This window comes from Nocardia vaccinii NBRC 15922 (assembly GCF_001613305.1).
GTDB classification, from domain to species: Bacteria; Actinomycetota; Actinomycetes; order Mycobacteriales; family Mycobacteriaceae; genus Nocardia; species Nocardia vaccinii.
Genome location: NZ_BDCC01000030.1, coordinates 1 through 57,671, shown reverse-complemented (window position 1 = coordinate 57,671; position 57,671 = coordinate 1). Strand labels below are relative to the sequence as shown.

Annotated in this window: 48 protein-coding genes and 1 pseudogene (1 of these 49 running past the window's edge); 33 read left to right on the top strand and 16 right to left on the bottom strand. The window is 67.5% G+C overall.

Annotated elements, in window-relative coordinates:
• Positions 1–157: the start of an Rv1476 family membrane protein gene (locus NV1_RS19810; RefSeq protein WP_245713807.1), read on the bottom strand. Its footprint begins 443 nt before the window's first position; 157 of the gene's 600 nt are visible here — the first part of the coding sequence; its start codon is at positions 155–157; its stop codon lies off the left edge, out of view.
• Between the two features lie 315 nt (positions 158–472).
• Here NV1_RS19810 and acnA point away from each other — a divergent pair, with 315 nt between their 5' ends.
• The 5 genes from acnA to NV1_RS19785 all read left to right on the top strand — a co-directional run bounded on the left by acnA (position 473) and on the right by NV1_RS19785 (position 6,298).
• On the top strand, positions 473–3,271 hold the full coding sequence (gene acnA, locus NV1_RS19805) for an aconitate hydratase AcnA (protein ID WP_067893401.1): 2,799 nt from the start codon (positions 473–475) through the stop codon (positions 3,269–3,271).
• A gap of 217 nt (positions 3,272–3,488) precedes the next feature.
• Positions 3,489–4,055, top strand: coding sequence for a TetR/AcrR family transcriptional regulator (locus NV1_RS19800; RefSeq protein ID WP_067893399.1), 567 nt, complete (start codon positions 3,489–3,491; stop codon positions 4,053–4,055).
• A gap of 193 nt (positions 4,056–4,248) precedes the next feature.
• Positions 4,249–4,665, top strand: coding sequence for an acyl-CoA thioesterase (locus NV1_RS19795; protein WP_067893397.1), 417 nt, complete (start codon positions 4,249–4,251; stop codon positions 4,663–4,665).
• A gap of 175 nt (positions 4,666–4,840) precedes the next feature.
• Complete coding sequence (locus tag NV1_RS19790; RefSeq protein WP_067893396.1) at positions 4,841–5,326, top strand: hypothetical protein; 486 nt, start codon at positions 4,841–4,843, stop codon at positions 5,324–5,326.
• Positions 5,327–5,338: 12 nt separating this feature from the next.
• Positions 5,339–6,298, top strand: a complete 960-nt coding sequence (locus NV1_RS19785; RefSeq protein WP_067893392.1) for an MvdC/MvdD family ATP grasp protein — start codon at positions 5,339–5,341, stop codon at positions 6,296–6,298.
• Positions 6,299–6,316: 18 nt separating this feature from the next.
• Here NV1_RS19785 and NV1_RS19780 read toward each other — a convergent pair whose 3' ends face one another.
• Positions 6,317–6,559 carry a helix-turn-helix domain-containing protein gene (locus tag NV1_RS19780; RefSeq protein ID WP_067893390.1) on the bottom strand — a complete coding sequence of 81 codons (243 nt, stop codon included), beginning with the start codon at positions 6,557–6,559 and terminating at the stop codon, positions 6,317–6,319.
• 180 nt (positions 6,560–6,739) lie between these two features.
• On the opposite strand from NV1_RS19780, the gene NV1_RS19775 reads away from it, so the two are divergent.
• Positions 6,740–7,339, top strand: coding sequence for a dihydrofolate reductase family protein (locus NV1_RS19775; RefSeq protein WP_067893388.1), 600 nt, complete (start codon positions 6,740–6,742; stop codon positions 7,337–7,339).
• Here NV1_RS19775 and NV1_RS19770 read toward each other — a convergent pair whose 3' ends face one another.
• Positions 7,340–8,971 carry an ABC-F family ATP-binding cassette domain-containing protein gene (locus NV1_RS19770; RefSeq protein ID WP_067893387.1) on the bottom strand — a complete coding sequence of 544 codons (1,632 nt, stop codon included), beginning with the start codon at positions 8,969–8,971 and terminating at the stop codon, positions 7,340–7,342.
• 256 nt (positions 8,972–9,227) lie between these two features.
• On the opposite strand from NV1_RS19770, the gene NV1_RS19765 reads away from it, so the two are divergent.
• The gene (locus NV1_RS19765) at positions 9,228–9,992 is read left to right on the top strand and encodes an SDR family oxidoreductase (protein WP_067893385.1); all 765 of its coding nucleotides are present in this window, start codon (positions 9,228–9,230) and stop codon (positions 9,990–9,992) included.
• A gap of 13 nt (positions 9,993–10,005) precedes the next feature.
• Here the strand turns inward: NV1_RS19765 and NV1_RS19760 are convergent, their stop codons facing one another.
• Positions 10,006–10,920: a hypothetical protein gene (locus NV1_RS19760; RefSeq protein ID WP_157117157.1), complete on the bottom strand. Its 915-nt coding sequence runs from the start codon at positions 10,918–10,920 to the stop codon at positions 10,006–10,008.
• Positions 10,921–11,040: 120 nt separating this feature from the next.
• Here NV1_RS19760 and NV1_RS19755 point away from each other — a divergent pair, with 120 nt between their 5' ends.
• Entirely contained in the window at positions 11,041–12,132 is a 1,092-nt protein-coding gene (locus NV1_RS19755) for a lycopene cyclase family protein (protein ID WP_067893381.1), read from the top strand.
• Here NV1_RS19755 and NV1_RS19750 read toward each other — a convergent pair.
• A complete protein-coding gene (locus NV1_RS19750) occupies positions 12,122–13,513 on the bottom strand; it encodes an MFS transporter (protein ID WP_067893379.1) in 1,392 nt (463 codons plus the stop codon). The two genes, NV1_RS19755 and NV1_RS19750, sit on opposite strands and share 11 nt — an antisense overlap.
• Before the next feature lie 156 nt (positions 13,514–13,669).
• On the opposite strand from NV1_RS19750, the gene NV1_RS19745 reads away from it, so the two are divergent.
• Positions 13,670–14,188 carry a winged helix-turn-helix transcriptional regulator gene (locus NV1_RS19745; protein WP_067893377.1) on the top strand — a complete coding sequence of 173 codons (519 nt, stop codon included), beginning with the start codon at positions 13,670–13,672 and terminating at the stop codon, positions 14,186–14,188.
• 203 nt (positions 14,189–14,391) lie between these two features.
• On the opposite strand, the gene NV1_RS19740 is transcribed toward NV1_RS19745, so the two are convergent.
• From NV1_RS19740 to NV1_RS42235, 3 genes and pseudogenes are all read right to left on the bottom strand, one after another.
• Positions 14,392–15,390 carry a LacI family DNA-binding transcriptional regulator gene (locus tag NV1_RS19740; RefSeq protein WP_067893375.1) on the bottom strand — a complete coding sequence of 333 codons (999 nt, stop codon included), beginning with the start codon at positions 15,388–15,390 and terminating at the stop codon, positions 14,392–14,394.
• A gap of 71 nt (positions 15,391–15,461) precedes the next feature.
• The gene (locus NV1_RS19735; RefSeq protein WP_067893373.1) at positions 15,462–16,769 is read right to left on the bottom strand and encodes an MFS transporter; all 1,308 of its coding nucleotides are present in this window, start codon (positions 16,767–16,769) and stop codon (positions 15,462–15,464) included.
• A gap of 78 nt (positions 16,770–16,847) precedes the next feature.
• Positions 16,848–17,182: pseudogene (locus tag NV1_RS42235) on the bottom strand (L-rhamnose mutarotase).
• 217 nt (positions 17,183–17,399) lie between these two features.
• On the opposite strand from NV1_RS42235, the gene rhaI reads away from it, so the two are divergent.
• From rhaI to NV1_RS19690, 9 genes are all read left to right on the top strand, one after another.
• On the top strand, positions 17,400–18,575 hold the full coding sequence (rhaI, locus tag NV1_RS19730) for an L-rhamnose isomerase (protein ID WP_067893371.1): 1,176 nt from the start codon (positions 17,400–17,402) through the stop codon (positions 18,573–18,575).
• Between the two features lie 2 nt (positions 18,576–18,577).
• Complete coding sequence (locus NV1_RS19725; RefSeq protein ID WP_067893369.1) at positions 18,578–20,614, top strand: bifunctional rhamnulose-1-phosphate aldolase/short-chain dehydrogenase; 2,037 nt, start codon at positions 18,578–18,580, stop codon at positions 20,612–20,614.
• Positions 20,611–22,050 (top strand): rhamnulokinase, encoded by a 1,440-nt coding sequence (locus NV1_RS19720; protein WP_067893367.1) that lies wholly within the window; start codon positions 20,611–20,613, stop codon positions 22,048–22,050. Before NV1_RS19725 ends, NV1_RS19720 begins: the two co-directional genes overlap by 4 nt.
• The gene (locus NV1_RS19715) at positions 22,047–22,775 is read left to right on the top strand and encodes a (Fe-S)-binding protein (protein ID WP_067893365.1); all 729 of its coding nucleotides are present in this window, start codon (positions 22,047–22,049) and stop codon (positions 22,773–22,775) included. The genes NV1_RS19720 and NV1_RS19715 overlap by 4 nt, the downstream gene beginning before the upstream one ends.
• A 40-nt stretch (positions 22,776–22,815) precedes the next feature.
• A complete protein-coding gene (locus NV1_RS19710) occupies positions 22,816–24,261 on the top strand; it encodes a lactate utilization protein B (RefSeq protein WP_067893363.1) in 1,446 nt (481 codons plus the stop codon).
• A complete protein-coding gene (locus tag NV1_RS19705; RefSeq protein WP_067893361.1) occupies positions 24,258–24,911 on the top strand; it encodes a LutC/YkgG family protein in 654 nt (217 codons plus the stop codon). Before NV1_RS19710 ends, NV1_RS19705 begins: the two co-directional genes overlap by 4 nt.
• 16 nt (positions 24,912–24,927) lie before the next feature.
• The gene (locus NV1_RS19700) at positions 24,928–25,653 is read left to right on the top strand and encodes a hypothetical protein (RefSeq protein ID WP_067893359.1); all 726 of its coding nucleotides are present in this window, start codon (positions 24,928–24,930) and stop codon (positions 25,651–25,653) included.
• A 335-nt stretch (positions 25,654–25,988) separates the two neighbouring features.
• Complete coding sequence (locus tag NV1_RS19695; protein ID WP_245713806.1) at positions 25,989–27,272, top strand: MMPL family transporter; 1,284 nt, start codon at positions 25,989–25,991, stop codon at positions 27,270–27,272.
• 65 nt (positions 27,273–27,337) lie between these two features.
• Complete coding sequence (locus tag NV1_RS19690) at positions 27,338–30,622, top strand: arabinosyltransferase domain-containing protein (RefSeq protein ID WP_245713805.1); 3,285 nt, start codon at positions 27,338–27,340, stop codon at positions 30,620–30,622.
• A gap of 164 nt (positions 30,623–30,786) precedes the next feature.
• Here NV1_RS19690 and NV1_RS19685 read toward each other — a convergent pair whose 3' ends face one another.
• The 3 genes from NV1_RS19685 to NV1_RS46610 form a co-directional block, all read right to left on the bottom strand.
• Positions 30,787–31,680, bottom strand: a complete 894-nt coding sequence (locus NV1_RS19685; RefSeq protein WP_067893357.1) for a helix-turn-helix transcriptional regulator — start codon at positions 31,678–31,680, stop codon at positions 30,787–30,789.
• Between the two features lie 128 nt (positions 31,681–31,808).
• On the bottom strand, positions 31,809–32,612 hold the full coding sequence (locus NV1_RS19680) for an SDR family oxidoreductase (protein ID WP_067893355.1): 804 nt from the start codon (positions 32,610–32,612) through the stop codon (positions 31,809–31,811).
• A 1,224-nt stretch (positions 32,613–33,836) separates the two neighbouring features.
• A complete protein-coding gene (locus tag NV1_RS46610; RefSeq protein ID WP_245713804.1) occupies positions 33,837–35,756 on the bottom strand; it encodes a hypothetical protein in 1,920 nt (639 codons plus the stop codon).
• A 51-nt stretch (positions 35,757–35,807) separates the two neighbouring features.
• Here NV1_RS46610 and NV1_RS19665 point away from each other — a divergent pair, with 51 nt between their 5' ends.
• Together NV1_RS19665 and NV1_RS19660 are read left to right on the top strand one after the other, a co-directional pair.
• Entirely contained in the window at positions 35,808–37,868 is a 2,061-nt protein-coding gene (locus NV1_RS19665) for a hypothetical protein (protein WP_067893350.1), read from the top strand.
• Positions 37,869–39,090: 1,222 nt separating this feature from the next.
• Entirely contained in the window at positions 39,091–39,498 is a 408-nt protein-coding gene (locus NV1_RS19660; RefSeq protein WP_067893437.1) for a DUF3224 domain-containing protein, read from the top strand.
• Positions 39,499–39,511: 13 nt separating this feature from the next.
• Here the strand turns inward: NV1_RS19660 and NV1_RS19655 are convergent, their stop codons facing one another.
• Positions 39,512–40,696, bottom strand: coding sequence for a spirocyclase AveC family protein (locus NV1_RS19655; protein WP_067893435.1), 1,185 nt, complete (start codon positions 40,694–40,696; stop codon positions 39,512–39,514).
• 164 nt (positions 40,697–40,860) lie between these two features.
• Between NV1_RS19655 and mug the strand changes: the two genes are divergently transcribed.
• Entirely contained in the window at positions 40,861–41,424 is a 564-nt protein-coding gene (gene mug / locus NV1_RS19650; RefSeq protein WP_067893349.1) for a G/U mismatch-specific DNA glycosylase, read from the top strand.
• Positions 41,425–41,543: 119 nt separating this feature from the next.
• Here mug and infA read toward each other — a convergent pair whose 3' ends face one another.
• The 3 genes from infA to NV1_RS19630 all read right to left on the bottom strand — a co-directional run bounded on the left by infA (position 41,544) and on the right by NV1_RS19630 (position 43,592).
• The gene (gene infA / locus NV1_RS19645) at positions 41,544–41,768 is read right to left on the bottom strand and encodes a translation initiation factor IF-1 (RefSeq protein ID WP_040824768.1); all 225 of its coding nucleotides are present in this window, start codon (positions 41,766–41,768) and stop codon (positions 41,544–41,546) included.
• Positions 41,765–42,544 carry a GNAT family N-acetyltransferase gene (locus NV1_RS19640; RefSeq protein ID WP_067893348.1) on the bottom strand — a complete coding sequence of 260 codons (780 nt, stop codon included), beginning with the start codon at positions 42,542–42,544 and terminating at the stop codon, positions 41,765–41,767. Before NV1_RS19640 ends, infA begins: the two co-directional genes overlap by 4 nt.
• A gap of 415 nt (positions 42,545–42,959) precedes the next feature.
• Complete coding sequence (locus tag NV1_RS19630) at positions 42,960–43,592, bottom strand: LysE family translocator (protein WP_067893346.1); 633 nt, start codon at positions 43,590–43,592, stop codon at positions 42,960–42,962.
• 122 nt (positions 43,593–43,714) lie between these two features.
• On the opposite strand from NV1_RS19630, the gene NV1_RS19625 reads away from it, so the two are divergent.
• From NV1_RS19625 to NV1_RS19580, 11 genes are all read left to right on the top strand, one after another.
• A complete protein-coding gene (locus NV1_RS19625; RefSeq protein ID WP_067893433.1) occupies positions 43,715–44,128 on the top strand; it encodes a secondary thiamine-phosphate synthase enzyme YjbQ in 414 nt (137 codons plus the stop codon).
• A 155-nt stretch (positions 44,129–44,283) separates the two neighbouring features.
• Positions 44,284–46,854, top strand: a complete 2,571-nt coding sequence (gene mgtA, locus NV1_RS19620; RefSeq protein ID WP_067893431.1) for a magnesium-translocating P-type ATPase — start codon at positions 44,284–44,286, stop codon at positions 46,852–46,854.
• A gap of 172 nt (positions 46,855–47,026) precedes the next feature.
• Positions 47,027–47,959, top strand: a complete 933-nt coding sequence (locus NV1_RS19615) for a universal stress protein (RefSeq protein ID WP_067893429.1) — start codon at positions 47,027–47,029, stop codon at positions 47,957–47,959.
• Positions 47,960–48,091: 132 nt separating this feature from the next.
• Entirely contained in the window at positions 48,092–49,201 is a 1,110-nt protein-coding gene (locus NV1_RS19610) for a 4Fe-4S dicluster domain-containing protein (protein WP_067893425.1), read from the top strand.
• Positions 49,198–49,704, top strand: coding sequence for a Crp/Fnr family transcriptional regulator (locus tag NV1_RS19605; protein WP_218027134.1), 507 nt, complete (start codon positions 49,198–49,200; stop codon positions 49,702–49,704). The genes NV1_RS19610 and NV1_RS19605 overlap by 4 nt, the downstream gene beginning before the upstream one ends.
• Before the next feature lie 41 nt (positions 49,705–49,745).
• Positions 49,746–50,555, top strand: coding sequence for an FAD/NAD(P)-binding protein (locus tag NV1_RS19600; RefSeq protein WP_067893423.1), 810 nt, complete (start codon positions 49,746–49,748; stop codon positions 50,553–50,555).
• Positions 50,555–51,328, top strand: a complete 774-nt coding sequence (locus tag NV1_RS19595; protein WP_067893345.1) for an NADH-quinone oxidoreductase subunit B family protein — start codon at positions 50,555–50,557, stop codon at positions 51,326–51,328. Before NV1_RS19600 ends, NV1_RS19595 begins: the two co-directional genes overlap by 1 nt.
• Entirely contained in the window at positions 51,312–52,604 is a 1,293-nt protein-coding gene (locus tag NV1_RS19590) for a Ni/Fe hydrogenase subunit alpha (RefSeq protein ID WP_067893343.1), read from the top strand. Before NV1_RS19595 ends, NV1_RS19590 begins: the two co-directional genes overlap by 17 nt.
• Positions 52,601–53,128, top strand: a complete 528-nt coding sequence (locus tag NV1_RS19585; RefSeq protein WP_084525539.1) for a hydrogenase maturation protease — start codon at positions 52,601–52,603, stop codon at positions 53,126–53,128. Before NV1_RS19590 ends, NV1_RS19585 begins: the two co-directional genes overlap by 4 nt.
• The gene (locus NV1_RS46845; RefSeq protein WP_373864634.1) at positions 53,022–53,516 is read left to right on the top strand and encodes an erythromycin esterase family protein; all 495 of its coding nucleotides are present in this window, start codon (positions 53,022–53,024) and stop codon (positions 53,514–53,516) included. Before NV1_RS19585 ends, NV1_RS46845 begins: the two co-directional genes overlap by 107 nt.
• Before the next feature lie 181 nt (positions 53,517–53,697).
• Positions 53,698–54,645, top strand: coding sequence for a universal stress protein (locus NV1_RS19580; protein WP_067893341.1), 948 nt, complete (start codon positions 53,698–53,700; stop codon positions 54,643–54,645).
• A gap of 1 nt (position 54,646) precedes the next feature.
• Here the strand turns inward: NV1_RS19580 and NV1_RS19575 are convergent, their stop codons facing one another.
• A complete protein-coding gene (locus NV1_RS19575; RefSeq protein WP_067893339.1) occupies positions 54,647–56,440 on the bottom strand; it encodes an AMP-dependent synthetase/ligase in 1,794 nt (597 codons plus the stop codon).
• A gap of 417 nt (positions 56,441–56,857) precedes the next feature.
• Here NV1_RS19575 and NV1_RS19570 point away from each other — a divergent pair, with 417 nt between their 5' ends.
• On the top strand, positions 56,858–57,619 hold the full coding sequence (locus NV1_RS19570; protein ID WP_067893337.1) for a dienelactone hydrolase family protein: 762 nt from the start codon (positions 56,858–56,860) through the stop codon (positions 57,617–57,619).
• The last annotated feature ends 52 nt before the right edge of the window (positions 57,620–57,671 follow it).

Sequence of the window (57,671 nt, the reverse complement as noted above, 5' to 3'; positions counted from 1 at the left end):
CGTACACGTGGTCCGCGGCCAGGTACGCGAGGATGGTGTGCACATCGACCTCGGGCGGGATCTCCGCGGCCCTGGGGGTGCCAACCGAGGCAAAGGTGACGGTCATCTTCCATCCGGTCTCGTCGAGTCGCCAACCGGGGCGACTGGCTTCCAACACATGTCACATGATCCGCGCCACAACGGCGCGAGAAGCGAGGCTGCGCCGAAACGCATGGATGCACAGTACGCGACCGGTGCATGATGTTTGCGGGCACGCCGTGCGGTGGGCCCCGCACGTTTCACAGGACAAGCGTACTGTTAGCCTGGGCAGCATGAGGGCGCACAGCTATCGGCCCTCGACCGAGCCGCCGGCACAGCCCCGCCGACGGCCACCTCACCCGGGGCCTTTGTGTCAGGGCCCGGAGGAGGAAGCTTGCGTAACCATGTAGGGCCCCGCACAAGGCCCCTATCAACCCAGAGTGGAGCTGAACGTATGACGACCATCGATACATTCGGCGCCAAGGGCACCCTCGAGGTCGGAGATCGGTCGTATGAGATCTTCCGCCTCTCCGCCGTGCCCGGCACCGAAAAACTCCCTTACGCACTGAAAGTCCTCGCCGAGAACCTGCTCCGCACCGAGGACGGCGCCAACATCACCGCGGATCACATTCGGGCCATTGCCGATTGGGATCCCTCCGCGCAGCCGAACACCGAGATCCAGTTCACCCCAGCGCGAGTCATCATGCAGGACTTCACCGGGGTGCCCTGCGTGGTCGACCTGGCCACCATGCGCGAGGCCGTGACCACCCTCGGCGGCGACCCGAACAAGGTGAACCCGCTCTCCCCCGCCGAGATGGTCATCGACCACTCGGTCATCCTGGACGTGTTCGGCACCGCGGACGCCTTCGAGCGCAACGTCGACCTGGAGTACCAGCGCAACGGCGAGCGCTACCAGTTCCTGCGTTGGGGCCAGGGAGCTTTCGACGACTTCAAGGTCGTCCCGCCCGGCACCGGCATCGTGCACCAGGTCAACATCGAGTATCTCGCGCGCGTGGTCATGGTCCGCAACGGACAGGCCTACCCGGACACCTGCGTCGGCACCGACTCGCACACCACCATGGTCAACGGCCTGGGCGTCCTGGGCTGGGGCGTCGGCGGCATCGAGGCCGAGGCGGCGATGCTGGGTCAGCCTGTGTCCATGCTGATTCCGCGCGTGGTGGGCTTCAAGCTGACCGGTGAGATCCAGCCGGGCGTGACCGCGACCGACGTCGTGCTCACCGTCACCGACATGCTGCGCAAGCACGGCGTGGTCGGCAAGTTCGTCGAGTTCTACGGCAAGGGCGTGGCCGAGGTGCCACTGGCCAACCGCGCCACCCTGGGCAATATGAGCCCCGAATTCGGCTCCACCGCAGCGATTTTCCCGATCGACGAGGAGACCATCAACTACCTGCGCCTGACCGGCCGCACCGACGAGGAGCTCGCGCTCGTCGAGGCGTACGCCAAGGAGCAGGGCATGTGGCACAACGCCGATCACGAGCCCGCCTACTCGGAGTACCTCGAGCTGGACCTGAGCACCGTGGTGCCGTCCATCGCCGGCCCGAAGCGTCCGCAGGACCGAATCCTGTTGTCGGAGTCCAAGGTTGCGTTCCGCAAGGACATCCACAACTACACCAACGACCCCGAGGCCGTCCCGCACTCCAAGCTGGACGAGGCGCTCGACGAGTCGTTCCCGGCCAGCGATCCGGCCGAACTGTCCTTCGCCGACGACGACGCGACCGTCGCGACCGCCGCGAACGGCAGCACGGGCCGCCCCTCCAAGCCGATCCGGGTGCGCAGCGCCGAGCGCGGCGACTTCATCCTGGACCACGGCGCGGTCGCGGTCGCGGGCATCACCTCCTGCACCAATACCTCCAACCCGTCGGTCATGATCGGCGCGGCCCTGCTGGCACGCAACGCCGTGGAGAAGGGCCTGACCAGCAAGCCGTGGGTGAAGACCAACATGGCGCCCGGCTCGCAGGTGGTCTCGGACTACTACGAGAAGGCCGGCCTGTGGCCGTACCTGGAGAAGCTGGGCTTCTACCTGGGCGGTTACGGCTGCACCACGTGTATCGGAAACACCGGCCCGCTGCCGGAGGAGATCTCCCAGGCGGTCAACGACAACGACCTCACCGTCACCGCGGTGCTGTCGGGTAACCGCAACTTCGAGGGCCGCATCTCCCCCGATGTGAAGATGAACTACCTGGCCTCCCCGCCGCTGGTCATCGCGTACGCGCTCGCGGGCACCATGGACTTCGACTTCGAGCAGGACTCGCTGGGCAAGGACAAGGACGGCAAGGACGTCTTCCTGAAGGACATCTGGCCCTCCTCGCAGGAGATCGACGACACCATCAAGTCTGCGATCAGCCAGGACATGTTCCGCAAGTCCTACGCCGACGTGTTCAAGGGCGACGAGCGCTGGCGGAACCTGCCGACCCCGGCAGGCGACACCTTCGCGTGGGACGAGAACTCGACCTACGTCCGCAAGGCGCCGTACTTCGACGGCATGGAACTCGAGCCCGCCCCGGTCGAGGACATCAAGGGCGCGCGCGTGCTGGCACTGCTGGGCGATTCGGTCACCACCGACCACATCTCCCCGGCCGGTCCGATCAAGTCCGGCACCCCGGCCGCGCAGTACCTGGACGCGCACGGCGTCGAGCGCAAGGACTACAACTCGCTGGGTTCGCGGCGCGGTAATCACGAGGTGATGATCCGCGGCACCTTCGCCAACATCCGGCTGCGCAACCAGCTGCTGGACGACGTCTCGGGCGGTTACACCCGCGACTTCACCCAGGACGGCGGTCCGCAGGCGTTCATCTACGACGCCGCGCAGAACTACCAGGCCGCGGGCATCCCGCTCGTCGTCCTCGGAGGAAAAGAGTACGGTTCGGGCTCCTCGCGGGACTGGGCCGCCAAGGGCACCCGCCTGCTGGGTGTGCGTGCGGTCATCACCGAGTCGTTCGAGCGCATCCACCGCTCGAACCTGATCGGCATGGGCGTCATCCCGCTGCAGTTCCCGGCCGGGGAGTCGGCCGCCTCGCTGAAGCTGGACGGCACCGAGACCTTCGACATCGAGGGAATCACCCAGCTGAACGAGGGCAAGACGCCCGAGACCCTGAAGGTGACCGCCACCAAGGAGAACGGCGACAAGATCACCTTCGACGCGGTCGTGCGCATCGACACCCCCGGTGAGGCGGACTACTACCGCAACGGCGGCATCCTGCAGTACGTCCTGCGCAACATGATCAACACGTAGGACCTGCCGCCCGGCGGCCTCGAGGTCCGGCGGTCGAGACTCGCGTTTCGACCGCCGGACAACGAGCCGGTCGCGAATCCCTTCTCGTACGACTCGCTTCCAACGGGGTTGGGCGGGTGCACATCTCATCCGCAGGCGCCCCCTCCCCGACCTTGTACCGTTGAACTCTGCGCCGGTCGACCCCGGCGCAGCGCGCTGTATTCCGCTGGAGGAGCCCATGCCAAAGGTCAGTGAGGACCATCTCGCCGCCCGGCGCAGCCAGATCCTGGACGGGGCGCGGCGCTGCTTCGCCGAATTCGGCTACGAAGGCGCCACCGTACGTCGCCTGGAGGAAGCCATCGGGCTATCGCGCGGCGCGATCTTCCACCACTTCCGTGACAAGGACGCGTTATTCCTGGCGCTTGCCCAGGAGGACACCGAACGGATGGCCGATATCGCCGCCAACCAGGGTCTGGTGCAGGTCATGCGGGAGATGCTGGCCGATCCGGCACAGTACAACTGGCTCGGCACGCGACTGGAGATAGCCCGGCGGCTGCGGACCGATCCGGAATTCGCCGCGGGTTGGACCCAGCGTTCGGCCGAGCTGACCGCGGCCACGCTGGCCCGCCTGGAACGCCGCAAGGCCGCGGGCGCGCTGCGCGACGACGTGCCGACCGATGTCCTGCTCGGCTATCTGGATCTGGTGCTCGACGGGCTCATCGCCCGCATCGCCTCCGGCCACACGAACGACAACCTCACGGCCGTGCTCGATCTGGTCGAAGCCTCGGTGCGCCGCAAGGGCTGAGCCGAGAATCGCCCCGCGATGGCACTCGATGCAAAATTGCACGCGTTGCGATATTGCGGCAAATGCCAGTGTGCGCGGACTGCCATCGGTACGGGTGGCCGGGTGAAATAATTTCCGGACGCTCTCGGCAAATCGTGTCCGACACCACTGCCCGGCCGGAAATAGCAGGCATTCGGCACACGTTCGGCAAGGTATGACCTTTGCTGTCCCCGTTACCGTCCGCGGCTACGAACTCGATGTCAACGGCCATATGAATCAAGCCGTCTATCACCAGTACGCCGAGCACGCCCGCTGGGAGGCGATGCGCGCGGCCGGCCTGGTGCCGGACAAAATGCTGCACGCCGGACTGGGCCCGGTGGTGCTCGAGTCGACGGTGCGGCATCTGCGCGAGCTGCATCTGGGCGACGAGGTGACGGTCACCTGCGAATTCGAATGGGGCCAGGGCAAGGCGTTCCGGATCAACCAGCAGATCCGCAAACTGGACGGGACGGTGTCCGCGGAGTTCACGGTCGTCACCGGCCTGATGGATCTCACCGCACGCAAACTCGTTCCGAATCCGATCGAGCGGTTCCGCGAGCTGTCCGAGTCCGCGGACATCCTAGGGCTGTGAGGTGTTGAGCGGTCAACCGAAAGACTCTCGGCGATAGCACATTCCGGGTCGCTGCCACCGAATGTCGGGGCACCGGAATTCTTTCGTTGCCGACCGGTCAGGAGGCCGATCGGGATATGATCCAGGGCACGCTCGGCTTCCGTGGCAAACCGCGAGCAGATCGGAGACCAGCCTCATGACCGATGCCGTCCATCCCTCCGTGTCCACCTTCCCTGAGCCACGTCCCGATAGCCAGGAGGTTGCGCCGCTACTGTCCGGCTATTTGATAGCCGAATCGACGCGGGCGGTGAGTGTCCGCGTGCACGAGGGCACCTGGACCTTCGATCGAGCGGATGTCCTCGGCATCGATCTGGTGGGGTCCGCGCCGCCGCATGCCGACGGCGATCCGGTCGCGCGTCCGGTGCGAGTGCGCATCCGGGCGGGTGCGACCGCGGACTTCACCCGGCGGCTGCGCATCGAGATCACCGACCGCCCGATGACGTTGCCGCAGCAGCACTCTCCCGCACGTGGCGACGATCTGCTGGCCCGCCTGACCGAACGCTGGGCCCGCGATCTGCAATTATCCACCGATCCGGCCGTCGGCGGGGTCACCATGACTCGCAGTCAGACCCGTTCGTTCGCGCGCAGCGACGACGCGATGGCCTGCGACAGCCTCGACTGAGAGGTCCGTCCGATGGCCCGCGCGACCGGGTCGGTGCTGATCGTCACCGAGGCCGACGACCTGCACGCCGACGCGATGGCTGCGACTCTGCGAAAGCACCACGGCGTCAGCCCGATTCGTCTCGACATGCGCGACTTCCCGCGCGAGACCGGTAGTTTCCGGCTCGATCGCGCGGGTACCGCGCGGTCGCTGTCGCACCTGCGCGGTCTGGACGAGGTCGCATCGGTGTGGTGGCGTCGGCCGCACCAGACCGTGGTGCCCAGCGGGGTGCGCCGCGCCGACGACGACTACCGGCAGGCCGAATGCGACGGATTCCTACAGGGACTGCTGTGGTCGATTCCGGCGGTCTGGGTCAACGATCCCGGCACCGACCGCACCGCGACTCGCAAGATCGTGCAACTCGAGACCGCCCGCCGCGCCGGATTCGTCATCCCGGAGACCCTGGTCACCAACGATCCGGACGAGGCACGCAGCTTCGTCGGCTCACGGCCGGGTCCGGTGGTCTACAAGCGCACCGGAACCGGGCCCGCGGAATTCTCCGAGACGCGCGTGGTCACGCCCGCGGACCTGGCCCGCCTGGATACGATCCGCTCTGCGCCCACGACCTTCCAGGACTATGTCCAGGCCGATTGCGATCTGCGCGTGGTCTGGATCGACGGGGTCGAGTGGACCGTGCGCATCGACTCGCAATCCGGTGTGGGACGGGTGGATTCACGCCTGGACACTTCGGTCGACTTCATCCCCGAACGCCTGCCCGCCACGGTGAGCAAATCGATCGCCACGGTGATGGGCGCGCTCGGACTGACCTTCGGCGTACTGGACATCCGCCTCGGTACCGACGGCGAGTACTACTTCCTGGAGGTCAACCCGCAGGGGCAGTTCGCCTATCTCGAGATCAAAACCGGTTTGCCGATATTCCGCAGTCTCGCAGGATATCTCGTCCTCGGTGACGCGAGCGTGCCGCTCGAGTGAGCACCATACCGGGGCGAATTACTTACTCGCCGCGGCCTTCCGGCGATTGGCGCCACCGCGGCTGCGGAGTTGCACATGCGACTCCACGAGCACGTTGTGGATGAATCCGTACGAGCGCCCCGTCTCGCGCGCCAGCGAACGGATACTGGCCCCCGCCTCGTACTGCTTCTTGAGCTGGGTTTGCAAGCGGTCGCGGGACTTTCCGGTCACGCGCGTACCTTTACCCAACGTGGATTTCCCCTGTGTGGGCCTGTCACTCATGGCTTCCTCCGGTCGCCCTGCAGCCTGATTCAAGGCTAGAACTACAAGCATGCAGTGATCAACGTTTCCGTGTGATCAACCTCACGATAATTGTCCGGAATCGGCATCGGCGACAATTTTCGGCGCTGTACGCCGTCTGCACAGCCGAACACAACATCGAACGGACTACAGGAGCCTCCCATGCGCAGGATCACCGCAGGACTCTTCATCGCCCTGGACGGCGTCGTCGCCGATCCGCAGGACTGGCACTTCCCCTACTTCAACGACGAGATGGGCGCCGCGGTCACCGAGCAGATGGGCGCCGCCGACACCATGCTGTTCGGCCGCACGACCTACGAGGGTTTCGCCGCCGCGTGGCCCGAACGCGAGCGCGAGGGCGGCCCGGACGCCGAAATGGCGCGGCACTTCGGCGACATCCGCAAGATCGTGGTCACGCACCGCGAGATGGACCTGCAGTGGCGCAATTCCGAGGTGCTGCGGGGCGATCTGGTCGAGGCGGTGACCGCGCTGAAGCAGGAGCCCGGCGGCGATATCGGACTGAGCGGTTCGGTATCGATCGTGCGGCAGTTGCTGTCCGCACAGCTGATCGATGAACTGCACCTGCTCGTGCACCCGATCGCGATGCGCTCGGGCCTGCGGCTGTTCGACGAGGCCGATACGCCGATGCCGCTGACCCTGCTGCGTTCCGCGACGTTCGAGACCGGCGTGGTACACACCGTCTACGGGCCCGGCGAACTGCTCGAGGGCGGTTACGAGCAGGCCCGTGACAACCTCCGGTAGCTATGCGAGCTGGATCAGCTCCAGATAATCCTGCGACCAGTGATCCTCGGTGCCGTCGGGCAGCATGATCACCCGTTCCGGATTCAGCGCCTCGGCGGCGCCGGGATCGTGGGTCACCAGAACCACGGCCCCGGCGTAACTGCGCAAAGCGTCCAGCACCTGCTCGCGCGACACGGGGTCCAGGTTGTTGGTCGGCTCGTCCAGCAACAGCACATTCGCCGCTGAGGAGACCAGTCCGGCCAGGGCCAGACGGGTCTTCTCGCCGCCGGACAGCGTCCCCGCGGGCTGTTCCAGCTGCGGACCGGAGAACATGAACGCGCCGAGCAGGCTGCGTAGCTCCTGCTCCCCCGCGCCCGGTGAGGCGTGCCGGATGTTCTCCCAGACCGTGGCGTTGTCGTCCAGGGTGTCGTGCTCCTGTGCGAAATAGCCGACCTTGAGGCCGCGGCCGGGCTCGACCCCACCCGCTGTCGGAGTCTCGACTCCCGCAAGGAGTTTCAGCATGGTGGTTTTACCCGCGCCGTTCAGGCCGAGCACCACCACGCGACTGCCCCGATCCACCGCGAAGCTGACGCCGGTGAAAATCTCCAGGGAGCCGTAGAGTTTGGTCAGGTCCGTCACCATCAGCGGCGTGCGGCCGCAGGGAGCGGGCTCCGGGAATTTGATCCGGGCCACCTTGTCGGCCACCCGCACCTCGTCCAGATCCGCGAGCAGCCGGTCCGCGCGCTTGGACATCTGGTGCGCCGCAGCGGCTTTCGTGGCCTTCGCGCCCAGCTTGGCGGCCTGGGCCCGCAGCGCGCTCGCCTTCTTCTCCGCGTTGGCGCGTTCACGCACCCGGCGTTGCTCGTCGGTGGCGCGGGCGTCGAGGTACTTCTTCCAGCTCATGCTGTAGATGTCGGCCTCGCCGCGCACCGCGTCCAGGAACCAGACCTTGTTCACCACGTCGGCAAGCAGATCCACATCGTGGGAGATCACGATCAGACCGCCGTCGTGGTTCTGCAGGAAGCCGCGCAACCAGGTGATCGAATCGGCGTCGAGGTGGTTGGTGGGCTCGTCCAGCAGCAGCGTCCGATCGCTGCGGCCACCCGAACCGTCCGAGGCGGAGAACAGGATGCGCGCCAGCTCGATACGACGGCGCTGACCGCCGGACAGGGTGCGCAACTGCTGATTCAGAACGCGATCCGGCAGGCCGAGGCTGTTGCAGATACGCGCGGCCTCACTCTCGGCGACGTAACCGCCCAGTGCGGAGAACCGATCCTCCAACTGGCCGTACTTGCGCACCGCCTTCTCGCGTTCGGCGTCGTCGGCCACCTCGGCCATGCGCGCCTGCTGCTTCTCCATATCGCGGATCAGCGCGTCGAGGCCGCGGGCGGACAGGACCCGGTCGCGGGCCAGCACGTCGAGATTGCCCTCGCGCGGATCCTGTGGCAGGTAACCGATTTCGCCGGACCTGGTGACCGTGCCCGCGTAGGGCTCGCCCTCACCGGCCAGGATGCGCAGCGTCGTCGTCTTACCGGCGCCGTTGCGCCCGACCAGTCCGATCCGGTCACCCGACTGCACCCGCAGCGCCGAACCGGGCGCGGTCAGCAGCGTGCGGATTCCGGCCCGGACCTCCAGGTCGGTCGCGGTGATCACAAAAGTCTCCTCGCAAAATCATCGTGCGGTCACGGGGTGATAGCTCGAGTGTGCGTCGACAGAACGCACGAGAACCACCGATTTTACGCATCCTCCCGATCGACCGCCGTAACGCGCACCACTACCGGGCCCCGCGGGCTTTCCGCGACCCCGATCGCCTCGCTTCGTCCAGCTGTGCCCCCCGCGGGCGCACGCGGGCCAGGGGACGGGACCGGGCCTACCCGCCGGACCGGGCCATCGGCTAGCGTGCGGTGGTATGAGCGATGATCTGAAAGGCAAGAGTGCGCTGGTCACCGGCGCGAGCCGCGGTATCGGCAAGGCGGTCGCGGCGGAATTGCTGGCCCAGGGCGCGAACGTGTTGATCACCGCCCGCAAAGCCGAACCGCTGGAAGAAACCGCCACCGAACTGCGTGGCCTCGGCCATGCCGGCAGGGTTGTCGCGCTGGCCGGCAATTCGGGCGACGCGACCGCGCGCGCCGATGCCGTGGCCACCGCGGTCGCCGAATTCGGCGCGCTGGACATCCTGATCAACAACACCGGTATCAACCCCGTCTACGGCTCGCTCATGGAGGCCGACCTGGACGCGGTCCGCAAGATCTTCGACGTCAACGTCGTCGCCGCGCTCGGCTACGTGCAGGAGGCGTACCGGGCGTGGATGGGCGCCAACGGCGGTGCGGTGGTCAACGTGGCCAGCGTCGCCGGGATCCGCTCCACCGGAGTGATCGCCGCGTACGGTGCGTCCAAGGCCGCGCTCATCCGGCTCACCGAGGAGCTCGCCTGGCAGCTGGGCCCCGGCATCCGGGTCAACGCGGTGGCGCCCGCGGTGGTCAAGACCAAATTCGCCGACGCCCTGTACTCCGCCGACGAGGAGGCCGCGGCCGCGCCGTATCCGTTGAAGCGCCTGGGCAATCCGGAGGACGTGGCCGCGCTGATCGCCTTCCTCGTCTCGGACCGGGCGGCTTGGATCACCGGCGAGGTCGTGCGCGTCGACGGCGGTCTGCTGGCCACCGGCGGGCTCTGAGACCGGCCGGCGCTCAGCGGAAGAGCAGGGCGCCGGCCATATCGGCCTCGATGTAGTGCATGTACTTGGTCGCGGTGTCCTCGGTGACCGCGTTGGTCGCGGTCACCACCGTGAGCACCACGAAATTTCCCTGGGCCTTGGTCTGCCACTTGCCGACGGCGAAATGGTCGATGTAGCTGCCGGACCGCATCTTCAGGTCGTCATCGGCGTACTGGGTCGCGAGTTTGCGCGCATCGGCGTTGCCGGTGGCGCCCAGGACGTACTGGGTGAGCATGACGCCGCCGCTCTCGGCTCGGTACACCATCTCCGCGGCGTACTGGCAGCCCAGACCGGTCAGCTTGCCCCCGTTCTCGATATCGGCGCAGGTCGGATGATCCTGTCCCGAGACCCAGTCCGCATGCAGATGGACGCCGTCGAGGCTGAAATTCCAGTCGTGCGAGTACTCGGTGTAGCTGAATCGGCCCGAATGGCTCGTGGACGAGGTGGCCGGGCTGGTCGTCGTGGCCGAACTACTGGTGGCGGACACCAGCGACGGGCCGGCCGGGTTCGCCGAGGTGCCGTCGCCGGAATGCCGATCGAGCACGACGACCAGGGCGACGGCGATCACCACAAGTACCACCGCGGCGGCGACACCGCCGGCGATCAGAACCGTATTGTTGCGGCGCGGCGGCGGGAATCCACCGGGATATCCCGGCTGAGGAGACCAGCCGGACTGCTGCTGCCAACTTTGCTGAACGTCGCCGGGCGGCGGATAGGCCGACTGCTGATAGCCCGTCTGCGGCTGCTGGTGGGCGGGATGCGCGGCGCCGGTCCGGCCCCATCCGGCACCGGGTACCTGCTGATACCCGCCGGACTGCCCCCATCCGGGCGAATCGGGTGACTGGGGCGTCGGACTCCCGTACGGGTCCGAGCCGGGCGGATACGTCATCACTGCCTCCTTCTTCCGCACCCGGGGTCGCCGTAGCGCCCTGTTGCGGTAGTCCCCCCAGGCTTCGCGCGAACCCTACCGCAGCCCTGGGACACAACCCCACGCAGAATCTCTGATCCAATGCTCGGTGTGACCACCGACCTCCTCATCTGCGGCCTCGGCCCGGCCGGGCGCGCGCTGGCGCATCGCGCGATCGTTCGCGGGCTCACCGTCACCGTCGTGGATCCCCGGCCCACCCGGCGCTGGACCGCGACCTACGCGGCGTGGGCGGACGAGCTGCCGGGCTGGATCTCCCCCGCCGCGATCGCGGCCACGGTGCCCCGGCCGGTCGCGTGGGGTAGGCGACGATTCGAGATCGACCGGGCCTATACGGTCTTTCACACTGCCGCACTACAGGATTCGCTCGACATCGGCGCGGCGACCGTGGTGCGCGACCGGGTCGGGCAGATCACGCGATCGCCGCTGTCGCGAACTCCGCGGTCGGTGCGCTTGTCCGGCGGCGAGGTCCTGTGGGCCCGGCGGGTGATCGACGCGCGCGGCATCCCCCGCTCCCCCGACCGGGCCGAGCAGACCGCATACGGCGTTGTGCTGCCACGGAATCGATGGGACGAGCCGATATTCATGGACTGGCGGACCGACAACGGCGCCGCACCCGCCGAGCCGCGATCGTTCCTGTACGCGGTCCCCCTCGGCGACACCGAGATCCTGCTCGAGGAGACCTGCCTGGCCGGACGCCCCGCATTGGACCCGGCCCGGTTACGCGACCGCCTGCACGCCCGGATGCGCTGCCGCGGAATACAATTCGACGGTAGTGAACCAGTCGAGCGGGTTCGGTTCGCCCTTCAGGGCGGCCGCCCCGGCGCGGGACGCTTCGGCGCGGCGGGCGGATTCCTGCACCCCGCAACGGGTTACAGCGTCGCGGCGGCGCTGACCGCCGCCGACGCGGTCGTCGCGGGCGCGTCCACCGGATCCGCATCGGCCCGTGCGGTGCACCTGGCCCGGGAGGCCGGGCTGCGCGCGCTGCTCGCCCTCCCACCGGCCGATCTGCCCGTCTTCTTCGACACCTTCTTCGCGCTGCCGACCGCGACGCAGCGCGCCTATCTGTCCGGCCGGGACGATCTGCCGGGGACCGCCGCCGCGATGACGTCGCTGTTCCGCGCCCTGCCGTGGCGTCTGCGCCGCACGCTCGCCGCGGCCGTCCTCACGCGCTGACTTCGGCTCGCCCGCCCAGGTGCAGCCGCCGGATGGGTCCCATCCCGGCCAGGGCCACGACCGCCAGCACACCGTGCGCCGCGACGAACCAGAGCGCCACGTCGAACGATCCGGTGTGCTGCACGATGTAGCCGATCACGATCGGAGTGACGATGCCCGCGATATTTCCGAGCCCGTTGGTCAGGGCGCCGAAGATGCTGGCGGCCTCGGTCGGCGCGACGTCGGTGGTGATGGCCCAGCCCAGTGAGCCCATCCCCTTGCCGAAGAACGCGGTGGTCATGATCAGCACGATGATGGTGGTGCTGTCGGTGAAGTCCGCGACCGCGATGACGGTGCCGAGCAGCAATCCGGCCGCGGCGGGCGCCTTGCGCGCCAGGGTCAGCGAAACCCCGTGCCGCAGTAGGAAATCGGAGATGAATCCGCCGAACAGACCACCGATGAACGCGGCCAGCGCGGGCAGTGCGGCGATGAATCCCGCGTGCACCAGCGAGATGTGCCGGGCCTGGGTGAGGTAGATCGGGAACCAGGTGATGAAGAAGTAGCTCAGCGAGTTGACCGCGTACTGGAAAACCGAGATTCCCCACAGCGGACGGGACGCCAGCACGCGCGCGAGCATCTGCCGGTCGATGCGGGTTCGCGCGGCGGTCGAGGCGGTCGAATCCATGTCGACCAGCGCGCCGCCGCCGCTCATCGTCTCGAGTTCGCCCGGCGAGACCCGCCCGTGCTCGCGCGGCGGGTACATCCAGCCCCACCACAGCACCGCTATCGCCAGCCCGAGCGCGCCGAGCAGCACGAATACCCATCGCCAGCCGAATTCGTGGGTGATCCAGGCCATCACGGGCGCGAACAGCACCGTCGCGAAATACTGTCCGGAATTGAACACCGCGGTCGCCTGACCGCGTTCGGCGGTCGGGAACCAGATCGTCGCGACGCGCGCGTTCGCGGGGAAGGCCGGCGATTCGAAGACGCCCAGCAGCAGCCGCAGCGCGAACATCAGCACCAGGGCCACCACCACACGCGTGGTGACCAGCCCGACCAGGCTGGTCGCCGCGGTCGCCAGCGTCCACAGGGCGAGGCTGCCCGCGTATACCCGCCGCGCGCCGAATCTGTCGAGCAGCATGCCACCGGGCAACTGCGAGACGACGTACGCCCAACTGAACGCCGAGAAGATGTAGCCGAGCTGGACCGCGGAGAACCCCAGGGTGGTTCGCACGCTGGTGCCGGTGATCGACAGCGAACTGCGATCGGCGTAATTGACGACCGTGATGACGAACAACAGCCCCAGTACCACGAACCGGGTGGGGATCCGTCGCGACCGTTCCGGCCGCGCGGGTGTGACCGGGCCCGCCGCGGCGTGCTCTCCGGATTCCGGCTTCAGCATTCTCGTCCTCCTGCACCCCCGGCCACGGATGTGGTCCGGGTCACCCCTGAATCGGATGTGATGAGGAGGCTATGCCGTGCGAGCGATACCCGTCGAACACCGATTCGGCATCGAGTGATACCCGAAGCCACATGCCGAGACCGGTATCCTCGCAGGATGAAGCGCACGTCGTTCGCACGCTGGCCCTGTTCCATCGCCCGGACGATGGATCTGCTCGGCGACTGGTGGACGCCACTGGTGCTGCGCGAGGCGTTCTACGGCATCCGCCGCTTCGACGACTTCCAGCAACAATTGGGCATCGCCCGCCACACGCTCAGCGACCGCCTGCGCCGCCTGGTGGACGAGGGTCTGCTCGAAAAGCGCCCCTATCACTCCGAGCCGGCCTGGTACGAATACGTGCTCACCGAGAAGGGCGCGGACTTCTGGAGCGTGCTGCTGACGATCAACCGCTGGGGCGATCGCTGGCTGGCCGGTCCGGAGGGGGTGCCGATCACCGTGCACCACACCGCCTGCGGTCACGACACACAGGTCGAGGTGGTGTGCGCGCACTGCGCGGAACCCATGACGATCGGTGATTCACGCCTGCGGATGGGACCCGGGTATCCCGAGCACCTGCGCGAACGTCCCGATATCCGCGAACGTTTCGCCCGGCAGGAGACCGATCAGCTCTCGTGAGCGCCCCCTTCCGATCGCCGGATCACCTTGCACCACAGTTGATATCGATGGGCGGAGTCGCTGAAACCGCAATTGTCACCCGCCCGCTCGATCATCCGGCTCCGTCCCGGAATTCATTGCACCGCAACGTATCCGCCCGTTCCACCGCGGCATCGGCGCCCGCGACTCACGGGCTCCTCGACGGACTCCGTGATGCCCGCCGATCACGCCGTGGTCGACCGCCGGGCGACCAGTTCCGGTACGAAAACGACGTGCTGATGCCGGTGCGCACCGTCGCCCGCGGCCTCCTCGAGCAGCAGGCGCGCCGCAGTGCGGCCGAGTTCCTCGCGGGGCTGACGAATCGAGGAGAGCGGGACCGCCGCCGCGGCGGCGAAAACGATATCGTCGTAGCCGATGACAGCCATGTCGCCGGGCACCCTCAGGCCACGCAGGGTCAGCGTCTGCAGGACGCCGAGGGCGAGCAGATCGTTGGCGCAGAACACCGCGGTCGGGCGATCGGCACTGTCCAGCAGAGCAGCCGCGGCATCGCGTCCGGATTCGAAAGTCAGTGCGGCCGTGGGGATATCGTAGAGGCGGGCATCGGCTGCCGCGATCGCCCCGGCCGCGCCCCGGCGACGCTCGCTCACCTGTGTCACCGCACCCGGACCGCCGACGAAACCGATCCGGGTGTGCCCTTCGGCGAGCAGATGTTCCGCGGCCAGCCGCCCGCCCAGGACGTCGTCGACCGACACCGAGCAGCGGTCCGGCCGGTCGCTGTGCCGATCGACCAGTACCGCGGGCACGCCCTGGGCGGCCAGCGTGCGCAGGGCCTGCTCGCCGTCACCGTCCGCCGGGGTGATCAGCACCCCGCGCATCCGCTGCTGGGCGATCTGCTCGAGATGACGTTCCTCGCGCCGCGGATCGTCCCCGCTGTTGCAGATGACCAGCATCGCATCGTGCCGCGCGGCCTCCTCCTCCGCGCCGTGCGCGACGTCGGTGAAGAAGGGATTGGCCATGTCCAGCACCACCATGGCCAGCGTGCGGCTGCTCCCCTCACGCAGTTGTCGCGCGGAATCATTACGCACATAACCGGTTTCGGCGATCGCCCGGCGCACCCGCTCGCGCGTCGCCGCGGAGACCTGGTCGGGCCGGTTGAGCACGTTGCTGACCGTGCCGAGTGACACTCCGGCGCGCCGGGCCACCTCCTTGATGCTCACCGCCATGGTGTGTCCTTCCCGTGACGATGCGAGCATAATCGCTGCGGCCGGGCACGAGGCCCGGCCGCCCCGGCGGGTCAACCGCGTACCGGAACCGGATCGTTCGGGTCGGTAATTCCGCCGTACCGTTCGAACTCGATCTCCCGCAGCGTCTTGTTCCGGGTGCGCGGCGCCCAGACGGTGCCGATCACCAGCGCGAGGGCCAGCAGGCCGATCAGCAGCAGACCGACCGAGGTCAGTCCGGTTGCGGCCAGCATGGTCGGGAAGAAGTAGCTGAGCAGTCCGGTCGCCGCGCGCACCACGAAGAACATGAAGCCCTGCGCGCTGGCGCGGTACGGCGTGGCGAACAGTTCGCTGGTCCACAGGCTGTAGAACGCCTGCGCGCCGATTCCGCTGGAGATGCCCCACAGCACGGCGAAGCTCAACAGGGTCGGCATGCCCGCGGAGGTGAAGAACACCAGCACGCACCACGCCAGTACGCCCAGTGCCGCGCCCACCAGATACAGCACCCGCTGGGAGATGCGGTCGGCGAACGCCATGAAACCGAAATACGTTGCCAGCACGGTACATCCCCACACCAGCACCTGCAGCAGATCCTGCTGTACCGCGCTGTGCACCCCGGCGCTGTCGTACACCCGGGGCATGAAGATGCCCGCCTGCCCGGCCACGGTGTTCCAGAATCCGTAGACGCCCACCAGCATCAGCAACGCGGTGATGTTCACTCGCCGCGAGAACAGCCCGCGCAGGCCGCGATCGCCCGCCGAGGACGGCCGACTGCCACGTTCGGCGTCCTCGGTCCAGATCTGCGATTCGGCCAGGCCCTGCCGGATCCACCACACCACCGCCGCGACCACGAACAGGTGCAGGAAGATCAGCCGCGAACCGGCGAGCCCGAGCGGCGCCAGGCCCGCGGCCAGCGCGAAACCGATCAGCGGGCCCAGCGACCAGGCCAACTGGGCGGTGCCGACGTGCCGCGCCCGCGCGGTGGTCGGAGCCTGCTCGGCGATGTAGGTCCACGAGGCCGGGACGCCCGCGCCCACCGCGATCCCGGTGATCAGGAAGCCCGCCAGCAGCATGCCGAAATCGACCGCGCAGGCCGCGATCAACACGCCGACCATGTACACGAGCAGGTCGTAGGTGTAGATCGCCTTGCGCCCGAAGCGATCACACAGCGGACCGCCCAGACCCGCCCCGATCGCCGCGCCGAATGCGTTGGCGCTGAACGCCGCCAGCAGTCCCACGGCCAGATTGCTCAGCCCGTATGTGTGCTGCCAGAAGGTCAGGCTGGTGGCGATCGCGATGATCGATCCGGCCTCGATGTAATTGGACATGACGACGGAGATGGTGGCCCGCCAGCCCGTCGTGGAGCGTGCGCCTAATTGCATGATTCCTCTGTTGCTGATGGTGCCGGAAGGTCGCCGCACGGCGACATCCAGGCCGGTGTACGGGGGGTCGGGAACGGATCAGTCCAGGTGGAAGTACTCGCCCAAGCGCCGCATCGAGGCGTCGACGGGCACACCGCCGGGTGCCCGGAAGTATTCGGCCATCGTTTGCTGCCAGCGGGTGTTGACCTCGCTCGACGCCATCGCGGCGCTCGCGCGGGCGAAGTCGGCGGTCTCCAGGTAACCGACAACCAGACCGTCCTCGGGTCGCAGGAACAGCGAGTAGTTGGACCATCCGGCCTCGCTAGCGCGTCGAGCATCTCCGGCCAGACCGTCGCGTGTGCGGCGAGGTAGTCCTCGACCCGATCCGGCCGCAACTCGAGAACGAAGCAGACGCGCTCAGATTTGTCACCCATGCGAACTCCGAGTGAAACGTTTCAGAATGTTACCGGGATCACCATAGAGGTGCGTCCGCACTCACGTCAACAACTTCCCGGGAGCGAGCGTGGCACTTTCAAGATCACAGGTCGCGGCGATCACACCGGGCCATCGCGACCCGGGCGGAACCTTGACCCCACTTTCGCGGTGCTGTAGCTTCCCTCACATATTGAAACGTTTCATCAGGAGTGGGTGATGAGTGAACCACGTGCGGACCAGCGCGTCCGCGAGACGCTGCGGAATCAGCGGATCGAACTGCCGTCCTGGGCGTTCGGCAACTCGGGCACCCGGTTCAAGGTGTTCACCCAACCGGGCGTGCCGCGCGATCCGTTCGAGAAGATCGCCGATGCCGCTCAGGTGCATCGCTACACCGGCGTCGCGCCACTGGTCTCGCTGCACATCCCCTGGGACACCGTGGAGGATTACGGCAAGCTCGCAGAATATGCTGCGACGCTGGGCGTTTCGATCGGCGTGATCAATTCGAACACCTTCCAGGACGACGACTACCGCCTCGGCAGCGTCTGCCACCCGGACCCGGCGGTGCGCCGCAAGGCGATCGATCATCTGAAGGACTGTCTCCGGATCATGGACGCCACCGGGTCGCAGCAGCTGAAACTGTGGTTCGCGGACGGCATCAACTACCCCGGCCAGGACGATCTCGCCGATCGGCAACGCCGCCTGGCCGACGCCCTGGACGAGATCTACGCCGCACTGACCGGTGAGCAGCGAATTCTATTGGAGTACAAGCTGTTCGAACCCGCCTTCTACGCCACCGACGTACCGGACTGGGGCACCGCCTACGCGCACACCCTCCGGCTCGGCCCGCGGGCGAAGGTGGTGGTCGACACCGGACACCACGCGCCGCATACCAATATCGAATTCATCGTCGCGTTCCTGATCGCACAGGGCAAGCTCGGCGCGTTCGATTTCAACTCCCGCTTCTACGCCGACGACGATCTGATGGTCGGCGCGGCCGATCCGTTCCAGCTGTTCCGGATCATGAACGAGATCGTCGCGGCCGATGCGGTCACGCCCGCGTCCGGTATCAATTTCATGCTCGACCAGTGCCACAACATCGAGCCCAAGATCCAGGCGCAGATCCGCTCGGTGCTGAACGTCCAGGAGGCGACCGCCAAGGCTCTGCTGGTCGACCGCGCTGCCCTTGCCGCCACGCAGCGCGAGGGAGATGTATTGGGCGCCAACGCAATCCTGATGGACGCCTACAACACCGACGTGCGCCCGCTGCTGGCCGAGTTGCGGGCCGACATGGGATTGGATCCCGACCCGGTCGCCGCCTACCGGCGTTCGGGATATCTGGAGAAAGTCATCGACGAACGTGCCGGTGGCGTCGCCGCCGGCTGGGGAGCCTGAACATGAGCGACGATACCGTGCGCGACCTACTCGCCCGCAGCAACCGGCTGGGAGCGGATCCGCGCAACACCAATTACGCGGGCGGCAACTCCTCCGCGGCGGGCACCGAGACCGATCCGGTCACCGGCGAGCCGGTGGATCTGTTGTGGGTCAAGGGATCCGGCGGCGATCTGGGCACGTTGACCGAGGCCGGTCTGGCGGTGCTGCGCCTGGACCGGCTTCGAGCGTTGCCCGAGATCTATCCGGGCGCGGACCGCGAGGACGAGATGGTCGCGGCCTTCGACTACTGCCTGCACGGACGCGGTGGCGCCGCGCCGAGTATCGATACCGCGATGCACGCACTGGTCGAGGCCGCGCACGTCGACCACCTGCACCCGGACTCCGGAATCGCGCTGGCGACGGCCGCCGACGGGGAGGCGCTGACCAAGGAATGTTTCGGCGACCGGGTGGTGTGGGTGCCGTGGCGACGTCCGGGATTCCAGCTCGGACTCGACATCGCCGCGATCCGGCGCGAGCATCCGCAGGCCATCGGATGCATCCTGGGCGGTCACGGCATCACCGCGTGGGGTGGAACGTCGGCCGAGTGCGAGGCGCACTCGCTCGAAATCATCCACGCCGCAGAAGAATTCATTCGTACTCGGGGACGATCCGAGCCCTTCGGAGCGCTCGTCGACCACTTCGCACCTCTGGCCGAGCACCAACGCCGCACGCGCGCAGCAGAACTCGCGCCCGTCATCCGCGGGCTGGCCGCCACCGACCGACCCCGGATCGGGCATTTCGACGACAGTGAGGCCGTGCTGGACTTTCTGGCCCGCGCCGAACATCCACGCCTGGCCGCACTGGGCACCTCGTGCCCGGATCACTTCCTGCGCACCAAGATTCGCCCCCTGGTACTCGACACCGCCGCCGACGCCCCGCTGCCGCGGGTCCTCGACCGGCTCCGCGAACTGCACGCCGCCTATCGCGAGGACTACGCCGCCTACTACCGGCGGCACGCCGCCCCCGATTCGCCGCCGATGCGCGGGGCGGATCCGGCGATCGTGTTGGTGCCCGGCATCGGCATGTTCAGCTACGGGCGCGACGCGCAGACCGCGCGGGTCGCGAGCGAGTTCTACCGCAACGCGATCAACGTCATGCGCGGTGCCGAGGCGGTGTCCCGCTACTCGCCCATCGACGAATCCGAGAAGTTCCGCATCGAGTACTGGGCGCTCGAGGAGGCCAAACTGGCCCGCATGCCGAAGCCGAAACCGCTGTCCACCCGCATCGCGCTGGTCACCGGCGGCGGGTCCGGAATCGGCCGGGCCATCGCGTTGCGCCTGGCTGCCGAGGGGGCGTGCGTGGCCGTGGCCGACCGCGACGGGGAGGCCGCCGCCCGCGTGGCCGCGGAGATCGGCTCGGCCGACGTCGCGGTGCCGATCACCGTCGATGTGACCGATCCGGCGGCGATTCGTGAGGGGATCGCCGCCACCGCACTCGCCTTCGGCGGCGTGGATCTGGTGGTCAACAACGCCGGGTTGTCGATCTCCAAATCCCTGCTCGAGACGACCGAATCCGATTGGGACGTACAGCATTCGGTGATGGCGCGCGGATCGTTCCTGGTCGCGCGCGAGGCCGCGCGGGCGATGATCGCACAGGACATGGGCGGTGACATCGTCTACATCGTCAGTAAGAACGCGGTGTTCGCCGGTCCGAACAATCTCGCCTACAGCTCCGCGAAAGCCGATCAGGCGCACCAGGTCCGGCTGCTGGCCGCCGAACTGGGCGAATACGGCATCCGGGTGAACGGGGTGAATCCCGATGGCGTGGTGCGTGGTTCGGGCATCTTCGCCGGCGGCTGGGGCGCTCAGCGGGCGGCGGTGTACGGCGTGCCCGAGCAGGAGCTCGGCGCTTTCTACGCCCAGCGCACCATCTTGAAGCGCGAGGTTCTGCCCGAACACGTCGCGAATGCCGTCCTCGCTCTCACCGCCGGTGAGCTGTCGCACACCACCGGGCTGCACGTTCCGGTGGACGGCGGTGTGGCGGCCGCATTCCTGCGATGAGCGAGAACGTCTTCGCCGCGGTCGATCTCGGGGCGGCGAGCGGCCGGGTGGTGCGCGGGGAGATCGGTCCCGACCGGATCGACCTGCGCGAGGTGCATCGGTTCCCCAACCGGCCGTTGCCCCTGCCCGACGGTCTGCACTGGAATCTCGGCGCGCTCTTCGAGCAACTGTGCGCCGGACTGGCCGCGGCGGGGCCGGTGCGATCAGCCGGAATCGATTCCTGGGCAGTGGATTACGGTCTGCTCGATGCCGACGGCGCACTGCTGGGATTGCCGTACCACTACCGTCACCCGCGCCGATCGGCTGCTGCGCCGATCGGTCCCGCGGAGCTGTTCGAGCGCACCGGCCTGGCCGACCAGCCGTTCAACACCATCCATCAACTGCGCGCCGAATCGGCGGCACGCCTGGCCGCCGCCCGGAACCTGCTCTTGATCCCCGACCTGCTCGGATACTGGCTCACCGGCCGGATCGGTGCCGAACGCACCAACGCCTCCACGACCGGGCTGTTCCACGCCACCGGCCAGGACTGGGACCGGGATCTGATCGACCGGCTCGACCTGCCCCAGCGGTTCTTCGCACCGGTCCACGATCCGGGCACACCGCTGGGCCCGGTGCGGCCCGCGCTGCGCGACGCGATCGGCGGTCACGATCCGACGCTGATCCGGGTCGCCTCACACGACACCGCCAGCGCCGTCGCCGCTGTGCCCGCGCGGTCGGCCCGCTTCGCTTATATCTGCACCGGAACCTGGTCGCTGGTCGGGCTCGAACGTCCCGACCCGCTGCTGTCCCGGCAGGCGCGCGAACGCGGATTCACCAATGAAACCGGAGTCGCCGGAATTCGCTTCCTGCGCAACGTGATGGGGCTGTGGCTGCTGCAGGAATGCCTGCGCGAATGGCCCGGCGCCCAGACCGCCGCCCTGGTCGCGAGTGCCGCCGAACTGCCCGCGTTGCGCACGCTGATCGACGTCGATGATCCCGGCTTTCTGGCTCCGGCGCAGATCGGCGGGCCGCCGATGACCGAGCGCATCGCCGCGCACCGCGACGGCCCCGCGCCGCGCACACCCGCCGAATTCACCCGCTGCGTCATCGACAGTCTGGCCATCGGACATGCCCGGGCGCTGGCCGACGCGGTCGCCGTACACGGCGAGGATGTCGAGGTGGTGCACCTGGTCGGCGGGGGTGTGCACAACGCTCCGCTGTGCCAGGCCACCGCTGATGCCTGCGACCGGCCGGTCGCCGCGGGCCCGGCCGAAGCCACCGCCCTGGGCAACCTGCTCGCCCAGGGCATCGCCGCGAATGTCCTGCCCGACTGGCGAGGAGCGCGGTACCTTGTGGCACACACGCATCCACCCGTCCACTATTCGCCCAGCGGCGACCCGGCCTGGCGGACCGCGCTGGACCGGGTCACCGCCCTCGCGCGGAAGAGAGCCGCATGAGAGTCGCGCTGTTCGTCACCTGTCTGGTCGAGGCGATGTTTCCCGATGTCGGCCGGGCGACGGTCACCTTGCTCGAGCGGCTCGGACACCAGGTGGTGGTGCCCCCGGCCCAAACCTGCTGCGGGCAGATGCACATCAATACCGGATATCCCGCTGCGGCAATGCCTCTGGTGCGCAACCACGCCGATGCCTTCGCCGGATACGACGCGATCGTCGCACCCTCGGCCTCGTGCGTCGGCTCGGTGCGCCACCAGCACGCCATGCTGGCCCGGCGCGCCGGTGACACCGGACTGGCCGCCGCTGCCGACGAGGTCGCGGCGCACACGTACGAACTGTCCGAATTCCTGGTGGACGTCCTGGGCGTGGAGGACGTCGGCGCGCATTATCCGCACCGGGTCACCTACCACCCGACCTGTCATTCCCTGCGCATGCTGCGCGTGGACGACAGGCCGCTGCGGCTGTTGCGCCGGGTCTCGGGTCTGGACCTGGTCGAACTTCCGGACGCCGACCAGTGCTGTGGTTTCGGTGGGACGTTCGCGCTGAAGAATCCGGATGTGTCGACCGCGATGCTGGCCGACAAGATGCGGCATGTCCAGGAGACCGGGGCACACACCTGCACGGCCGCGGATTCGTCCTGTCTGATGCACATCGGCGGCGGGCTGAGCCGGCTGCGTTCAGGTGCGCGCACCCTTCATCTGGCCGAAATCTTGGCGGCCACCGCATGATTCGCCACACAGACCACTCGACTCGGATGGAGGCTCTCGCATGAGCTCGACCTTCCTCGGCGTACCGGCGCCCTACGGTGCATCACCGTTGCACGCGGCCGCACCCTTCCCGGTCGCCGCCCGGCACGCGGTCGCCGACGCGCAACTGCGGCACAACATCGGCGCGGCCACCGCGACCATTCGCGCCAAACGCGCCGCGGTCGTCGGGGAGGTCGGGGACTGGGAGCTGTTGCGCCGGAACGGGCAGGAGATCAAGCGGTACACCCTGGCGCATCTGGACGAGCTGCTGATCCGATTGGAGCGCAACGTCATCGCGCGCGGCGGCACCGTGCACTGGGCCGCTGACGCTACCGAGGCCAACCGCATCGTCACCGAACTCGTCTCCGCCACCGGAGAATCCGAGGTGGTGAAGGTGAAATCCATGGCCACCCAGGAGATCGGCCTCAACGAGGCACTGGCCGATGCCGGAATCACCGCGCACGAAACCGATCTCGCCGAACTCATCGTGCAACTCGCGGACGATCGCCCCTCGCACATCCTGGTGCCCGCGATCCACCGCAATCGCAGCGAGATCCGTGACATCTTCCGCGACCGGATGCCCGGCGCGGACCCGGATCTCACCGACGATCCGCCTGCCCTGGCCGCCGCGGCCCGCGCCCATCTGCGCCGCACCATGCTCGGTGCGAAGGTCGCGATCTCCGGGGCCAACTTCGCCGTCGCCGACACCGGAACCCTCGCCGTGGTCGAATCCGAGGGCAACGGCCGGATGTGCCTGACATTGCCGGACACCTTGATCACCGTCATGGGCATCGAGAAAGTCGTGCCCACCTGGCAGGATCTGGAGGTTTTCCTGCAGCTGCTGCCCCGCTCGTCCACCGGCGAGCGAATGAATCCGTACACCTCGCTGTGGACCGGCGTACATCCGGGCGACGGACCGCGGCGGTTCCATCTGGTGCTGCTGGACAACGGCCGCGTCGACACCCTCGCGGACGAGGTGGGACGTGAAGTGCTGCACTGCATTCGGTGTTCGGCCTGCCTGAACGTGTGCCCGGTGTACGAGCGCACCGGCGGCCACGCCTACGGCTCGGTGTATCCGGGGCCGATCGGTGCGGTGCTCACCCCGCAATTGACCGGTGTTGCCGAGAATCCCTCGCTCCCTTACGCATCCACGCTCTGCGGCGCGTGCTTCGACGCCTGTCCGGTGCGCATCGATATCCCGTCGATCCTGGTGCATCTGCGCGCACAGGCGACGGCCGTGCACCGGACGCCGACCGCGGAATCGGCCGGTATGGCCGCCGCGTCCTGGGTTATGCGCTCGTCCCGGCGATTCAACGCCGCCACCCGCCTGCTGCGCATCGGCCGTCTGCTGCGCAACCGCCGCGGCGCGATCAGTGTGCTACCGCCGCCGATGTCGGCGTGGACCAGCGCCCGCGACCTGCCCGCGCCGCCACCGGAAACGTTCCGCACCTGGTGGGAGAACCGATGAACACCCGCGACGCCATGCTCGGGCGCATCCGAGCCGCGCTCGGCGAGACCGGCGCACCGCCGCCGCGGCGCGATTACCAGAGGGTTCACGAAACCGAGCCGGCGAAGCTGATCACCATGCTCACCGACCGGCTCACCGATTACGGCGCGCGGGTGCACCGCACTACCGCGACCGCCGCGATCGATGTCGTCACCGAAGTGCTCGGCAGCGACAGTTGTATCGTCCCGCCGGACCTGCCCGCATCCTGGACCCCCGGCCGCGCCCGTCGCGACGACCCGGGCCTCGGCACCACCGAGCTCGACGCCATCGACGCCGTCGTCACCACCTGTGCGGGTGCCTGCGCCGAAACCGGTACCATCGCGCTGGACGCCGGACCGGGCCAGGGCAGTCGCGCCCTGACCCTCATCCCCGACCACCACATCTGCCTGCTTCCCGCCGACCGCATCGTGCGCAGCGTCCCCGAACTCCTCGCCCGTCTCGATCCGGCCCGACCACTCACCCTGATCAGCGGTCCGTCGGCCACCAGCGATATCGAATTACAGCGTGTGCAGGGGGTGCACGGCCCACGCAGGCTGACCATTCTGCTGCTCGATTCCGACCGACCAGGGCTACCAGGGTCGTGCCGCCCGGCACGGCCACAGGTGACCTAGTAGTGTTTCGGACACCATGGCAAGAACCAGGACCGGCTCGCGCGAATGCGGCAGATCGTCTGCGTCCCAGAAATTCTCGACGCGGACCCTTGCGATCGCGGTCGGCGCCGCGTGTGCGCTGGGTGGGTGCGGTTCGAGCTCGCCGGCCGGTGAGCGGGCCGCGACGCTCGCGCCGAATGCGGTGCGGGACAACGCATTGCAATTCAGCACCAACCGCGACCCGGTGTTCGCACCCGGGGCCGAATGCGCCGCGTTCACACCGCAGTTGTACCGGATCGCCGAAGTGCCACAGGGGATTCGCGCCACCACGATGGTGCCGGGACACGGCTGCTGGGTGGGCGGTGCGCACGGCGACGTCGTCAGCGTCATGACCACGGCCACGCCGTTCGGCAGGTTCTGGCGCCGGAGCTATCCCGACGACGACGGCAGCGGCATCACCGCGACCATGGTCGACAAGGACTACGCGCAATTGTTCGAGCGATTCCTGATCGACAGTCGCTACTACGCGGTCCGGGTGGGCGCCCAGCAGGCCGCGGGCCTGGACAGCGGCACGACCAAGACCGCCTGCATGCTCGTCGTCGACACCGGTTCCCCGCAACCGCTGCTGATCAACCTCACCCAGCAGGTCACCCGGTCCGATCCGGCGGTGCTGACCGTATCCCGCCAATGCGGCGCGGCCGCGACGATCGCCCGGGCAATCCTGGACGAACACGATCCCGGTGGCGGGAGCCGGGTGTCCTGACAGCGGGAATGCCGAGCTGCTCGGTCTGGACCTGGTCGCCTGGGACGAGTTCGTCGAGCGGGTGACTTCGCAGATCTCGCCGAAATTCGCCAGCACGATGCTGTCGGACAACATCGATGACCTGATGCGGCTGGTACACAAACCCGAAACGATCTTCCCGCCCGGTTACGACACCTCATGGTGCGACAACCGGCGCCTCTTCGACCTCTATTTCGAGAAGGCCCAACTGCGCACGAAAGCCCCCGTCCCGGCCATCGTCGCGCCCGCCGACGGCGTGGTCACCTACGTCAAGCGGATCGACGGCGGCGAAATACCGCAGGCGGTGAAAAGTCGTCATGATCGCCCTCGGCGCCCTGACCATCGTCGACGTCGCCGTCGTCCGCAGTATCTCCCTGGTCGTGGCGGTGACCGTGGTGTGTGTGCTGCTGGTCGCCTGGACACTGCTGCCCGCGGTGCTGGCGGTTCTCGGCTCCCGCACGAACGCGCTCGCTCTGCCCGCACGGCTGCGCCCGTCGGATTCGGCCGCCGGTTCCGAGCCGGGCCGCGCTTGGTGGGCCCGCTGGGCACGCCATGTGATCGGGCACGCCTGGCGCTACACCGCGCTCGCCGCGCTGCTGCTGACCGTTTGCCTGCTCCCCCTCGGCTGGATTCGCTACGGCGTCGACATCGGAGCGGACGCCCTCGCCGGACAGTCCAGCGGACGGGCCAACGCGGTCCTGACCCAGAAATTCGCACCCGGTACCGACTCCCCGATCACCGTCGTTCTCAGCGGGGCCGATGATTCGCCCATGACCCCGGCGCAACTGCGACAGGCCGGGATCTTCGAGGACGAGGTTCGACGCGACCCCCGGGTGGCCTACGTCCAACCGGAACAGAACGACGGCCACATCCTGCTCGCCGTCATCACCTCGGTTCCCATCGACTCCACCGCGGCAACCGACCTGATCGACTCCCTCAGACGTTCCGCCGCGCGGACTGCCGCGGCCGCAGGACCCGATATCGCCGTCGGCGGAACGACGGCGCTGGTCGTCGACGCGGCGGCCGAGATATCGGCGAAGTTGCCCTGGGGCATCGTGCTGATCCTGGGAATCCCCTTCGCCTACCTCGCGGTGGTGCTGCGCAGCGTTCTCATCCCGGCCAAGGCTGTGCTGATGAACCTTCTGGTCACCGGTGCGGCGGTGGGACTGACGGTCGCGGTGTTCCAGTGGGGATGGGCCTCGGATCTGCTGAGGTTCCACAGCGCCGGTTACATCCAGGTCTATCTGCCGGTCACCGTGTTCGCGGTCGTGTTCGGGCTGTCGATGGATTACGAGGTGTTCCTCATCGGCAGAATGCGCGAGGGATTCCGGCGCACTCACAGCAACGATGCGGCAATCATCGAGGGAATCGAACATACCGCCCGTCCGATCACCGCCGCGGCGGCGATCATGGTCGCCGTGTTCGCCAGCTTCGTCACCGCCGATGTCCTGGAACTGAAGCAATTCGGATTCGCTCTGGCCGTGGCGGTTCTGTTCGATGCCATCGTGGTCCGGATGATGCTGGTACCCGCGATGATGAAACTCTTCGGCAAACGCAATTGGTGGCCCGGAACAACCATCGGATCGGCGGCCCGTCCCTGAGCGCAGACTGAGAAACAGTGGGCGAAATCGCGGGTAACGGAAGCGTCACACTAGCATCAGCGGCCGTGGTCGACACGATGGCAAGGGCGGACAGGGCACAGGCCGCAGGTGCGGAACCCGGAATCTCGGGTGGCCTGCGCGGCACATGGGCCAGGTCGGTAGCCCTCATCGCCGGGCTGCTGGGCGCGTTGTGCGCCATTGCCGTTCCACTGCTGCCGGTACAGGTGGACCACACGACTCTGTCCTGGCCGCAACAGGATTCGGCCCGCAGCGTCGCGGCTCCGCTGGTCACCTACGCTCCGCTGACCTTCGACGCGACCATCCCCGGCCAGTCGATGACGCAACTGACCGCCCACGGTGGCGTGCTGGCCTCGACCCTGCCCGACGGAGCGCCGCAGCTGGAGAAGTACGGATTCGTCGCCCGCGTGCAACCCGCCCGGAACGGCACGCCCGCCCGGCTCGAAGTCGTGCTGCGAAACCAGTCGCTGCTGAACGTGCCGATCGATGCGATCGGCCACGGCACCCTGACCGTGCACGCCGACATGTCCTCGACCAGGATCGCCGTGCACGGATCGGATGTCGAACCGTCCACGCTGCCGCCCGGGGACTGGCGACCGCAGGTGGTAGGGATCTTCAGCGATCTTCCCAAACCGGACGGCGCCGAGGTCGTCGCGCAGGTCGACAGCCGGTTCTCGGTCACCCCGACCTTCCTCAAACGGGCAGCCGAAGTGCTGGCCGTGGTGTTCACCCTCATCGCACTGGTGGCGTTGTACCGGATCGACCGGTCCGACGGCCGGGGTTTTCGGCGACTGCTGCCGCAGCGATGGTGGCGGATCACCGGCGTCGACTTCATCGTCCTGGGGACCTTGCTGGTGTGGCATTTCATCGGCGCCACCACTTCCGACGACGGCTATCAGTTCGGGATGGCGCGGACGTCGCTGGTGTCCGGTTATATGGCCAACTACTTCCGATTCTTCGGCGTGCCGGAAAACCCGGTCGGCACACCTCCGTACGACATCATCGCGCACATGTCGGAGATCAGCGTCGCGAGTCCGTGGATGCGGCTGCCGACGCTGCTGGCGGCGGTGGTCACCTGGCTCGCGTTGAGCCGGGAGGTGATTCCCCGGCTCGGCGCGGCCGTGCGCCACGACAGGGTCGCGGTGTGGACCGGCGCGCTGGTCTTCCTGGCCGTGTGGCTGCCCTACAACAACGGCCTGCGGCCCGAACCGGTGGTCGCGGTCTGCGTCCTGCTCACCTGGTGCCTGGTGGAGCGCGCCATCGCGACGCACAGAATGCTGCCCTACGCCGTCGCGATCCTCGTCGGCGCGTTCAGTTTCACCGCGGCGCCGTCGGGAGTGATCTGCCTCGCACCCTTGCTGGCCGGGCTGCGCTCAGCGGTGGAATTCGGCATTCCGAAAGCTCGTGAGCTGGCCGATGCCCGCGACGGAACCCGAGTATCGATCACCGCCTGGATCCGGGCGTACGGGGCTCTGCTGGCACCGCTGCTCGCGTCCGGAATGCTGGTGCTGGCCTTCGCTTTCGCCGTCGAACCGTTTTCGGCGATGAGCGAGATGCAGCGGGTACACGATATCGTCGGACCATCGGACCCCTGGTACAACGAATATCTGAACTACCAGTGGCTGTTCATGCCCTCGGCCGACGGTTCCATCGCCCGCCGGTTCGGCATGGTCGCCATGTGGCTGAGTCTGCTGGTCTGCGTCCTGGTCATGCTGCGCAAAGGCGGCCGCATCCCCTTCACCGCGGGCGGCCCGGCACGACGGCTGCTCGGCGTGACGCTCGGGGCGATGGTGCTGATGGCAATCTGCCCGACGAAATTCACGCATCACAACGGGGTGTACGCCGGCCTGGCCGGGTCGGTGGCGGTACTCACGGCGGTCGCGGTGGGCCCGCGGGTGATGCGCTCGCCGCGCAATCGAGCACTGTTCGCGGCGGTGGTATCACTGGCGTTGGCGCAGATCTTCACCAGCGTCAACGAGTGGTGGTGGGTTTCGAGCTTCGGCATCCCGTGGTGGGACGAACCGCCGTCGGTCGACGGCACCGGGTTCAGCACGATATTCCTGACGATCGCCGCGCTGTGTCTCGTGCTGGCGATCTGGTGGCATGTGCGCGCACCGAAACCCGGTACACCACACCGGGTGTCACCGCGTGCCTGGCGTCTGGCGAAATTCCCGCCGCTCACCGCTGCCGCGGCGATCCTGGTGGTCTTCCAGGTCGCCTCGTTCGCCGCGGCTGCGGCGGCGCAGCATCCGGGATTCTCGCTGGCTTCCTCGAATTTCCATGCCGCACTCGGTAATCCGTGCGCGTTGGCGAACAAGGTGCTGGTCGAGACCGATCCGAACGCCTCGATGCTGCAACCGCTCGTCGGCGACCAATTCGCCGCGTTCACCACGGGCGCACGCGGATTCGTGCCGAACGGGGTCGGCGATATCAGCTCCCCGGACGAGAAGGGCGAATCGACCAGCATCGCCAAATCCTTCGGCAACAAGTCCGGCACGGACAGCCGAACGGGTGACACGGGAACCCAAACTGGCGGCGCCCCATTGCCTTACGGCCTCGACCCGGCGACCACGCCCGAGCTCGGCACCTACGACCAGCAGGAACCGGCCGATCTGGTCACCGGCTGGTACCGGTTGCCCGCTCAGCACGACCACAGCGACATCATCTCGATCGCGGCGGCGGGCCACATCCAGGCCGAGGGCCCCGACGGCGGCGCCGTGGGTGGTGAGCCTGTGCAGATCGAATACGGCACAACCTATTCCGCGACGAGCGCACACCCCCTCGGCAGGGTGACCCCGATCGACATCGGACCCGCCCCGTCGTGGCGCAACCTGCGGGTGCCCCTGGATCGGATTCCCGCCCAGGCGAACGTGATCCGCATCGTGGCCAAGGACCACAACCTGGATCCGCAGCGGTGGGTGGCCCTGACGCCGCCGCGCATCCCGCGCACCCACACCCTCCAGAACGTGGTCGGGTCGACACGGCCGGTACTGTTGGACTGGGCTGTGGGCCTTCAGTTCCCGTGCCAGCGCCCGTTCGACCACAAGGACGGCATCGCCCAGGTGCCGGGCTGGCGCATCCTGCCCAACAGACTCGGCGCCCAGGACACCACGATGTGGGAGAGTCACGTCGGCGGCGGACCGCTGGGCTGGAGCCAGCAATTGCTGCGTTCGGAAACGCTGGCCACCTACCTCGAGAACAACTGGAATCAGGATTGGGGCGAATTGCAGCGCCTCACCCCGATCGATCCGTCCGAGGTCCCCGCGACGGCGACGGTTACCCGGGAGACACACAGCGGCCTGTGGTCACCCGGCCATATCAACACCTGGTAGGTCATGTGCCACAGCCCTTTTCGGTGGATCACCACGCAGGCGATCTGCCGGGGCCGTCGTGCTCGGCATCCGTTGCTCTACCCGCGGCGTGGCAGATGTTCATTTTCCGGCAGATTATTGCCCCACGTCATGGTCCGCTGACCAGTACGGCTGAAGGGGTTGGACTACCCGTTGTGTGCTTCGAGCTCGGTCGCCAGCGTTTGTCGGGTGGCCGCCCACGACGCCAGGAGCGCTACATTGTCGGCGGTCGGCGTGCCCGCGGGTGCGGTGTAGACGGTGAGGTGCAGTCCGGGTTCGGCGGGCAGTTCCAGGGACTCGACGTCCAAGTCGAGCCGGCCCACTGTCGGATGGTGCACCCGCTTGCGCCCGGACCGGTGCAGCCGCACGTCCTGAGATGCCCACCGCTGCCGGAACAGCTCGCTGCACGTTGACAGTTCGCCGACGAGGGCGATCAGCTCCTCGTCGTGCGGATTGCGGCCGGCTTCCATGCGTAGCTTCGCGGCTACGTCACCGGCAATTCGGTCGTAGTCGACAAAGAAATCTCTGGCCGCCTCGGGAGCCAGATAGATGAACCGCGCTGTGTTCGCGGGCCGTCGCGGGTCGGCCAGCACCGGTGAATACAGCGCGCGGGCGAGTTGATTCATGGCGAGCACGTCATAACGTCCGTTACCGATCAAAGCCGGTGCATCGGAGATGGCGTCGAGCACCTGCTGCAGTGTCGAGCGCACTGTCACGGCAGGCCTGCGCCGGCGTGGGCCGCTGGGCGCCCCGGATCGGCGCGCGAGGTGGAACAGGTGGTCGCGTTCGGCCTCGTCGAGTTGCAAGGCAGAGGCCAACGCGTCGAGCACGCCATCGGAGGCACCGGCGAGGCTGCCGCGCTCCATGCGCACGTAGTAGTCGACCGATACCCCCGCCAGTAGCGCAACCTCCTCGCGACGCAGACCTTTGACCCGACGATTGCCTCCGTAAGCGGGCAGGCCCGCCTGCTCGGGTGCGATGCGGGCGCGACGCGAGCTGAGAAACTCCCGGATATCGGTGCGTAGATCCATCGTGGCCATCCCCTCACCGTAAGCCCGTCCCGCAGTCCGAGGGAGGCACTGCGGGTACCCCCGACGACTGCGTCGAGACCCGACTCGGAGGTGTTCACGAGGGACCGTCGGTCGCCGGCAAAGCCTCGCGCCGACGCCTAGGTACCCGATGCGGTCGTCGCGATGCCGCCGTCTACCGGGATGATGGTGCCCGTGAGATAGGACCCGGCCCGGCCGGCGAGGAACACGGCGATACCCGCCATGTCGTCGTCGCGGCCGAGCCGGCGCAGAGGGGCCTTCGCCGCGATCGTGTCGCCGACGGCATCGAGCGTGGACGCCATCATCTGCGACGGGAACGGTCCCGGTGCTACCGCGTTCACCGTGACGTGCTGTGGACCCAGTTCTCTGGCAAGCACTCTGGTGAGTTGATGGAGTGCCGCTTTGCTGCCGGCGTACGAGTAGTTGGGCGACTCGGCGACGTGGATGGCGGCGATACTGCCGATGTTGATGATCCGCGCGGGATCATCGGCGGTGCCCGCCCTGCGAAGTGCGGGGAGCAGCGCCTGCACCAGCCAGAACGGCGACTTGAGGTTGAGGTCGATCACTGCGTCCCAGGCCTCGTCCGGGAACGTCTCCAGCGGCTCGCGCCACATCGCTCCCGCGTTGTTGACGAGGATGTCCAGGCGTTCCGAGTCGGCCTGGACAAGATCAGCGAGGCGCTGACACTCGTCGTGCCTGGACAGGTCGGCGGGGATTGCGAGAACGTCGCCGAATTCGGACAGTAGATGCTGTGCCTCCGCGCACGTGTCTGCCTTGCGTGAGCTGATGACGACGCGGGCGCCCGCCTGCAGAAGGCCGCGCGCTATCATCATCCCGATGCCCCTGGTGCCGCCAGTGACAAGTGCGTACTTCCCAGTCAGATCGAAAAGGTCTGCGTGAGTAGTGAATTGGTTGTCCGCCATTGGTCTCCGTCGCTTCTGTCGTGGAAGAATGCGCCGACACGATCGCGCATTCGGCGCAGCTGAATCGAACTGATGGGGATAAAACTGCAGTGCGTTTCCATGCAGTGTTGCCGGCGCTTTCGTTGGTGTAGCTGGGAGCCGACTCGACCAGCTTGGCAGGCGTTTCGGACGTCCGGCAGACCCTGGTGATACAGGTATTGTGAGAGCCACCCTTGTCCGGTGCGCTGACTCACGCTGCCACAATCATTCCCGCACAGTCACTTTCGTGATTGCTTTGATCTGTATTGCGACCTGGCATCGTCGTCGTGAATCGGCCTGTTGGCCATCCGATGATCGGCGTTATCGCGCCACGCCACGCCAATCGTCGGCGCGGCGCGGACTCGCGGGGTTCCAGCACGAAGAACGCCATATGCGCAGAGTGTCAGTCCATTAGGCGAGGGCGGTTCTCGCCGTACCTGTATCACCAGGGCCTGCCCGCCGGCCGCAAGGCCTGCTTAACCTGTGGTCGGTTCCCGGCTGAACGCAGGGAGAGCAATGGGCCAGATGATATTTTCTGAAGGAGCATCTCCAGTGCAAAAGCGCAAACTTGGACAGCAACTCGAAGTCTCAGCCCTGGGGCTCGGCTGCATGGGCATGAGCTTCTTCTACGGTTCGCCCCCGGCCCCAGCCGAGATGACGAAGCTCCTGCGGGCGGCAGTCTGGGTGCACTCGACATCGAGCTGACGCCCGGTGACCTGCAACGTATAGAGGAGACCGCGGACCGAATCCATATCCAGGGCGGGCGCGTTCCCGAGCAGTTGAAGTCACTGTTCGGCCGCTGACCCGCTCGAATTCTGCACCGGCCTCTGGTATCGAGGTCGAACCGACATGATCGATCGGGCATCCCGGAGCCATTTCGGCCCGGCAGGACTCACCCCGATAGCCAATCCGACCGGCCAACCCGCGATCAGCGTACCGGCGGGCACGACCGCAGCGGGCCTGCCCGTCGGCATCCAGCTCATCGGCCGCCACCTCGCGGGCGGCGGCGTGCTGCGTGCCCGCAGCAGCATACGAACGTCACAGAACGAACCTGTACTGCCTGGTCATCGTCCACAATCACGACGGCAACACGTCTCACTCCGCAGCTCGAGGTGGCACCGCACCGCGGTGCCACCTCGAGCCATCACCCAGTTCCCGATGTCCTCGCACGCGGGCCGCCGTCCTGCGACGGACGGCTTTCGTATCTCAGTATTCGATGAGATCCGTTGCGAGACTGGTCAATTCGCTCTTATACGTCGAAATGATGCCGGCCATGGATTCGGAATGCGATTCCTGCGCTTGGATGATGGTTTCGAGAACCGCCACCTTCCGCCTGAGTTTCGCAATGATCTGCTCCTGCTCACTGATCGTCGCCGCTTGTTCGTGGATGATCGCGGTCGCACCGTCCCCGGCGGGCACCTGCCCGCCGACCACATGCTCGACCTCACCGACCGCTTCGCCCTCGATTACCTCGCGGCTTTCCACAAGGGCGATCCGGGCCGCGGATACGGTCACTTCCTTCGGAACGGCTGCACCCTCGACCGCGTCCCCGGCTGCCGCCGATACATCGACCGCTTCCGGCTCGGCGGCCCGAGGTTCGCCCACCTCCGGGGTGAGAGCGACCAGACCCACGCCCGCAACGGCCTCGTCCGCAACCGACTCGCGCCCCACGGAGGCCCGCACCTCAGCCGTCGCTTCGCTCGCGGCATCTTCCTCGCCGTCGGCCGCCTTCACCACCGCCGCCGAATCCGACTCGGCCCCTTCACCTTCGACCAGGAGACCATCGCCGGGTTTCGACTCCGCTGCGACGACCGACTCAGCTTCCGCAACGACCGACTCGGCCTCCGCAACGACCGACTCGGCAGCCTCGACTCCGAGAGCTTCGGCCGCTTCCTCGCCGTCAGCGGACAGCTCACTCTCGCCCGGCTTCACCTCGGCAGCTTCCTCGGCGTCACCGGCGGCGTGGTCCGCGGCCTCGACCGCCGCGGAATCCGACTCGGCCCCTTCGCCTTCGGCCACCGGATCGTCATCGAGCACCAACTCGACCTCGGCAACGGGTGACTCGGCCACATCGGCACCTACAGCTTCAGCGGCCTCTGTGCCGCCGATAGACACGTCACCGTCGGTGACCTCCGCCTCGGCGACCGCGTTGTGCCCGGCATCGGCTGCCGGATCTTCCTCAGCGTCATCTTCCACGGACTCGGCAACGGCGGCGAGTCCGGCCGGCTCTCCTTCACTCGCGACCTGGTCCCCAGCGACCACGGACACAGCGTCCGCGACCTGTTCGTCCTCGTCGGCAGGCAGCTCCGTCGCAACAGCCTCGGCAGCCGACTCCGAAACCTCTTCGACCGCAGCAGCTTCCGCGACAAGATCCGCTTCGGACATCTCCGAGTCGCGCGGCTCGGTGTGCCCCGGCTCCTCGACCGCACCCAGCTCGGCCTCGTCCTCGCCGTACGGATCACCGTCAGTACCCGCGTGCACGGCAGCGTCCGCGCCCCCGACCGCTTCGCCCTCGGCGACAACCGCCTCCAGGTGCGCGACGAAATCCACCTCGGCCACCGGCTCCGAAATCTCCTCGGCCGCAGCGACCTCCACGGGAGGCGCCGCAGCTTCGGACACCTCCAGCCCGAATGACTCGGCTTGCTCCTCGTCTTCAGCCACCGCAACCGCCCCTATCGCGACACGCACCTCGCCACCGACAGCCGCCTCGGCGACAGGTGCCGCCACCGCAGCGGCAACCGCGACCTCGACTGCGTCGCCCTCGGCGACATCCCCCTGCTCCGCAACGACATCCACCTCAGCCGAAGCATCGGGCTCGCTGTCCACCACGGCCTCAGCAACCACGTCCGCGACGCCGCCCGTGACCGACTCCTCGCCCTCAGCAGCAGCCACGACCTCGGCTGCTTCGTCCTCGGCGGCAACCACATCACCCAGCTCCGCAGCGACATCCACGTCGGCGGGGGCGTCGGACTCGACGTCCGAACCGGCTTCAGCTACCGTCTCGGCAACCGTAGCATCGCCTGGAGCCGGTTCCTCACCCTCAACAGAGCGCGACTCCCCCGACCCCAGCTCGACGACCGACTCGTCCTCCGGCTCCGAAACCTCCTCGACCGCAGCGACTTCCACGAGGGGCGTCGCTTCTCCGGCCCCTTCCAACTCGGATGACCGGGGCTCCCCTTGTTCGTCGGCACCCTGAGCCGAATCCGCCTCGGTCGCGCCACGCGCCGCGCTATCAGTAGCCGCGTCGGCAGTGGTCGGCTCCGCCGCAGCAGCCTCGGCCGCAATTCTCTCGGCCGCGGCGACAACCGCATCGCCCTGCGACGCAACGACATCCACCTCGGCCGAGGAATCGCCCTCGATGTCCGAACCGGCTTCAGCTACGGCATCGGCATCGGCATCGGCATCGGCATCGGCATCGGCATCGGCATCGGCATCGGCATCGGCATCGGCATCGGCATGAGTATCCGCGTCGACACGTGCGGGTATCTCGTCGCCTGCCACGTCGGACTCGTTCTCGCCGTTGACGCCGTTCTCCGATATCTGCACGACCGCCTCGGCGTCACTCTCGCCCTGCGATGCCGCCTCATCTCCAGCACCCACAGACTCAGCGTGCTGAGCACCCTCTTCGTCCTCGACGAGCGGCTCGACTTCCAACGCCTCGACCTCGGCCACCGTCTCCGATTGAGCCTCGGTATCCGTAGTCTCGACGTCACTCTCAGCAGCCTCGCCCTGGGAAGCCACCACTCCCTCGGCACCCCCATCGCCCTCGGCAGCTTCCACTTCCTCGCCCTCCGCAGGCGGCTCGGCCCCCAATCCCTCGGCCTCGGCGGCCACCTCGCCCGCACTCTCTGCGACAACCCCGGTCTCAGCGACAACTTCGCCGCCGGCAGCCACACCCGTCACATCCTCGGCAGCCTCGCCCTGCGCGTTCTCCACGTCCTCCACCGACGACACGACATCCGAAACCTCGCCGTCGACCACCGGCGCCGCCTCGGTATCGACGGCAACATCAACGGGACTCACTACAACGCCACCGTCAGCAGCATCCGCGTCCTCGGCAGCCACGGCCTCGACACCCGCTCCGCTCTCGCTGGACGATTCGACCTCCGACACCTCGGCCACCGACGCTGCTGCAGCGCCACCGTCAGCATCACCAACAACCTCAGCAGCAGCCGTGCTCTCGGCGGCCACCTCACCCGACTCTTCGGATGTATCCTCGGCCGCGACCGAGACATCGGCAGCTTCCGTTGCCGAAACAGCCTGTGGTACTTCACTTTCGCCCGCAGGCGCGGCATCGGCTCCTGCCACTACCGGGTCCGCGCTGTCCGCCTCCGCATCGACCCCATCGGCAACCGACTCCTCGACCGCTACTTCGGCCTCAGCAGGGACGACAACTTGCTCGGTATCCTCGACCTGCACGCCTGCCGCATCGGATTCCTCGGTGGCGGCCATACTCTCGACAGCGGCTTCGGCGGAGACAACCGAATCGGATTGCGCTACATCACCTTCGCCCGCCGCAACGCCTTCCACAGCTTCTGGTTCACCCTCGGGACCGGCCTCGACCTCGACACCTATTGCATCCTCGACAAGCGCCGCGACTTCCGACGCCTCGGCTCCGGCCTCAGCGTCGACCGCGGCTCCGGCGGCCGAATCGGCATGCACCACTTCACCTTCACCCGCAGGCGTGGTAACAGCGATCTCCGCTTCCTGGGCCGCGCTGCCCTCTTCCGCTTCGATTTCCGCGGGAGTCGCCTCGACGGCCGGCCCCTCGGCACCTGCGAGTTCGGCCTCGTCCGTCGCTGTCGAAAGGTCCTTCGCTACTTCACCTTCGCCCGCCGCAACGCCTTCCGCAGCTTCCGGTTCACCCTCGGCAACCTCAGCAGTCGCCACCTCGACGCCATCATCCTCGACAAGCGACCCGAGTTCCGACACCTCATTTCCGGCATCGGCATCGGCATCGGCGGCAACATCGTCTGCACCCTCGGCAACAACCCCGACCTCACCCGCGGCATCGACCTGGGCAGCCCTCACATCCGAATCCTCGGATGCACCCTTGGTCTCGACTGCGGCCTCGGGGGTCGAACCGCTCTGCGACACTTCTTCGCCGGCCGCAGCATCGGAGGTCCGCACCTCCCGCTCCGCGCTGTCCTCTGCTGCGACGACCTCGCCGGCCAGCGCTTCGCCAGCCGACTCCTCGGCCCCTATCTCGGCCCCAGCATCGACGACAACTTCACCTGAGCCATCTTCGGCAACCTCAGCATCGCCCGGGGCGACAACCGAGTCCAAGGCTTCGTCCTCGTTCTCGACCACGGCTTCGATGGCCGAACCTGCCGGCGGCACTCCGCCTTCACCCGCATCATCGCCATCGCTCGCTGCGTCGGCTTCGGCATCGGAGGCCGCCACCGCCTGCTCCGCGACGCCGCCTGCTACGTCGCTCCCAGCGGCAGATGCTTCGGCAGCCGACTCTTCGGCACCCTCGACCTCGGGAGTTTCGCCCTCGGCCGACGCCGCCGAAACATCCTTCGCTACTTCACCTTCGGCAGCGGCTACCCCGTCTTCGGCTTCCGGTTCATCATCGGCCGACTTCGCGTCGCCCGCCGCGACAGGCGCTTCGACCACGGTCGCGAGGCGCGCCCCCGGTTCGGCCACCGCCTCCTCGCCCGCGGTAGTTGTCGTCTCCTCGGCGGCGGCCGCGTCATCGGTGATCGTCGCCCGGTCGTCGGGAGTTGTCATATTTGCCTGACCTTTCGAAAAGATGGGATCGATCCTCGCTTCGGTGTCCGCGGGGCTGGCCTGTTGTGCATAATCGAGGTCGTCGTCCGAATCCTGCTGCGCCGGCGGGTCGTTCAGCGGAGGCGCGGGTGGGTCGGTCGACGCCCGGGCGCCCTGATCACCAACCGTCGACTCGTCTCCAGCGGCTTCGTCCGATCGCGACGCCACACCGAGGCGCTGCGCCGCCCATCTCGTGAGGCCCCCCAACCCGAACCGACCGCCGAGCGCCTGCTTCTCCGATGAAACTTTTTCTGCCACACCACATCCCAGATCTCAACCAACCGCGAATGTAGGTACCGTAGCGGTAGTGCGCGAAGTCGGCGAGGCGAACCGCCAAGGCTTCAGCCAGCCGTGACCTGCTCGAGATCCCGGCCCTGCACCCGGCACCGGACCGCGCGGCTCGTACAGCTGTAATATATTGCAGGCGTAGGCAATTCGACACCATACGCCACCGATCGTCCCCGCGGCGTCGTGCACCTCGAGGAAGATGCGCCGGGGAGTCCACTCTCCCAACGAGACTGTGGCGTCACCGAGCTCGCCGTTACCACTCGTCACGACCGCAGCCCGATGCACCTCGACGGGTCGGCGATGAAAGCACACAGTCGCCGAGAGAGCTTTCGCGGCTCGAGCTGGTCGCCCGTTGCTCGGGGCCGCACGGACTGTCGTGCTCGTTCGCTACGATCGTGCGGTGCGAGCCTCCGGAACATTCGACGTCAAATCCTTCACCCCGACCGGCGTCGTGCCCGAACCCGCAATTTCCACCGGCCTGCCGGTCGGGATCGCGCGGATGGAAAAACACTTCGACGGTGAGGTGTCCGGACGCGCCGCGACCCTGTTCACCGCGGCGTTCGATCAGACCAGCGGCGTCGGCACCTATGTAGCGATGGAATCGTTCGAGGGCGCGCTCAACGGAGCCGCGGGCACGTTCTGCTTCGCGCATTCGGCCACCACGTCGGGCACCGACAGGTCTGCGGAGTTCTTCGTCATCGTTCCGGCCAGCGGCACCGGAGATCTTGCCGAAATCACCGGTAGGGGCGGGATCACGGTGGACGCCGATGGAACTCATCGCATCTGGTTCGATTACGAAATTGGCTGAGCGACAACGACATTCACTTCACATGTTCGAGCGGCACGTTCTCCGGCACTCCAGCCCCGTCGGGCAGTATCAGCTTCCCGTTGGTGTCGATATATCCGGACCGCTTGGTCGGCACCGGCAGCACGGGATCGGGGCACGGTGTATCGGTACCCGCACCACAAATCCCCCCGTTGAAGTACGAGCGCTTCAGGTGATCCGCGGGCCACGGGTCGGCATGCATCCCGACCCATTGCGCGGGCACGTTGTAGAAGAAGAAAAAGCATGCGCTGACCGCCGCGAAGACCGCGAGGAACCGAGCGAATTGCTGTCGAGCGAATCCACCACCCACGCGATCCAGCCCGTGCTCGACGACGGTGCGACCGCGATCATCGGTGAAGTAGCGCAAACAACACAGACCTGCCTGGACCGCACCCCACATCAGTCCCTCGTACATCGGCCACTGGTGGTAGGTGCCGGCGCTGAACGACACGGACCGTATGGCGCCGGGATACGTGTAGAGCCCGAACGGCAACATGAAGCACGCTTCCATGACGAAGTCGAGCAGGAAGGTGAAGGCGTAGGTGGCCAGGATCAGCCGCAGGTTGGTGATATTCGGCCAGCGCGACTTGATCCCGCGCATGACCCAGCACCCGAATATCGTGATCACCAATACCCCGGCGGCGTATCCGGGAGCATTGATCAACAGTGGTTCGGAAACCTGATGGCCGGGCCGCTCGGGTGACACCCACCCCGGGATATCCGACGACCACGACCCGCGGTTGAACAGCCACGTGTTGTAGGTACACCAGGTGTTGAAGTAGTTCAGCAGCGGGTCCTGGAAGAACATCAGTCCCATCGACACGAGCAGTATGCCGTCGAGCGTGATTCTCCGTTCCCGGAGCCACGGCCTGACGAGGAACCACCAGATCGCCACCGGCAGCGCGACACACATCAGGACGGCATTCATCGTGAGGAATGCCTTCATATACATCGGCGGGGCGGTCGGCCCGCCGGGCACCCGGTGGAAGTACGGCCCGGCAATCCATCGCACCCATACATACACCTGCAACGCCAAGAGCAGTCCGCCGGCGGTGGCCCAGATCTGGACCCGCCGCACCCTCAGCCGATCTTGCGCGTCCCGATCAGCGGCCCCGCCGACGGCGCTCGATTCGCCGAGTTGTTCTGTGGTCGTGGGCTTCTCACTCGACGACTCGCTCACGATGCCTCCATATCCGTGCACCCGCACATGCTGTGGCCCTCAATATACCCACTAGTATCTGAATATCGTATAGGTATCTGAGATACCACCAAACGACCCAGTCGCGCGCGGAGCGGCCGGAACCGGCCTCGGCGCAAGAACAGCGGTTCAGGCAGACTGGGCCGATGGCTCATTCCGCCGCGTACCGCCCCACCCCGGCAGATCTTGCCGCAGCCGAGGGCCGGACCATTCCCGATGTGCTGGCACCGGATCTGCGCGTACTGTTCTGCGGAATCAACCCGGGACTGTGGTCGGGGGCCACGGGCCACCACTTCGCCCGACCCGGAAACCGCTTCTGGCCCGCGCTCTTCCGGTCCGGGTTCACCCCGCGACTGTTCCGTCCCGACGAGCAGGAGGAGCTGCTCGCGCTCGGATTGGGCATCACCAACGTGGCCGCGCGGACGACGGCGAAAGCGGACGAGCTGACGCCTCGGGAATTGCGCGACGGCGGCCGCGCGCTCACCGAAAGAGTGCGGGAGAATCACCCGCGCGTCCTGGCCGTACTCGGCTTGGGCGCCTACCGCACCGCCTTCGGCCGACCGCGGACCATCGTGGGACGCCAATCCGAGACACTCGGCGATACCAGCATCTGGGTGCTCCCCAATCCGAGCGGTCTCAATGCGCATTACACACTGGATGCCCTGGCCACCGAATTCCGGAAGTTACGGGAGGCAGTGGAATCCGAGTGAGGCGTTACTCCGCCCGACCGACCAATCCGGCCACCGTACGGTCGCCACACCCGTGACGACCGGAACGCGTCCGGTCGTCACGGGCCCGGCTATCGACCATCCGGCCGTCCGCACCGCCACTAATTGCGGTACCGGAACAGAATCCGGCCACGAGTGAGGTCGTACGGGCTCAACTCGACGAGTACTCGGTCCTGCAGCTGGATCTTGATGTAGTTCTTCCGAATCTTCCCGCTGATATGAGCGAGCACCTGGTGACCGTTCCGGAGTTCCACCGTGAAGGTGGCATTGCGGAGGCACTCGATGACGGTGCCCTCGATCTCGATTCCCTTCCCGTTGTTGCTCATCGCAGCACCAACTCCAGATTGCTGTTCACGCGCTCGACACCGATGCCCTCGAACAGCGCGAGGGCGGCCGGATTCGATTCGTTCAGTTCTACTGCCGCCCTTGAGATCTCCCGCTGATGCAGGGCGCCCAACGCATGCGTCAGCAGCGCCCGCGCGATGCCCCGGCGACGCTGATCCGCCCGCACCGCGATCAGCCCGATCCGCGGCAGCCGGGTCACCTGTACGACGCGGATCAGTCCGACATATCGGTCGGATTGTGCCGCCACCGCATATTTCGACGGATCCACCACGACGTCGGCCCCGGTGTGCGGCAACACCTCCGCCGGCATCTCCCGCCAGCCGATGGTCGCCTCCACCTCGTCGCGAATCGCCCGATCCACTTCGCGCAGCGGGCCTTGCGCCGCGGCGCCGGCGGCCACGATGGCAGTATCCGACGGCGGGGCTACCGCATCGAGCCCGGTGATCCGGGGATCGGTCGGCACGAGGCATTCCCACTCTCGGCGCCGAGTGGTGAAACCCACGCTCCCCCAACAGGTTGCGAGGTCACGATCGGTTTCGTCGACCACGGTGTACAGGGGTCTGGGCAGGTCTGCCAGCATCGCGGCGGCGAGTGCGCCGAAGGCATCCTCGCGCCACGAGTCGATGCTGACGAACAGTCGCCCGTCGGGCCGAGGCGACACATCACCCGACCCGACCAGCAGGCCACGATTCATCGCCTGCCACTGCGTCTTCGAGACGCGTGTGATGACAGTGATATGTCCGTCGGAATCGGACATGGAATTCACAGAGTTCAAGCTTATCGCCCTTTCGGAGCAGCCTTGGGTGACAGGCGCTCCCGGCGACAGCTAGATCGTTCGCCCAACCGTGACGTCGAGAGGGAGCTCCCACTTCGATACAACGTTCATGGGTCTCACCTCCTCGCATTCGGTCACGGTTCGCATGACGGTACCGACCGCCTACTCACCGCGCAAATGATTTTTCGCCGATCGCCGGATCGTTCGAGATGCCCTGTCGCGGTGCGGTATCCGCACGCGGCGCCACTTCACCGTCGTCCGGGGCGGGGACACCGGACAGTCGCTCGCCCAGCCAGTGCGTGGAACCGAGGAAGCCGTCGAAGTAGCCGAGGGATTCTCCGTATCCGCGCAGCCACACCGAATCGTGTCGGCCCGCCGATCGCGTCCGGAGTTCCGGTCAGGACTCGGTCGCCAGGCGAATGCCGAATCCGATCAACACCAACCCGGCGATCGAGTCCAAGCGGCGGCGCACCCGCCGGGTCTGCATCCAACCCGCCACCGTGCTCGACGCCACGACGAGAACCGCGAAATACACCGCCGTCAGCACCACGTACATGGCTCCCAACCCCAGCGTCGTCCAGCCCACCGAATAGCCCGCGGGTACGAACCCGGGCAGGAAACCGACGAACAAGACGCCGATCTTCGGATTCAGGATGTCGGTGAGAAATCCGGCCACGAACCCGCCCGAGCGCATCGACGGCTGCGCCGGCGGCGTACCGCTTCCCTGGGCGATCCCCGGAGCGGACCGCCGCAAGGAGCGCAGCGACTGCACCCCCATCCACACCAGATAGCAGGCACCGGCGATCTTCAATACCTCGTAACCGATCTCACTGGCCCGCAACAACGCCGACAACCCCAGCACCGCGGCCCCGACCCACACCAGCAAGCCACACAACACACCAAGACTCGTCCGGATCCCGCCGCCGCGCCCGCCACGTACCAGGCCACGAAGCACGACCAGGGTGTCCGGCCCCGGCAACACCACCAGTAAGACCGCGGCAACCGAGAACGACGCAAGCGAAACGAGCATCGGTCAATTCTAATGAGCGGGCGCCCGCATACCAGCCCGGCCGCGCCGCCGACATTCCCGCCGAACAGCCGAGAGGCCCCCGATGCTCGCGTGGTCGTCCGCCCGGGAGGACGATGGCGCGTATGCAGAGCACCGTGATCGAAGTGAAGACGGGGCGCGACGAAGTCGTTCACGACCTCACCCCGCACTGTTCGGAGTTCCTGCGCGATGCGGCGGCGGGCCGCGACGGCCTGCTGCACGTCTTCGTCCCACACGCCACCGCGGGCATCGTCCTGATCGAACTCGGCGCGGGCAGCGACGACGACCTCCTCGCGGCCCTGCGGGACCTGCTCCCCGCCGACGACCGCTGGCGCCATTCGCACGGCTCCCGCGGACACGGCCGCTCGCACGTCATGCCCGCACTGATCGCCCCCTACGCGAGCATCCCGGTCCTGCACGGCGAAATGGCTTTGGGAACTTGGCAATCCGTCGCAATGGTCGACCTCAACGTCGACAACCCCGTGCGGCAGGTGCGATTGTCCTTCATGGCCGGCTGACCGCACCGTCCAGCGCCGCTGCCGGGCCGGATGCCGCACCGATGAGGCCATTCGCCCCTGGCTCGCCGCGACGGGCACGGACCATGATCCAGGGCGTGGATCACGATACCGCGGTACGAGTCCGGGCGGCCGGGACCGGTGATGAGATCGCGCCCATGGCCGCGGCCGAGGCGGCCGTCGCGACCTCGGATACGGTGCTCGCCACGCTGCACTCCACGCCGGACGGGCTGACGACGGCGGAGACCGCGCGACGGTTGTCCCGGCTGGGGCCCAACGCGGTTCGATCACACCGCGCGCGACTGGCTCCCGTCCTGGCGCGCCAACTCCGATCGCCACTGCTGTTACTGCTCGCGACCACAGCGGTGGTGTCGTTCTTCCTCGGTGAGAGCTCCGACGCGCTGATCATCGGCGTGATACTCATCGTGTCGGTCGGGCTCGGCGCGTTCAACGAGTATCGTGCCGAGCGAGCTGCCGAGGCGCTGCACGAACGGATCCGCCACCGAGTCGTGGCAGTGCGCGATGGCAGTCCCCGTTCGGTCGATCTGGTCGAACTCGTCCCAGGCGATGTGGTGGAGTTGCGAGCGGGCGAGCTGGTGCCCGCCGACGTCCGACTCCTGACCGCGACGGGGATGCAGTGCGACGAATCCGTGCTCACCGGTGAGTCGGCGCCGGTCCGGAAATCGACCCTACCGGTGGCAACCGGCGCCGGGATCGCCGAACTGACCGCGTGCGCGCTGATGGGAACGGTCGTCAGCGCCGGCAGCGGCCGCGGGGTTGTCGTCGCCACCGCCGGGGCAACCGAATTCGGCCGTATCGCACTGGGTTTGGGCGCTCCCGAACCGCCGACCGAATTCCAGGTCGGGCTGCGCCGGTTCTCGATGTTGCTGGTGTGGGTCGCCGCGACGCTGACCTCCGCGATCTTCCTGGTCAACATCGCCCTGCACCGGCCGATCCTCGATGCGCTGCTGTTCTCGCTCGCTATCGCGGTGGGGATCTCGCCGCAGCTACTGCCCGCGGTGGTTTCGACCAGCCTGGCCGCCGGTTCACGGCGCCTCGCCCGGTGCAAGGTGTTGGTCAAGCGGTTGGTGTGCATCGAGGACCTCGGCGACATCGAGGTGTTGTTCACCGACAAGACCGGCACGCTGACCGAGGGGCGCATCGAATTCACGCGTGCTGTGGACGCTGCCGCAACAGCGTCCGATACGACCAATGTGCTGGGCATGGTGTGTACCGACGCCGTGCTGAGTGCGGAGGGGATCGTCGGTGGCGACTCGCTCGACACCGCTCTGTGGGCTGGCTCTCCGGCGAAAATTCCTGCCGCGCGGGCATTTTCGCGCATCGCGACATTGCCGTTCGACTCCCGACGGCGCCTGGCGTCGGTACTCGCCGAGGACCCCGCCGGGAACCGGCTGATCATCACCAAGGGCGCTCCGGAGGAGGTGCTGTCCCGCTGCATCGATGTGCCGGAGGCGGCGCACGACATTCTCGATGCCGAGTTCGGCGCCGGTCATCGGATCGTCGCGGTCGCGACCCGTCCCGCTGCGGACATCAACACGCTCGATTCCGGGGACGAGCACGGTTTGACGTTCTGCGGCTTCCTCGTATTCCTCGACCCGCCCAAAAGCACTGCCCGCCAAGCCTTACAGCGACTGGCGGGCCTGGGCGTCGCGGTAAAGATCATCACCGGCGACAATCCGGTGGTCGCGGCTCATATCTGCGGCGAACTGGGTCTGCCGCCGGGCGAGCTGCTCACCGGAGCCGACATCCACCGGCTCACCGATGAGGAGCTGACCGAAAAGCTCGGGCGGACGACGATATTCGCACGGGTCGATCCGGAGCAGAAGGCACGAATCGTGCGACTGCAGCGTCTGGCCGGACTCGACGTCGCCTTCCTCGGCGACGGTGTGAACGACGCCCTGGCGCTGCACGCCGCGGACGTCGGCATATCGGTGGACTCGGCCACCGATGTCGCCAAGGACGCCGCCGACGTGGTGCTGCTGCAGAAGGATTTACAGGTACTCGCCGACGGAGTGGTCGAGGGACGGCGAATCTTCGCCAACACCATCAAATACGTGCTGATGGGCACGTCCAGCAACTTCGGCAACATGTTCAGCGCGGCCGGCGCCTCGGCGCTGCTGCCCTTCCTGCCGATGCTTCCGTCGCAGATTCTGCTCAACAACCTGCTCTACGACACCAGCCAGCTCGCGATCCCCACCGACCGCGTCGACGAGGAACAGCTGACTCGTCCGACCCGTTGGGATATCGGGCTCATCCGTCGCTTCATGCTCGTATTCGGGCCGGTCAGTTCGGTTTTCGACTTCGCGACATTCGGGTTGATGCTATGGGTCTTCCACGCCGGCGCCGGACTCTTCCACACGGGTTGGTTCGTCGAGTCGCTCGCGACCCAGACGCTCGTGCTGTTCGTCATCCGAACGCGGCGCAGCCCCTTTTTCCGCAGCCGACCCAGCGTGCCGCTGCTGACCGCGGTGCTCGGCGCGGTCGCGGTGGGCGTCGTACTGCCGGCGACACCCATGGCCGCGGATCTCGGATTCCAGCCGCTGCCGGGCGGTTATTTCGTGGCGCTCGGCCTGATGATCCTGACCTACCTGGTCCTCGCCGAAATCGTCAAATACTGGTTCTTCCGGGCATCTGCCGCTGTAGCGCCGACTCGAACCCGCCGCACCGGCCACCGGATCCACCGTCGTGCGGCCCGCTTCAGCGCTTGAACCGATCTCGAAAACCGCCGTCACACAAGAACGTACGCGCACTTTGATTCACGAGTGGTCCAATGGCCCACTGCCGGTGACAATCGGCAGCATCGCGGCCACCGCGAGCGCCCGTACCGTATCTTTCACCGGCCCGATTACCAACGGCCGGTTCGCACTTCGGGAGGTCGCAATGTCAGCACGGGACACCACGCAACAGAACCAGGACGACGATCCACAGGTGACGGCCTCCGCGCCGGTCGTCGTCGGCGTGGACGGCTCGGACGGCTCGAACGCGGCGGTCCGCTGGGCCGCCGCCTACGCTGCCGGACACGGCCGCGAACTGCACATCGTGCACGGGCTCGGGCTGGTGGGAATCAATACCGTTGCGGGCGCGTACGCGGTCACCGTGGAGGCCGTTGTGGATGCGGCTCGCGCCCAGGGCAAGACCGTGATAGCCGACGCGGAGCACGCGGCGCGGTCGGCCGCGCCCGAGGTGCGGCTGTCGTCGTCGCTGGCCTCCGACAGCCCGGCCGGTCTTCTCGTCGAACGCAGTTCCGGCGCCTTCGCTCTCGTCATCGGCTCGACCGGCTCGGCCGGCACCCTGGCCCACCTGGGCTCCACTCTGCTTGCCGCGACCGCGCATGCACACAGCACGGTCGTCGTCGTCCCCGCCGGTTACACCGATCGCGCCGGCGGGCCCGTGGTGGTCGGTGTCGACGGTAGTCCGGTGAGCGAACGAGCCATCGCGGCCGCATTCACCGAGGCCGCCGACCGCCACACCGATCTCATAGCGGTCCACGTATGGGCCGATATGGATCTCGGCCGTCTCACCGGCGTCGGCGCACTGCCCGTCGACACCGGGGCGGAGCAGGCCGAGCAGGAGGTCCTGGCCGAACGTCTCGCCGGCTGGCAGGAGAAGTTTCCGGACGTCCCCGTCGTGCGGAAGACCTACCTGTCCGCACCCGGCAGGCGCCTGGCGGAATTGTCGAAATCGGCACAGCTCGTGGTGGTCGGTAGCCGCGGCCGCGGCGCACTCACCGGGCTGCTGCTCGGATCGACCTCCAACTTCCTCGTCCAGCATTCGGATTGCCCGGTGATGGTCGTACATTCGACCGCACGCTGACCGGCACGACCGGGGCGACCCGCATGATGGTCTCTGCGACCTGGTCGCAGGGACTTTCGCCCCTCGCACCCCGAAACGTCCGCAGTGATACTCGTTATGGAATGCGTCGCCGCCGACGAATCGAGTATTCCGATGCAACCTGGCGATACCGCTGTGATCGACCGGGCCGGACTGGACCGCCTGGTGGAGGCGTTGTGGGCCGACGAATACCGGGTGATCGGCCCACAGCCGCGGGACGGGGCGATCGTGCTCGACGAGCTGGCTTCGGGCGCCGGACTCCCCGATGGTCTCGGCGTGGACTGCGCACCGGGCCGGTACCGGTTGCGGCAACGTGACGATCACGCCGTGTTCGCGCATTCGGCGGGGCCGGGGTCGTGGAAGCAGTTCCTGCATCCGCCACATCACAAGGTCGCGGAGATCGGGCCCGATCTGGAGATCACCGCCACCGATGACGGCCCGACACGAATGGCGTTTCTCGGTGTGCGCGGATGCGATCTGGCCTCGATCGCGATCCTCGGCCGGGTGCTGGGCGGCGGGGATTATCCGGATCGCTCCTTCACCGCACGCGGCCGGGATCTGTTCGTGGTCGCGGTGAACTGCACCGAGCCCGGCGGCGTGTGCTTCTGTGTTTCGATGGGCACGGGGCCGGGTGTCTCCGCTGGATATGATCTCGCCCTGACCGAGCAGATCGACGATGACGGGCATCGATTCCTCGTCGACGTCGGTAGTGACGAGGGCGCGCGGGTCCTGGCCCGGGTCGGTACCCGGCCCGCCGAATCGACCGACCTCGAGCGCGCTCGCGCCGCGGTGTCGGCGGCCGCCGACCGCATGGGGCGCGCGATGCCGGATGTCGACGTGCGCGCGGTGATACGTGAATCGCAGGAATCGCCGCACTGGCAGGACGTCGCCTCCCGCTGCCTGACCTGCGCCAACTGCACGATGGTGTGCCCCACCTGCTTCTGCACCACCACCGAGGACGTCACCGATCTCACCGGTGACCACGCCGAACGGTGGGAGCGCTGGGCATCGTGTTACGAACTCGACTTCTCCTATCTGCACGGCGGGAGCGTCCGGCAGTCCGGCGAGAGCCGGTACCGGCAATGGCTCAGCCACAAACTCGGCACCTGGTACGACCAGTTCGGCAGCTCCGGGTGTGTGGGGTGTGGCCGCTGCATCGCCTGGTGCCCGGCCGGCATCGACCTGACCGCCGAGGTGGCGCGGCTGGCCGGGACGCAATCGTGACCACCGTCGACGAGCTGACGGAATTCGCGCAGTTGGCCACGCTGGGCAGAGCCGAGCTGCGCGTGCTCGCCCGGATCGGGCGGGACGTGTCCTTCCCCGCCGGGCAACGACTGATCACCGAAGGCGATTCCGCCCAGCGGTGCTGGCTGATCCGCCGGGGCCGGATCGTGCTCGACGCACATGTGCCGGGGCAGGGTGATGTCGTCGTGCAGACCCTCGGCGCCGGAGATGTACTGGGCTGGTCGTGGCTGGTGCCACCGTACCGATGGCGATCCGGCGCCCGGGCGGCCGAACCGGTCGAGGCGATCGAGTTCGATACCGAGGTATTGACCCAATTCGCTTCGGCGGATGCGGAATTCGGCCGCGCCCTGATCCTCATGCTTTTCGAGGCGTTGCTGGACCGGATGCAGGCGACCCGCGCCCGGCTGCTGGACATGTACCGGAATCCCGGCGAAACCTGTACCCACGCGCCGTACTCGGCGGACGTGCGGGGCAACTCGTGAGCGTCCGGACGCAGGCCCGCCCGCGTTCGCTCGACGATACGATGCTCCCGTACCGCGTCGTGGACCGCACCGAGCAGACCCGCGACACCGCGACCCTGGTACTCGAACCGGTTCGCCTTGCGGCGCAACGGTTTCGGGCCGGTCAGTTCATGATGCTGTACAGTTTCGGCGTCGGCGAGATCGCCATTTCGACCAGCGGCGACCCCGCGGCCGCGAACGGCGTGCTGGAACACACGATCCGTGCGGTGGGCGCGGTCAGCCGGGCTCTGTACGACACCCGCGTCGGCGGTGTCATCGGTGTGCGCGGACCGTTCGGCAGGGGGTGGGACTCGGCATCGGCCCGCGGGCGCGATCTGGTGATCGTCGGCGGCGGAGTCGGCCTGGCGCCGCTGCGACCGGTGGTGCTGGAGACATTGGCCGCGCGTGCGGAGTACCGGCGCGTTGTCCTGATCACCGGTGCGCGCACTCCTGCCGACATTCTTTTCCGTCACGATCAAACCCGGTGGCAGGCAGCTCGTCTCGTGGAGCTGTATCAGACCGTCGACCGGCCCGCGCCAGGCTGGTCCGGGTCGGTCGGTTTCGTCACCGAACCGCTCGCGAAACTGAACCTCGATCCGGATCGCACCACGGCCTTCCTGTGCGGTCCGGAACCGATGATGCGCTTCTGCGCGCAATACCTGCTCCGCAAAGGCATCGCCGCCACCGACATCCGGGTGGCATTGGAACGCAACATGCAATGCGGGGTGGCGCGCTGCGGGCACTGCCAGCTGGGCCCGTTGCTGCTGTGCCGCGACGGCCCGGTGGTCGACTATGCGACCGCCGAACCGCTGCTGTCGGTGCGGGAGTTGTGATGGCCATCCCGACCCTCGCGGTCTGGAAGTTCACCTCCTGCGACGGCTGCCAGCTCAGCCTGCTCGACTGCGAGGACGAATTGCTGACCCTGGTCGGCCGCATCCGCATCGTGCATTTCACCGAGGCGTCCAGCGCGTCGGAGCCCGGCCCGTACGACGTGTCGCTGGTGGAAGGCTCGATCACCACTCCCGAGGATCTGCGCCGGATCGCCGAAATCCGCGATCAGTCGCGGATTCTCGTGGCGATCGGAGCCTGTGCCACGCACGGCGGCATCCAGGCACTGCGGAATTTCGCCGACATCAGCGAATTCACCTCCGTGGTTTACGCCAGCCCGCAATACATTTCGACGCTGGCCGATTCCACGCCGATCTCGGCGCATGTGCCGGTGGATTTCGAACTGCGCGGCTGCCCGATCGATCGCCGCCAACTCCTGAACACGCTGTGCGCATTTCTGGCCGGGCGCGCACCGGACATCCCGAACACCAGTGTGTGCACCGAATGCAAACGCCGCGGCACGACGTGTGTGACCGTCGCCCACGGCACCCCGTGTCTGGGCCCGGTGACCCAGGCCGGATGCGGCGCGCTGTGCCCCGCCTACGATCGAGGCTGCTTCGGTTGTTTCGGGCCGATGGCGAAGCCGAATATCCGTGCGCTGCTGCCGATCCTGCGTATCAACGGTATGTCCACCAGCGACATCGACCACGCATTCGACACGTTCGCCGCAGCCTCCCCCGAATTCGCGGACAGGCCCCGGGATGAGCCGCAGCGGTAGACAGTTGCGGGTGGGCGCACTCGCCCGCGTCGAGGGCGAGGGCGCACTGCGTGTGGTCGTCTCCGGCGGCACGGTGGAGCGCGCGGAGCTGAACATCTACGAGCCGCCCCGCTTTTTCGAGGCATTCCTGCGCGGCCGCTCCTACACCGAACCACCCGATATCACCGCTCGCATCTGCGGCATCTGCCCGGTCGCCTATCAGACCAGCGCCTGCAACGCTCTCGAGCAGCTCTGCGGGATCGAATTGGACCGGCCCCTGGCCGATCTTCGGCGCCTGCTCTACTGCGGCGAATGGATCGCCAGCCACGCCCTGCACATCCACCTCCTGCACATTCCCGACTTCCTCGGCTACCCCGACGCCATCTCCCTCGCCGCCGACCACCGCGAACTGGTCGAACAGGGGCTGGCGGTCAAGAAGGCCGGCAATGCGCTGCTCGAACTCATCGGTGGCCGTCCGATCCACCCCGTCAACGTCCGTGTCGGCGGCTTCTATTCGGTACCCGCGCGCACCGACCTCGCACCCCTGGCCGAACGACTGCGCCATGCACAGGATGACGCGATCGCGACCGCACGATGGGCAGCGGGCTTCGACTTCCCGGACCTCGAACTGGACCACGATCTGCTCGCCGCCACCACGCCGGAGCGGTATGCGATCGAATCCGGGAGTATGCACACCAGCACCGGGCTTCGCTTCTCCGCCAACGATTTTGCCGACCATGTCGTCGAACGGCAGGTGCCGCATTCCACCGCACTGCAGGCCGGGCTGGACGGCAAGCCCTATCTCACCGGGCCGCTGGCCCGCTATTGCCTGAACTCCCGACGGCTCTCACCGCTGGCTCGACAGGTCGCCGGCGATATCGGGCTGGGTGATGAATGCCGAAACCCGTTCCGCAGCATCCTGGTTCGCGCCGTCGAAGTCGTCTACGCCATCGACGAGGCGTTGCGCCTGATCGACGAATACGTGCCGCCCGCCCGCGTCGCGATGCCCATCGCACCGCGCGCGGGCGTGGGATACGGAGTCAGCGAGGCGCCGCGCGGCCTGCTCTATCACCGGTACGAGACCGACGCCGAAGGAATCGTCCGCTCCGCGACCATCGTCCCGCCGACCGCACAGAACCAGGCCGCGATCGAGGACGACCTGCGCCGGGTCGTCGCGGCCAACCTCGACCGTGACGACGCCGCACTCACCGCGCTGTGCGAACGCACCATTCGCAACTACGACCCCTGCATCTCCTGCTCGGCACACTTCCTCGAACTCGACATCGTGCGCCGATGACGCACCGGGAGCATTCCACCCCGGCAACCGCGCGCGACCGCGCCGCCGCAGAACATCGGGCGGTCGTCATCGGAATCGGCAACGAGTACCGCGGCGACGACGGCATCGGCCCGCTCGTCGCGGCCCGGCTCGACCGGCTCGAGCTGCCCGGCGTCCTGGTCGCCGTGTGCGACGGCGAACCCGGCAACCTGCTGGACCTCTGGGAGGGGGCCGACCTCGCCGTGGTCGTCGACGCGGTGTTGTGCCGGCCATCGACCCCCGGCCGCATCCGGCGCACCACCGCCGACGCCCTGCGCGGCGTGACCGCGGCCGCCAGCTCCCACACACTGGGCGTCCCGGATGCGGTGCGACTGGGCCGCGCCCTCGGTCGCCTTCCCCGGGAACTGGTCGTCATCGCCGTCGAGGCAGCCCGCCTCGATCTCGGCACCGAACTGTCCGAACCCGTCGCCGCGGCGATCCCGGAAATTCTGCGAGCCGTCCAGGACGAGCTGGCACGAGTACGAACCCGCGCCGATCCGCCGTGAGCCGGGATTCGCCATCGGCGCACCGGCTCTCATCGGCGTAATCTATCAGCCCCGCACAGAACGCCGGAGCCACTATCTCCGCACTCGGCCAGCCGAACGCTACGACGGCGTCATCCACATCGACCGCACCACCGCTCTGGAACCACTGGAGTCGTCCAGCGGCTGGATCGACGGAACCACAGCGGAGACCGGCTGTGATCCGCACCGCTTCAAATCGCGCCACACCCCTTGGCGCACAGGCGATCTGAAGCTGCAACGCCACCGCAGCCGTCCAGGCCAGGATATGTCCGAAGCTCTTGTGCGGCTTGGCCTTCGGCCGGTCCCCGGAGCGACGGCGTCAGCCACCCGCGCCAGCAGGTGTGGCGAATCCCGTTGTCCGGCTCGGTGATCGACCCCGCCGCCAAGCGGTAGCCCCCAGACCGGTGCCGGGGATTCGATCCGGGTGGGCGAAAGGTCCGACGTGGTCCGAGGACCACGAAACCGGTGACCTTCGGCCGTGCCGCTCCCGGCCCCGCCGATCCGACTATGGTGACGGACACATCCCACGGCGAACGATCAAGGAGGGCGTCATGCCCGGCATCTTCGGGAGGCACACCGGCACCACACAGCGCGAGCAGGACGCCCATCGGCTGGCCTCGGCTACGGTGGTCGTCGGCGTCGACGGTTCGCCGGGAGCGACCACCGCGCTGCGCTGGGCGGCTCAGTACGCCCGCGTACACGGCCGGGAACTGCACATCGTGCACGGGATGAACCTCGTCGGCGCCACGTGGCCGGCCAGTGTTCCCGCAACGCCGAGCCCCTGGGTGGTCGACGCCTCCCGTACGCACGGCCGCGATGTCATCGCCCGCGCCGAGGAGCTGGCCCGTTCGACGGCTCCCGAGGTAGCCGTCACGGCCGAGTTGGTCCCGGACAACCCGGCCGCTCTGCTCATCGACCGCAGCGCCGCGGCGTTCACGGTGGTGCTCGGGGCGACCGGAGCGACCGGGATGCTCGCACACCTGGGTTCGACCCTGCTTTCGGTCGTCGCGCACGCCCACGGGACGGTCGTCGTGGTGCGCGCCGACCCGCCTACCGGCGACACCGTCCACTCGTCGGGCCCGATCGTGGTCGGCGTCGACGGGAGTCCGATCGGCGAGGCGGCCATCGCATCCGCCTTCGCCGAGGCAGCCCAGCGCGATGCCGAATTGGTCGCCGTCCACGTGTGGAACGACGGGAATTTCGGTCACTACGCCGGTTACGACACGGTGCGGCTATCCGACGGCGACCCCGGGCAGGCCGAGGACGCCATCATGGCCGAACGCACCGCCGGGTGGCAGGAGAAGTACCCCGATGTCCGGGTCGTCCACGCCTCGTACGCGTTCGCACCCGCGGAGCATCTGCTGGAGTGGTCGAAGTCGGCGCAACTGATGGTCCTGGGCAGCCGAGGCCGTGGCGGCTTCGCTGGAATGCTGCTGGGTTCCACGGTCAACTTCCTGGTCCAGCACGCACAGTGCCCGGTGATGGTCGTCCATCCGTAGCTCACACGCTGTACAGCGCCGCGATGTCCGCGGCGAAGTCGCGCAGCACGACATCGCGCTTGAGCTTCAGCGATGGCGTGACATATCCGTTGGCCTCCGTGAGATCCGTGCGCAGTATGCGGAATTTGCGGACGGTCTCGGCGCGGGAGACGGCCCGATTGCCGTCGTCGATCGCCTCTTGGATCGCGGCGAGCAGGTCGGTGTCGGCGGCGAGGTCGTCGACCGTTGCACCGGGGGGTTTGCCGTGCAACTGCTTCCACATCGGGAAGTGCTCACTGTCGACAGTCACCAGACATCCGACGAACGGCTTGTCGTCACCGACGACGATCGCCTCCCCGACGATGCCGTGCGCCCGGATGCGGTCCTCGATCACCGCGGGAGCGACGTTCTTCCCCGCAGCGGTGACGATGATCTCCTTCTTACGTCCGATGATGGTGAGGTATCCGTCGTCGTCGAGGGCGCCGAGGTCGCCGGTGGCGAACCAGCCGTCGCGGAATGTTTCGGCGGTGGCTCGCGGGTTGTTCCAGTAACCGGTGAACACGTTGGGTCCGCGCAGCAGGATCTCGCCGTCCTCGGCGATCCGGACCGACGATCCCGGTAACGGATGGCCCACGGATCCGATCTTCGGATGGTCGTCGGTGGTGAAAGTCGCGGCCCCGCAGGTCTCGGTCAGCCCGTAACCCTCCAGCACGGTGAACCCGACCCCGCGATAGAAGTGGCCGAGCCCTTCTCCAAGCGGCGCGCCACCCGACAGGGCGTGCGTAGCACGGCCTCCCAGCGCCGCACGCAGGCGCCGGTACACGATGAAGTCGAAAAGCGCGTGCCGGATCCGCAGCGACAGCGAGATCCGCCCGTCGTCCAGAGCGCGGCTGTAGTCCACGGCAGTCGTGGCGGCAAGGTCGAAGATCCGGCCACGGCCGGCGAGTTGGGCTCGGGTTCGAGCGGTGTTGTAGACCTTCTCGAACACCCGTGGGACACCCAGGATCAGGGTCGGACGGAAGGCCCCGAGTTCGGCGGTCACATCCGCGACATCGCCCACATGAGCGATGCGGACCGGGGCCAATGCCGCCGCGACCTCGGCGATCCGGCCGAGCACATGCGCCAACGGCAGGAACAGCAGGACCGATGATTCACCGGGGCGGAACAATGCCGGCATCCGAGCGGTGATGTTGCCCAGTTCGGCCAGGAAATTGCCGTGCGTCAACTGGCACCCTTTGGGCCGCCCGGTGGTGCCGGAGGTGTACACGATCGTCGCCAGCGTATCGGCCACGACGGCGGCCCGGCGTTCGGCCACCGCATCGTCGGCGACATCCGCACCATCCCGCGTCAAGGCCGCGACGGCGCCCGCGGTGATCTGCCAGACATGCATCAACTTCGGCAACTGCTCCCGCACGCCGGCGACCACCGCACTGTGGTGATCGGTCTCGGCGATCACCGCGACCGCACCGGAATCCGAGAGGATCCACTGCACCTGTTCGGCCGAGGAGGTCTCGTAGACCGGAACCGTGACCGCGCCCGCGTACCAGATCGCGAAGTCCAGCAGCGTCCATTCGTAACGGGTCCGGGAAATGATGGCCACCCGATCGCCCAGCTGAATCCCGTTGGCAATCAACCCCTTCGCGACCGCCGACACCTCGGTGCAGAACTCGGCGGCGGACACGTCCCGCCACTGGCCGTCCACTTTTCGGCTGATCACCGCGAGATCCGGAAACCTCTGCACATTGCGTTCCACCAAGTCGGTGAGATTCTCATCGGGCCGGACGCGATACAGAACCGGCACTCCGAATTCCTGCATAGTCGTTCCTCGTCTGACGTCGCCGGACGGGCGAAATCCCTCACCGATACGCTCGACCTCGGAAGCTGGCATCTACCACTGTGGGCCGCACCACACCATTGGACGAGGGGCGTCGACAATCCCCGAAGGGGACGAAAGTCCTCACTTGCGCCGGACCGACGCCGGACGGAACGGCTGCGGCACGAATGGCTCGATCGCCGGCTGACGTCCGCGGCGCCGCCGAGAAATCCGCTACGATACGGGACGATGACTACCGGGACGGCGATGCGCCACACACGGATGGGTTACCCGGTGCTCTTCTGACCGCTGCACGGGCCGGTGCCGGCCCGCCTTCGGATCGAGAATTCCGCACTGTCGCGCGCGCTCCGCCTTCGTCGTGTTGAGCACAGGACATCAACTACGACAGAAGGATCCACGATGACCACGACGCACGGCATGTCTGTCGGCGTGCAGATGCCCGGCGGAATCGCCGACGCTTACCTCACCTACCCCGATGACGGCACCGCCCATCCGGGAGTGCTGGTGATCCAGGACGGCTTCGGAGTCCGGCCCGGTCTGCGGTCGCTGGCCGATCGCATCGCCGCTCACGGCTACACCGTCCTGCTTCCCAACGCCTATTACCGGCACGGACCCGCACCGGTGATCGAGCTACCGGACTTCATCGACCCGGAGCAGCGTCCGGAGATCTTCCACCGGGTGTTCCCGATGATCCGCGAGTTGACCCCCGATCTCCTGCGCGCCGACGCCGGCGCCTACCTCCGATGGCTGGCGGCGTCGCCGCGAGTCGCCGAGGGGCAGGTCGGGCTCACCGGCTACTGCATGGGTGCGCGGCTGGCGGTGCTGGTCGCCGCCATGTTCCCCGATCGGGTTGCGGCGGTGGCCGGATTCCATGGTGGGCCACTCGTCACGGACGCTCCGGACAGTCCGCACCTGGCCGTCGAAAACATCACCGCGGAGCTGTACTTCGCACACGCCGGCGAAGATCACCACATGACTCCGGACCACATCGGCCAGTTCGACGCGGCGCTCGCCGCAGCCGGAGTCCGGCACCGCACCGAGGTCTACCAGGGAGCTCGGCACGGCTACACCCAGGCCGACACCTCGGCCTACGACCCCGACGCCGCCGAACGGCACTACCGCGAACTGCTGGCCCTGTTCGACCGCAATCTGCGGCGTTAGCCGACGACCCGATCGCGTGACACCCTTTCCCCCAGCACAGGACCATCGCGCT

Coding starts and splice junctions, on each gene's coding strand:
- rhaI (WP_067893371.1), top strand. CDS start 17,400: ATGAGTGAACCACGTGCGGACCAGCGCGTCCGCGAGACGCTGCGGAAT.
- NV1_RS19685 (WP_067893357.1), bottom strand. CDS start 31,680: ATGGCCACGATGGATCTACGCACCGATATCCGGGAGTTTCTCAGCTCG.
- mgtA (WP_067893431.1), top strand. CDS start 44,284: ATGGCCGCGGCCGAGGCGGCCGTCGCGACCTCGGATACGGTGCTCGCC.
- NV1_RS19705 (WP_067893361.1), top strand. CDS start 24,258: ATGAACACCCGCGACGCCATGCTCGGGCGCATCCGAGCCGCGCTCGGC.
- NV1_RS19745 (WP_067893377.1), top strand. CDS start 13,670: ATGAAGCGCACGTCGTTCGCACGCTGGCCCTGTTCCATCGCCCGGACG.
- NV1_RS19715 (WP_067893365.1), top strand. CDS start 22,047: ATGAGAGTCGCGCTGTTCGTCACCTGTCTGGTCGAGGCGATGTTTCCC.
- NV1_RS19610 (WP_067893425.1), top strand. CDS start 48,092: ATGCAACCTGGCGATACCGCTGTGATCGACCGGGCCGGACTGGACCGC.
- NV1_RS19680 (WP_067893355.1), bottom strand. CDS start 32,612: ATGGCGGACAACCAATTCACTACTCACGCAGACCTTTTCGATCTGACT.
- mug (WP_067893349.1), top strand. CDS start 40,861: ATGGCTCATTCCGCCGCGTACCGCCCCACCCCGGCAGATCTTGCCGCA.
- infA (WP_040824768.1), bottom strand. CDS start 41,768: ATGAGCAACAACGGGAAGGGAATCGAGATCGAGGGCACCGTCATCGAG.
- acnA (WP_067893401.1), top strand. CDS start 473: ATGACGACCATCGATACATTCGGCGCCAAGGGCACCCTCGAGGTCGGA.
- NV1_RS19590 (WP_067893343.1), top strand. CDS start 51,312: ATGAGCCGCAGCGGTAGACAGTTGCGGGTGGGCGCACTCGCCCGCGTC.
- NV1_RS19755 (WP_067893381.1), top strand. CDS start 11,041: ATGCTCGGTGTGACCACCGACCTCCTCATCTGCGGCCTCGGCCCGGCC.
- NV1_RS19735 (WP_067893373.1), bottom strand. CDS start 16,769: ATGCAATTAGGCGCACGCTCCACGACGGGCTGGCGGGCCACCATCTCC.
- NV1_RS19625 (WP_067893433.1), top strand. CDS start 43,715: ATGCAGAGCACCGTGATCGAAGTGAAGACGGGGCGCGACGAAGTCGTT.
- NV1_RS19760 (WP_157117157.1), bottom strand. CDS start 10,920: ATGACGTATCCGCCCGGCTCGGACCCGTACGGGAGTCCGACGCCCCAG.
- NV1_RS19700 (WP_067893359.1), top strand. CDS start 24,928: ATGGCAAGAACCAGGACCGGCTCGCGCGAATGCGGCAGATCGTCTGCG.
- NV1_RS19695 (WP_245713806.1), top strand. CDS start 25,989: ATGATCGCCCTCGGCGCCCTGACCATCGTCGACGTCGCCGTCGTCCGC.
- NV1_RS19740 (WP_067893375.1), bottom strand. CDS start 15,390: ATGGCGGTGAGCATCAAGGAGGTGGCCCGGCGCGCCGGAGTGTCACTC.
- NV1_RS19595 (WP_067893345.1), top strand. CDS start 50,555: ATGGCCATCCCGACCCTCGCGGTCTGGAAGTTCACCTCCTGCGACGGC.
- NV1_RS19580 (WP_067893341.1), top strand. CDS start 53,698: ATGCCCGGCATCTTCGGGAGGCACACCGGCACCACACAGCGCGAGCAG.
- NV1_RS19640 (WP_067893348.1), bottom strand. CDS start 42,544: ATGTCCGATTCCGACGGACATATCACTGTCATCACACGCGTCTCGAAG.
- NV1_RS19720 (WP_067893367.1), top strand. CDS start 20,611: ATGAGCGAGAACGTCTTCGCCGCGGTCGATCTCGGGGCGGCGAGCGGC.
- NV1_RS19750 (WP_067893379.1), bottom strand. CDS start 13,513: ATGCTGAAGCCGGAATCCGGAGAGCACGCCGCGGCGGGCCCGGTCACA.
- NV1_RS19710 (WP_067893363.1), top strand. CDS start 22,816: ATGAGCTCGACCTTCCTCGGCGTACCGGCGCCCTACGGTGCATCACCG.
- NV1_RS19790 (WP_067893396.1), top strand. CDS start 4,841: ATGACCGATGCCGTCCATCCCTCCGTGTCCACCTTCCCTGAGCCACGT.
- NV1_RS19630 (WP_067893346.1), bottom strand. CDS start 43,592: ATGCTCGTTTCGCTTGCGTCGTTCTCGGTTGCCGCGGTCTTACTGGTG.
- NV1_RS19795 (WP_067893397.1), top strand. CDS start 4,249: ATGACCTTTGCTGTCCCCGTTACCGTCCGCGGCTACGAACTCGATGTC.
- NV1_RS19725 (WP_067893369.1), top strand. CDS start 18,578: ATGAGCGACGATACCGTGCGCGACCTACTCGCCCGCAGCAACCGGCTG.
- NV1_RS19615 (WP_067893429.1), top strand. CDS start 47,027: ATGTCAGCACGGGACACCACGCAACAGAACCAGGACGACGATCCACAG.
- NV1_RS19600 (WP_067893423.1), top strand. CDS start 49,746: ATGCTCCCGTACCGCGTCGTGGACCGCACCGAGCAGACCCGCGACACC.
- NV1_RS19785 (WP_067893392.1), top strand. CDS start 5,339: ATGGCCCGCGCGACCGGGTCGGTGCTGATCGTCACCGAGGCCGACGAC.
- NV1_RS19585 (WP_084525539.1), top strand. CDS start 52,601: ATGACGCACCGGGAGCATTCCACCCCGGCAACCGCGCGCGACCGCGCC.
- NV1_RS19780 (WP_067893390.1), bottom strand. CDS start 6,559: ATGAGTGACAGGCCCACACAGGGGAAATCCACGTTGGGTAAAGGTACG.
- NV1_RS19800 (WP_067893399.1), top strand. CDS start 3,489: ATGCCAAAGGTCAGTGAGGACCATCTCGCCGCCCGGCGCAGCCAGATC.
- NV1_RS19775 (WP_067893388.1), top strand. CDS start 6,740: ATGCGCAGGATCACCGCAGGACTCTTCATCGCCCTGGACGGCGTCGTC.
- NV1_RS19575 (WP_067893339.1), bottom strand. CDS start 56,440: ATGCAGGAATTCGGAGTGCCGGTTCTGTATCGCGTCCGGCCCGATGAG.
- NV1_RS19570 (WP_067893337.1), top strand. CDS start 56,858: ATGACCACGACGCACGGCATGTCTGTCGGCGTGCAGATGCCCGGCGGA.
- NV1_RS19765 (WP_067893385.1), top strand. CDS start 9,228: ATGAGCGATGATCTGAAAGGCAAGAGTGCGCTGGTCACCGGCGCGAGC.